Origin of the sequence: Streptomyces sp. NPDC058701, from assembly GCF_042715295.1 — a bacterium.
Taxonomy (GTDB): Bacteria; Actinomycetota; Actinomycetes; order Streptomycetales; family Streptomycetaceae; genus Streptomyces.
Map to the genome: position 1 here is coordinate 57,672 of NZ_JBHXSY010000020.1, position 57,039 is coordinate 114,710.

47 protein-coding genes (2 of these 47 running past the window's edge) are annotated in these 57,039 nt (G+C 73.4%); 18 read left to right on the top strand and 29 right to left on the bottom strand.

All coding sequences use genetic code 11. The annotated features are described in order from the left end of the window. From ACFWW8_RS21920 to nrdR, 5 genes are all read right to left on the bottom strand, one after another. Positions 1-199, bottom strand: the beginning of a protein-coding gene (locus tag ACFWW8_RS21920; protein ID WP_386530620.1) for a histidine phosphatase family protein. Its footprint begins 461 nt before the window's first position; 199 of the gene's 660 nt are visible here — the first part of the coding sequence; the start codon lies at positions 197-199; the stop codon falls past the left edge of the window. Positions 200-271: 72 nt separating this feature from the next. Next, positions 272-877, bottom strand: a complete 606-nt coding sequence (locus tag ACFWW8_RS21925) for a YdbC family protein (protein WP_150517497.1) — start codon at positions 875-877, stop codon at positions 272-274. A gap of 32 nt (positions 878-909) precedes the next feature. Beyond that, the gene (locus ACFWW8_RS21930) at positions 910-1,746 is read right to left on the bottom strand and encodes an arylamine N-acetyltransferase (protein WP_386530621.1); all 837 of its coding nucleotides are present in this window, start codon (positions 1,744-1,746) and stop codon (positions 910-912) included. A gap of 246 nt (positions 1,747-1,992) precedes the next feature. Next, positions 1,993-4,881: a vitamin B12-dependent ribonucleotide reductase gene (locus ACFWW8_RS21935; protein WP_386530622.1), complete on the bottom strand. Its 2,889-nt coding sequence runs from the start codon at positions 4,879-4,881 to the stop codon at positions 1,993-1,995. Between the two features lie 144 nt (positions 4,882-5,025). Next, positions 5,026-5,538: a transcriptional regulator NrdR gene (gene nrdR / locus ACFWW8_RS21940; protein WP_386530623.1), complete on the bottom strand. Its 513-nt coding sequence runs from the start codon at positions 5,536-5,538 to the stop codon at positions 5,026-5,028. 468 nt (positions 5,539-6,006) lie between these two features. Here nrdR and lexA point away from each other — a divergent pair, with 468 nt between their 5' ends. Then, positions 6,007-6,798 carry a transcriptional repressor LexA gene (gene lexA, locus ACFWW8_RS21945; RefSeq protein WP_150517501.1) on the top strand — a complete coding sequence of 264 codons (792 nt, stop codon included), beginning with the start codon at positions 6,007-6,009 and terminating at the stop codon, positions 6,796-6,798. A gap of 81 nt (positions 6,799-6,879) precedes the next feature. Here lexA and ACFWW8_RS21950 read toward each other — a convergent pair whose 3' ends face one another. The 5 genes from ACFWW8_RS21950 to ACFWW8_RS21970 form a co-directional block, all read right to left on the bottom strand. Next, positions 6,880-8,850 carry an ATP-dependent DNA helicase gene (locus tag ACFWW8_RS21950; RefSeq protein ID WP_386530624.1) on the bottom strand — a complete coding sequence of 657 codons (1,971 nt, stop codon included), beginning with the start codon at positions 8,848-8,850 and terminating at the stop codon, positions 6,880-6,882. Positions 8,851-8,902: 52 nt separating this feature from the next. Continuing rightward, the gene (locus tag ACFWW8_RS21955; protein ID WP_386530625.1) at positions 8,903-10,813 is read right to left on the bottom strand and encodes an IucA/IucC family protein; all 1,911 of its coding nucleotides are present in this window, start codon (positions 10,811-10,813) and stop codon (positions 8,903-8,905) included. A 98-nt stretch (positions 10,814-10,911) separates the two neighbouring features. Continuing rightward, complete coding sequence (locus ACFWW8_RS21960) at positions 10,912-11,595, bottom strand: GNAT family N-acetyltransferase (protein WP_386530626.1); 684 nt, start codon at positions 11,593-11,595, stop codon at positions 10,912-10,914. Between the two features lie 32 nt (positions 11,596-11,627). Further along, entirely contained in the window at positions 11,628-13,646 is a 2,019-nt protein-coding gene (locus ACFWW8_RS21965) for an IucA/IucC family protein (RefSeq protein ID WP_386530666.1), read from the bottom strand. 1,259 nt (positions 13,647-14,905) lie between these two features. Beyond that, on the bottom strand, positions 14,906-16,393 hold the full coding sequence (locus ACFWW8_RS21970) for a diaminobutyrate--2-oxoglutarate transaminase family protein (protein WP_386530627.1): 1,488 nt from the start codon (positions 16,391-16,393) through the stop codon (positions 14,906-14,908). A 193-nt stretch (positions 16,394-16,586) separates the two neighbouring features. Here ACFWW8_RS21970 and ACFWW8_RS21975 point away from each other — a divergent pair, with 193 nt between their 5' ends. Beyond that, entirely contained in the window at positions 16,587-17,756 is a 1,170-nt protein-coding gene (locus ACFWW8_RS21975; RefSeq protein WP_386530628.1) for a trypsin-like serine peptidase, read from the top strand. Between the two features lie 196 nt (positions 17,757-17,952). Here ACFWW8_RS21975 and hflX read toward each other — a convergent pair whose 3' ends face one another. The 6 genes from hflX to miaA form a co-directional block, all read right to left on the bottom strand. Next, a complete protein-coding gene (gene hflX, locus ACFWW8_RS21980; protein ID WP_386530629.1) occupies positions 17,953-19,458 on the bottom strand; it encodes a GTPase HflX in 1,506 nt (501 codons plus the stop codon). Between the two features lie 161 nt (positions 19,459-19,619). Continuing rightward, complete coding sequence (locus ACFWW8_RS21985; RefSeq protein WP_386530630.1) at positions 19,620-21,065, bottom strand: M1 family metallopeptidase; 1,446 nt, start codon at positions 21,063-21,065, stop codon at positions 19,620-19,622. Positions 21,066-21,152: 87 nt separating this feature from the next. Then, positions 21,153-23,234: a RelA/SpoT family protein gene (locus ACFWW8_RS21990; RefSeq protein ID WP_386530631.1), complete on the bottom strand. Its 2,082-nt coding sequence runs from the start codon at positions 23,232-23,234 to the stop codon at positions 21,153-21,155. Between the two features lie 140 nt (positions 23,235-23,374). Further along, on the bottom strand, positions 23,375-24,250 hold the full coding sequence (gene dapF, locus ACFWW8_RS21995; RefSeq protein WP_386530632.1) for a diaminopimelate epimerase: 876 nt from the start codon (positions 24,248-24,250) through the stop codon (positions 23,375-23,377). Positions 24,251-24,353: 103 nt separating this feature from the next. Next, positions 24,354-24,866, bottom strand: coding sequence for a hypothetical protein (locus ACFWW8_RS22000; protein ID WP_386530667.1), 513 nt, complete (start codon positions 24,864-24,866; stop codon positions 24,354-24,356). A 132-nt stretch (positions 24,867-24,998) separates the two neighbouring features. Beyond that, entirely contained in the window at positions 24,999-25,937 is a 939-nt protein-coding gene (miaA, locus tag ACFWW8_RS22005) for a tRNA (adenosine(37)-N6)-dimethylallyltransferase MiaA (RefSeq protein WP_386530633.1), read from the bottom strand. Between the two features lie 164 nt (positions 25,938-26,101). Between miaA and ACFWW8_RS22010 the strand changes: the two genes are divergently transcribed. Beyond that, entirely contained in the window at positions 26,102-26,320 is a 219-nt protein-coding gene (locus tag ACFWW8_RS22010; RefSeq protein ID WP_386530634.1) for a gliding motility protein, read from the top strand. Between the two features lie 22 nt (positions 26,321-26,342). Next, on the top strand, positions 26,343-26,588 hold the full coding sequence (locus tag ACFWW8_RS22015; protein WP_267723876.1) for an antitoxin: 246 nt from the start codon (positions 26,343-26,345) through the stop codon (positions 26,586-26,588). Positions 26,589-26,799: 211 nt separating this feature from the next. On the opposite strand, the gene ACFWW8_RS22020 is transcribed toward ACFWW8_RS22015, so the two are convergent. Continuing rightward, entirely contained in the window at positions 26,800-27,507 is a 708-nt protein-coding gene (locus ACFWW8_RS22020; RefSeq protein WP_386530635.1) for a hypothetical protein, read from the bottom strand. 173 nt (positions 27,508-27,680) lie between these two features. Next, positions 27,681-29,204 (bottom strand): tRNA (N6-isopentenyl adenosine(37)-C2)-methylthiotransferase MiaB, encoded by a 1,524-nt coding sequence (gene miaB, locus ACFWW8_RS22025; protein ID WP_386530636.1) that lies wholly within the window; start codon positions 29,202-29,204, stop codon positions 27,681-27,683. Between the two features lie 321 nt (positions 29,205-29,525). On the opposite strand from miaB, the gene ACFWW8_RS22030 reads away from it, so the two are divergent. Next, the gene (locus ACFWW8_RS22030; RefSeq protein WP_386530637.1) at positions 29,526-30,521 is read left to right on the top strand and encodes a TAXI family TRAP transporter solute-binding subunit; all 996 of its coding nucleotides are present in this window, start codon (positions 29,526-29,528) and stop codon (positions 30,519-30,521) included. 36 nt (positions 30,522-30,557) lie between these two features. Here the strand turns inward: ACFWW8_RS22030 and ACFWW8_RS22035 are convergent, their stop codons facing one another. Continuing rightward, entirely contained in the window at positions 30,558-31,481 is a 924-nt protein-coding gene (locus ACFWW8_RS22035) for an ROK family protein (RefSeq protein WP_386530668.1), read from the bottom strand. Between the two features lie 84 nt (positions 31,482-31,565). After that, a complete protein-coding gene (locus ACFWW8_RS22040; RefSeq protein WP_386530638.1) occupies positions 31,566-32,615 on the bottom strand; it encodes a LacI family DNA-binding transcriptional regulator in 1,050 nt (349 codons plus the stop codon). A 371-nt stretch (positions 32,616-32,986) separates the two neighbouring features. Here ACFWW8_RS22040 and ACFWW8_RS22045 point away from each other — a divergent pair, with 371 nt between their 5' ends. Beyond that, positions 32,987-34,255, top strand: coding sequence for a glycosyl hydrolase (locus ACFWW8_RS22045; protein WP_386530639.1), 1,269 nt, complete (start codon positions 32,987-32,989; stop codon positions 34,253-34,255). 240 nt (positions 34,256-34,495) lie between these two features. Next, a complete protein-coding gene (locus tag ACFWW8_RS22050; protein ID WP_386530640.1) occupies positions 34,496-36,697 on the top strand; it encodes an endo-beta-N-acetylglucosaminidase in 2,202 nt (733 codons plus the stop codon). 4 nt (positions 36,698-36,701) lie between these two features. Here ACFWW8_RS22050 and ACFWW8_RS22055 read toward each other — a convergent pair whose 3' ends face one another. Continuing rightward, on the bottom strand, positions 36,702-38,114 hold the full coding sequence (locus tag ACFWW8_RS22055; RefSeq protein WP_386530641.1) for an ATP-binding protein: 1,413 nt from the start codon (positions 38,112-38,114) through the stop codon (positions 36,702-36,704). 12 nt (positions 38,115-38,126) lie between these two features. Beyond that, the gene (locus ACFWW8_RS22060) at positions 38,127-38,831 is read right to left on the bottom strand and encodes a response regulator transcription factor (RefSeq protein WP_386530642.1); all 705 of its coding nucleotides are present in this window, start codon (positions 38,829-38,831) and stop codon (positions 38,127-38,129) included. A gap of 274 nt (positions 38,832-39,105) precedes the next feature. Here ACFWW8_RS22060 and ACFWW8_RS22065 point away from each other — a divergent pair, with 274 nt between their 5' ends. The 8 genes from ACFWW8_RS22065 to ACFWW8_RS22100 all read left to right on the top strand — a co-directional run bounded on the left by ACFWW8_RS22065 (position 39,106) and on the right by ACFWW8_RS22100 (position 45,496). Beyond that, positions 39,106-39,891 carry an amino acid ABC transporter ATP-binding protein gene (locus ACFWW8_RS22065; protein ID WP_267843525.1) on the top strand — a complete coding sequence of 262 codons (786 nt, stop codon included), beginning with the start codon at positions 39,106-39,108 and terminating at the stop codon, positions 39,889-39,891. A gap of 120 nt (positions 39,892-40,011) precedes the next feature. Continuing rightward, entirely contained in the window at positions 40,012-40,866 is an 855-nt protein-coding gene (locus ACFWW8_RS22070) for a glutamate ABC transporter substrate-binding protein (protein ID WP_386530643.1), read from the top strand. 83 nt (positions 40,867-40,949) lie between these two features. Further along, on the top strand, positions 40,950-41,624 hold the full coding sequence (locus ACFWW8_RS22075; protein ID WP_386530644.1) for an amino acid ABC transporter permease: 675 nt from the start codon (positions 40,950-40,952) through the stop codon (positions 41,622-41,624). Beyond that, complete coding sequence (locus ACFWW8_RS22080) at positions 41,621-42,511, top strand: amino acid ABC transporter permease (protein ID WP_386530645.1); 891 nt, start codon at positions 41,621-41,623, stop codon at positions 42,509-42,511. The genes ACFWW8_RS22075 and ACFWW8_RS22080 overlap by 4 nt, the downstream gene beginning before the upstream one ends. Positions 42,512-42,699: 188 nt before the next feature. Then, positions 42,700-44,283: an FAD-dependent oxidoreductase gene (locus ACFWW8_RS22085; protein ID WP_386530646.1), complete on the top strand. Its 1,584-nt coding sequence runs from the start codon at positions 42,700-42,702 to the stop codon at positions 44,281-44,283. A gap of 88 nt (positions 44,284-44,371) precedes the next feature. After that, positions 44,372-44,458 (top strand): putative leader peptide, encoded by an 87-nt coding sequence (locus ACFWW8_RS22090; RefSeq protein ID WP_311318651.1) that lies wholly within the window; start codon positions 44,372-44,374, stop codon positions 44,456-44,458. Between the two features lie 76 nt (positions 44,459-44,534). Next, on the top strand, positions 44,535-45,110 hold the full coding sequence (locus ACFWW8_RS22095; protein WP_386530647.1) for a cysteine dioxygenase: 576 nt from the start codon (positions 44,535-44,537) through the stop codon (positions 45,108-45,110). Next, a complete protein-coding gene (locus ACFWW8_RS22100; protein ID WP_386530648.1) occupies positions 45,107-45,496 on the top strand; it encodes a rhodanese-like domain-containing protein in 390 nt (129 codons plus the stop codon). The genes ACFWW8_RS22095 and ACFWW8_RS22100 overlap by 4 nt, the downstream gene beginning before the upstream one ends. 90 nt (positions 45,497-45,586) lie before the next feature. Here ACFWW8_RS22100 and recX read toward each other — a convergent pair whose 3' ends face one another. Together recX and recA are read right to left on the bottom strand one after the other, a co-directional pair. Next, positions 45,587-46,153, bottom strand: coding sequence for a recombination regulator RecX (recX, locus tag ACFWW8_RS22105; protein ID WP_386530649.1), 567 nt, complete (start codon positions 46,151-46,153; stop codon positions 45,587-45,589). A 3-nt stretch (positions 46,154-46,156) separates the two neighbouring features. After that, the gene (gene recA, locus ACFWW8_RS22110; protein WP_386530650.1) at positions 46,157-47,278 is read right to left on the bottom strand and encodes a recombinase RecA; all 1,122 of its coding nucleotides are present in this window, start codon (positions 47,276-47,278) and stop codon (positions 46,157-46,159) included. A gap of 317 nt (positions 47,279-47,595) precedes the next feature. Here recA and ACFWW8_RS22115 point away from each other — a divergent pair, with 317 nt between their 5' ends. Continuing rightward, positions 47,596-48,357 (top strand): Clp protease N-terminal domain-containing protein, encoded by a 762-nt coding sequence (locus tag ACFWW8_RS22115; RefSeq protein WP_386530651.1) that lies wholly within the window; start codon positions 47,596-47,598, stop codon positions 48,355-48,357. Here the strand turns inward: ACFWW8_RS22115 and ACFWW8_RS22120 are convergent. Then, positions 48,305-49,399, bottom strand: a complete 1,095-nt coding sequence (locus ACFWW8_RS22120; RefSeq protein WP_386530669.1) for an AI-2E family transporter — start codon at positions 49,397-49,399, stop codon at positions 48,305-48,307. The genes ACFWW8_RS22115 and ACFWW8_RS22120 overlap by 53 nt on opposite strands. A gap of 304 nt (positions 49,400-49,703) precedes the next feature. Beyond that, positions 49,704-49,898, bottom strand: coding sequence for a DUF3046 domain-containing protein (locus ACFWW8_RS22125; protein ID WP_267726798.1), 195 nt, complete (start codon positions 49,896-49,898; stop codon positions 49,704-49,706). 79 nt (positions 49,899-49,977) lie between these two features. Here ACFWW8_RS22125 and ACFWW8_RS22130 point away from each other — a divergent pair, with 79 nt between their 5' ends. Continuing rightward, complete coding sequence (locus tag ACFWW8_RS22130) at positions 49,978-50,958, top strand: hypothetical protein (protein WP_386530652.1); 981 nt, start codon at positions 49,978-49,980, stop codon at positions 50,956-50,958. Here ACFWW8_RS22130 and ACFWW8_RS22135 read toward each other — a convergent pair. The 3 genes from ACFWW8_RS22135 to ACFWW8_RS22145 form a co-directional block, all read right to left on the bottom strand. Next, entirely contained in the window at positions 50,927-51,235 is a 309-nt protein-coding gene (locus tag ACFWW8_RS22135) for an AzlD domain-containing protein (protein WP_386530653.1), read from the bottom strand. The genes ACFWW8_RS22130 and ACFWW8_RS22135 overlap by 32 nt on opposite strands. Next, the gene (locus ACFWW8_RS22140) at positions 51,232-51,930 is read right to left on the bottom strand and encodes an AzlC family ABC transporter permease (RefSeq protein WP_386530654.1); all 699 of its coding nucleotides are present in this window, start codon (positions 51,928-51,930) and stop codon (positions 51,232-51,234) included. The genes ACFWW8_RS22135 and ACFWW8_RS22140 overlap by 4 nt, the downstream gene beginning before the upstream one ends. 126 nt (positions 51,931-52,056) lie before the next feature. Next, positions 52,057-52,893, bottom strand: a complete 837-nt coding sequence (locus ACFWW8_RS22145; RefSeq protein WP_386530655.1) for an AraC family transcriptional regulator — start codon at positions 52,891-52,893, stop codon at positions 52,057-52,059. A gap of 80 nt (positions 52,894-52,973) precedes the next feature. On the opposite strand from ACFWW8_RS22145, the gene ACFWW8_RS22150 reads away from it, so the two are divergent. Further along, positions 52,974-57,039 carry the 5' portion of an ATP-dependent helicase gene (locus tag ACFWW8_RS22150; protein WP_386530656.1) on the top strand. 524 nt of this gene lie beyond the right edge of the window, so only the first 4,066 of its 4,590 coding nucleotides appear in the window; the start codon lies at positions 52,974-52,976; its stop codon lies off the right edge, out of view.

A 57,039-nucleotide genomic window follows, 5' to 3' on the forward strand; every position in this document is an offset into this window, starting at 1 on the left:
GGCGGTACGGGGAGACGTACGCACTGATCGTCTCGTCGCCGAAGAGCTCCCGCAGGCGTTCGCCCGCCTCGGCCGCCTGCTCGCGTCCCTTCCGGGTGAGGCGCAGGGAGTGGTCGGGCTCCCTCTCGTAGACCGAATCGTCGGCGTTCCCCTCCGATTCCCCGTGCCGGACAAGGACGATGCGCCGTGGTCTGACCATCCCACGACCCTATTCGGCCACCGGCGGGCCGGTGCGTCGGGCACGCCGGTCAGGGCTCCGGTTGTCCTACGGTCATACCGTCCAGGAGGGTTCGAGGTCGACGACGTCCCCGGTCAGGGCCTCCACGTCGGCCTGGATCTGGGCGCGCAGCGAGAGTCGCTCGACCCGTTCCTGGCGGTACTTGCCGTGCTCGGCGGCCGCGTGCCACATGGACAGCACCAGGAACTCCCGGCCCGGGGCCTCGCCGAACAGCCCCCGGACCATGCCCGGCGAGCCCGCCATGGCCGGATTCCACACCTTCTCCTGCATGAGCGCGAAGTGGTCGACCCGGCCCTCGCGCACCCGGGTGTGGGCGACCCGGACGACGTCGGCGTCGGTGAAGCGCGGCTCGAAGCCGGTCTTCACGTCGAAGCGGTGGTCGAAGAGGGTGGCGCGCAGGTCGGTGTACGTGCCGTTCTGGGCGGCGGCGAGCCGGTCGTGCGCCCGTGCCATGAAGGAGTCGTAGAAGGAGCGGCTCTCCCAGAACGTGAAGACGTGCGCGACCCCCTGCCGGCCCCGGCTCCAGCCGCCGCCCTGGCCCCGGAAACCCGGTTCTCCCGGCAGCCCCGCCCATTTGCGCTGCCCGCGCTCGAACCCGCGTCGGTCCGTCACCGTGCAGCGAATCCACTTGACCAGCACGGCGCCATCGTACGGTCCCGACACGGCCCGGGTCAGTCCTCGGCCTGATGGATCGCGACCAGTTCCGCGGTCTCCCGCTCGGACAGGCGGAGACCGAACTCCCGGTCGAGTACGGCGGCGAGCTCGTCGGCGCCCACCACCTGCTCCTCGGTTCGCCCGTCGGGGTACAGGGAGGTGAGACGGCTCCCGACCAGGGCCCGGCGGACGTGCTGGCCGGGGTACTGGACGACGACCCTCCCCACGAAGGAGGAAGCGGGGTGGGAGGAGCTGTAGTGGTTCAGCACGACGTAGTCGACGGGGTGGTAGGGCTGCGGCGAGAACGCGTACAGGTCGCGCCACCGCCCCGCGCGCAGCGCGCACAGGACGAGGACGCCGCCCGCCTCTCCGCGCACGCGGAAGCTCCACTCCCCCTGGCGCACCACGGTGCCGGGCCGCCGGAGCGGGACGGGCTCCGTGGGACCCGCGTAACCGAACCCCGCGTCGCACAGCCACGGTTTCCCGTCGACGGTGGCCACGAGGACCGCGTGCGTCACCGCGAGCAGGGCGTCACCGCGCGTGCGGTTGCGGGCACCGCGCCCGGAGACCTCGAAGCCGATCCGCTCCAGGGCGGCGGCCAGCAGCGAGTTCTGCTCGTAGCAGTACCCGCCGCGACGGGAGTGCACGATCTTGGCCTCGATCGCCTTGACGTCCAGCCCGACGGGGCGGCCGAGCGCGACGTCCAGGTTCTCGAAGGCGACCGCGGCGGTGTGGGCCCGGTGCACTGCGTACAACGTCGGGAGGTCCGGGCGGAGTTCCCCGCCCGCCGGCCCGCCCTCGTACCCGATCCGCGCCAGGTACGCGTCCAGATCCAGTTCGTCACCGCTCCACATGGCTCCCCCACTCCGACGGGGGCGCGATCTCCACGCGGCCCCCCACCATGATCGGCCACCGGCGGGGGAACTCGATTCGCATGATCGAGTCCCTGAGCGTGCCACCGGTCGCCGGCCGCGGCGAACCCTTTGGCCGTACCGCACGACGAAGGGGACCGGCCCGAGGCCGGTCCCCTTCGTGAGCTGCTGGTCAGCTACCCGTGCGGGCTACGCCGGACGGCGCGTCCGACACGGTGCCGCCCGGTGTCAGCTGCAGCCGCTGGTGGAACCGCAGCCCTCGCAGATGTAGCAGGAGCCGGCGCGCTGCATCTTCGTACCGCAGGAGAAGCAGAGCGGGGCGTCGGCGGAGACGCCGAGCTGCATCTCGACCAGTTCTGCGTTGCTGTGAGCCGTCTTCGGAGCCGGGACCGGGGCGACCGCGACCGGCTTCGGCGTGGAGGGCACCGCGGCCAGCGGAGCGGACTGGGCCAGGGCCTCGGTGTCCATCTGCTCCTCGAGCGCCTCGTACGAGCCGGTCTCCAGGTGGCGCTGACGCTCCTCGGCGGAGTGGATGCCGAGGGCCGAACGGGTCTCGAAGGGCAGGAAGTCGAGCGCCACGCGGCGGAAGATGTAGTCGACGATCGACTGCGCCATCCGCACGTCCGGGTCGTCCGTCATGCCGGCCGGCTCGAAGCGCATGTTCGTGAACTTCGAGACGTACGTCTCCAGCGGGACGCCGTACTGCAGACCGACCGAGACGGCGATCGAGAAGGCGTCCATCATGCCCGCGAGGGTCGAGCCCTGCTTGGACATCTTCAGGAACACCTCGCCGAGACCGTCGTCCGGGTAGGAGTTGGCCGTCATGTAGCCCTCGGCGCCGCCGACGGTGAAGGAGGTGGTGATCCCCGGGCGGCCCTTCGGGAGGCGCTTGCGGACGGGGCGGTACTCGATGACCTTCTCGACCGCGGCGCGGATGGTCTCCTCGGCCTTCTCGGTGACCTCGGTCTTCTCGGCTTCCTTCTTCTTCGCGGAGAGGGGCTGGCCGACCTTGCAGTTGTCGCGGTAGATCGCGAGCGCCTTGACGCCCATCTTCCACGCCTCGAAGTAGATCTCCTCGATCTCCTCGACGGTCGCCGTCTCCGGCATGTTGACCGTCTTCGAGATCGCGCCGGAGATCCAGGGCTGGATCGCGGCCATCATGCGGACGTGGCCCATCGCGGAGATGGAACGCTCGCCCATGGCGCAGTCGAACACCGAGTAGTGCTCGGTCTTCAGGCCCGGGGCGTCGACGACCACGCCGTGCTCGGCGATGTGGGAGACGATCGCCTCGATCTGCTCCTCCTGGTAACCCAGGCGGCGCAGGGCCTGCGGAACGGTGCCGTTGACGATCTGCATCGAGCCGCCGCCGACGAGCTTCTTGAACTTGACCAGGGCCAGGTCCGGCTCGACACCGGTGGTGTCACAGGACATCGCGAGACCGATGGTGCCGGTCGGCGCGAGGACGGAGGCCTGCGCGTTGCGGAAGCCGTTCTTCTCGCCGAGGCGCAGGACGTCCTGCCAGGCCTCGGTGGCCGCGGCCCAGATGGAGTTGTCCAGGTCCTCGGTGCGCGGGGCGACGGCGTTGGCGTCGGCGTGCTGCTTCATGACGCGCTTGTGCGATTCGGCGTTGCGGGCGTAGCCGTCGTACGGGCCGACGATGGCGGCCAGCTCGGCGGAGCGCTTGTACGCGGTGCCGGTCATCAGCGAGGTGATCGAGGCGGCGAGGGTGCGGCCGCCGTTCGAGTCGTACGCGTGGCCGGTGGCCATCAGCAGGGCGCCGAGGTTGGCGTAGCCGATGCCCAGCTGACGGAAGGCGCGGGTGTTCTCGCCGATCTTCTGCGTCGGGAAGTCCGCGAAGCAGATGGAGATGTCCATCGCGGTGATGACGAGCTCGACGACCTTGGCGAAGCGCTCGGCGTCGAAGGACTGGTTGCCCTTGCCGTCGTCGTTGAGGAACTTCATGAGGTTGAGCGAGGCGAGGTTGCAGGACGTGTTGTCCAGGTGCATGTACTCGCTGCACGGGTTCGACGCGGTGATGCGGCCGGACTCGGGGCAGGTGTGCCAGTTGTTGATCACACCGTCGTACTGGATGCCCGGGTCGGCGCAGGCCCACGCGGCCTCGGCGAGCTTGCGGAAGAGCGCCTTGGCGTCGACCTTCTCGATGATCTCGCCGGTCATGCGGGCCCGCAGGCCGAACTCGGTGCCGTTCTCGACGGCCGTCATGAACTCGTCGTTCACGCGGACGGAGTTGTTGGCGTTCTGGTACTGGACGGACGTGATGTCGTCGCCGCCCAGGTCCATGTCGAAGCCCGCGTCGCGCAGGGCGCGGATCTTCTCCTCTTCCTTCACCTTGGTCGCGATGAAGTCCTCGACGTCCGGGTGGTCCACGTCCAGGACGACCATCTTGGCCGCGCGGCGGGTGGCGCCGCCCGACTTGATCGTTCCTGCGGAGGCGTCGGCGCCGCGCATGAAGGAGACCGGGCCGGAGGCGTTGCCGCCGGAGGAGAGGAGCTCCTTGGAGGAGCGGATGCGGGAGAGGTTCAGGCCGGCGCCGGAGCCGCCCTTGAAGATCATGCCCTCTTCCTTGTACCAGTCGAGGATCGACTCCATGGAGTCGTCGACGGCCAGGATGAAGCAGGCGGAGACCTGCTGCGGCTGGGGCGTGCCGACGTTGAACCAGACCGGGGAGTTGAAGCTGAAGATCTGGTGCAGAAGGGCGTAGGTGAGCTCGTGCTCGAAGATCTCCACGTCGGCGGGCGAGGCGAAGTAGTCGAAGTCCTCGCCGGCCTTCGTGTACGTCTTCACGATCCGGTCGATGAGCTGCTTCAGACCGGTCTCGCGCTGCGCGGTGCCGACCGCGCCGCGGAAGTACTTGCTGGTGACGATGTTCACCGCGTTCACCGACCAGAAGTCGGGGAACTCGACGCCGTGCTGCTCGAAGTTGACCGAGCCGTCGCGCCAGTTGGTCATGACGACGTCACGGCGCTCCCAGCTCACCTCGTCGTACGGGTGCACGCCGGGGGTGGTGTGGATGCGCTCGATCCGCAGGCCGCCCTTGGCAGCCTTGGTCCCCTTGGCGCGGGAACCACGTGCCGAGCCGCTCGCCGTCTCTGTCATGCCAGGCCTCCCATATGCGGGCAAAAACGCCCTAATGTGCCAGCGTTATTCCGCGGCACGGTGCTGTGTCTTGTCTCTACGTGTCTTCGCCGGGCCGACCGGCCGCGCCGCGGGGCGAAACGCTCCCCGGGGCAGGCCGTCCGGTCAGTCGGCGGCGGAGGCGGGCACGGGGACCGGAGCGGTCCCACCGGGCTCGCACTCTCGGGGGTGAGGCCGGTGCACGCGGAGTTCCGCGATGGCGGTCTCGAAGTCTTCGAGCGTGTCGAACGCTTTGTAAACGGACGCGAAACGCAGGTACGCGACCAGGTCGAGTTCCTGCAACGGGCCGAGTATGGCCAGACCCACGTCGTGGGTGGTCAGCTCGGCGCTCCCGGTGGCGCGCAACGCCTCTTCGACCCGCTGGCCGAGCTTGGCGAGGGCGTCCTCGGTGACCGGCCGCCCCTGGCACGCCTTGCGCACGCCGGAGATGACCTTGGTACGGCTGAAGGGTTCGGTCACCCCGCTGCGCTTGATCACCATCAGCGAGGCCGTCTCCACCGTCGTGAAACGACGGGAGCAGTCGGGGCACTGACGGCGCCGGCGGATCGACGTGCCGTCGTCCGTGGTGCGACTGTCGACGACGCGGCTGTCGGGGTGCCTGCAGAAGGGGCAGTGCATGGTTCCCTCACCCTCCTTCTCGGCACGGCAGAATCACTTCACGGCGCCCCTCAACGGCGGAGACGGGGCTCTTCCGGGGGCTCGTGAAGCAGCCACCAGCATATGCGATGTCGGGACCCGCGGCGGACCGGGGACCACAACCTCTGGGCGGCCGCGCTCATCCAACCACTAGATCTTGGGTTGTGGGGGATTTTCGCGGCTCCGCGTGTCGCGACGCCCGAAGCACGCGCACGGGGCTTCCCGGTGCCACACTGGGCCCGGCCCGGACGGTGGCGACCCGACCCGGAAGGGTACCGTAAGCACCGGACGCCGAGCCGAACCTTCGTTCGGCAAACCGATCGCCTATACACGTCTCCATATAGCCACGCCGGACGATCTGCGTTTTTTCACTCGAACGTGTGTTTGGCGCAACCTTTCGAAAGCTACTACCGTTGTCCAGCTAGGGAGAACATTTCGAGAGGGGCCGACGTGACCACCACCGCAGACAGTGCCACCATCACTGCCCAGAACCGCTCCCAGAGCCGACTTGAGCCGGTGCATGCCATGAATGACGCAAACCTGAACCCGGAGGCGGAGCCCGTGCGCCCCGCGCGCTCGCTGCCAGGTCGACCTCCAGGCATCCGCGCCGACAGCTCCGGGCTCACGGACCGGCAGCGGAGGGTCATCGAAGTCATCCGCGACTCGGTGCAGCGACGCGGCTACCCGCCGTCGATGCGCGAGATCGGCCAGGCGGTCGGCCTCTCCAGCACCTCGTCGGTCGCCCACCAGCTGATGGCCCTGGAGCGCAAGGGCTTTCTGCGCCGCGACCCGCACCGCCCGCGGGCCTACGAGGTGCGCGGCTCCGACCAGCCGAGCTCGCAGCCCACCGACACCACCGGCAAGCCCGCCGCGTCCTACGTGCCCTTGGTCGGCCGAATCGCCGCCGGCGGTCCGATCCTCGCCGAGGAGTCGGTCGAGGACGTCTTCCCGCTCCCCCGCCAGCTGGTCGGCGACGGTGAACTCTTCGTCCTCAAGGTCGTGGGCGACTCGATGATCGAGGCCGCCATCTGTGACGGCGACTGGGTCACGGTCCGCCGCCAGCCCGTCGCGGAGAACGGCGACATCGTCGCGGCCATGCTCGACGGCGAGGCCACGGTCAAGCGCTTCAAGCGCGAGGACGGCCACGTGTGGCTCCTGCCGCACAACGCCGCGTACCAGCCCATTCCGGGTGACGAAGCGACCATCCTCGGCAAGGTGGTCGCCGTACTGCGTCGGATCTGAATCCGCCGCCTCCATCCAGCCCTGGGACTCACTGCGCCGGTCCCAGGGCTGCTTTGCGTCGTGACCGTCTCCGGGCGGGAGCTACTTCCCGTCCGCCTGGGCGGACGCGTCGATGGCCGCGAGGGAGCGGCGGACCTGGTTGCGGTCCGTGGTGTACCAGAAGTCCGGAAGGGTCGCTCGGAGGAAGCTTCCATACCGGGCGGTGGCCAGCCGGGGGTCCAGCACCGCGACGACGCCCCGGTCGCCCGTGGCCCGTACGAGCCGGCCCGCACCCTGGGCCATCAGCAGGGCCGCGTGCGTGGCGGCCACGGCCATGAAGCCGTTGCCGCCGTGTTCCTCGACCGACTTCTGCCGGGCGCTCATCAGCGGGTCGTCGGGGCGCGGGAACGGGATCCGGTCCATGATCACGAGCTGGCAGCTGGGGCCGGGCACGTCCACCCCCTGCCAGAGGGACAGCGTCCCGAACAGGCAGGTCTTCGGGTCGGCCGCGAACGCCTTGATCAGCTCGCCGAGGGTCTCCTCGCCCTGGAGCAGGATCGGGTTGTCGATCCTCCCCCGCAGTTCCTCGGCCGCCGCCTTGGCTCCGCGCATGGAGGAGAAGAGCCCGAGGGTACGGCCGCCGGCGGCCTCGATCAGTTCCGCCAGCTCGTCGATCATGTCGCCCCGGGTCCCCTCGCGGCCCGGTGTGGCCAGGTGCTTGGCGACGTAGAGGATGCCCTGCTTCGGATAGTCGAAGGGCGAGCCGACGTCCAGGCCCTTCCACTGCGGCACGTCGTCGCCCTCGACCCCCTCCGGGGACAGGCCCATCGAGGCCGCGACCCCGTTGAAGTCGCCGCCGAGCTTGAGGGTCGCCGAGGTCAGGACCACCGAGCGGTCCTCGAACAGCTTCTCGCGCAGCAGGCCGGACACCGAGAGCGGTGCGACACGCAGCGTGGCGCCGAAGCGGTCGTGGCGTTCGTACCAGACGACGTCGTACTCGGAACCGTTGCTGATCCGCTCCGCCACGCTGTGGACGCTCTCCACCGCCGCCAGGGCCTGCTTGCGCACCGCGTCCTCGTCCTGGACCGACTTGTCCCGGGTGGATCCGATCGCGGAGATCACGTTGCGGGCGGCGTCGCGCAGGGCCATCAGCGCGTAGCCGAGGTCCTCGGGGACCTCCTCCAAGCGGCCCGGGAGCGCCAGCTCCATGACCCGCTCGAAGGACTCGGAAGCCGTCTGCAGGGAGTCGGCGGTCTTCTCGTCGACCAGCTTGGCCGCGCGCTTCACGGCCCGGTTGACCTGGCCCGGGGCCAGCTCGCCGGTGGCGACGCCGGTGACCCGGGAGACCAGCTCGTGGGCCTCGTCCACGATCAGCACCTCGTGCTGCGGCAGCACGGGAGCGCCCTCGATGGCGTCGATGGCGAGCAGCGCGTGGTTGGTGACGACCACGTCCGCCAGCTTGGCGCGCTCGCGGGCCGCCTCGGCGAAACACTCCGCGCCGTACGCGCACTTCGTCGCGCCCAGGCACTCGCGGGACGAGACGGAGATCTGCGACCAGGCCTTGTCCGACACGCCCGGTGTCAGGTCGTCGCGGTCGCCGGTCTCCGTCTCGTCCGCCCAGTCGCGCAGCCGCAACAGGTCCTTGCCGAGCTTGCTGGTGGGGGTGGCCGCCTCGAACTGGTCGAAGAGGCCCTCCTCCTCGTCCTGCGGCGCGCCCTCGTGCAGGCGGTGGAGGCACAGGTAGTTGGAGCGGCCCTTGAGCATGGCGAACTGCGGGCGGCGGCGCAGCTGCGGATGCAGCGCCTCCACCGTCCGGGGCAGGTCGCGCTCGACGAGCTGGCGCTGGAGGGCGAGGGTGGCGGTGGCCACGACCACGCGCTCGCCGTGGGCCAGCGCCGGAACCAGGTAGCCGAGGGACTTTCCGGTGCCGGTGCCGGCCTGGATGAGCCGGTGCGAGCTGTCGTCGATCGCCGCGGCGACGGCTTCGGCCATGGCCACCTGGCCGGGACGCTCCGTACCGCCGACGGCGGAGACGGCGGCGTGCAGCAGGTCGGGGAGGGAGGGCTTCGTCATAGCACTCCCAACCCTAAGGGGCGCCACCGACAGCGGCGGCACCGACGAGGATTCACGGGTGGTGGAGGGGATTGGGCACGGTGCCGTGCAGCACGGCGTGCGGACGGTCGGAGCGGTCCCGGTAGCCGTCCTCGTAGAGCCGGTTCCGGTTGAGGCAGAGGCGGCCGATGCGCTCGCCGAGCAGGTCGAAGAGCTCGTAGCGGTCCTTGAGGTCGGGGAACCGGGACTGATAGCGCAGGATCTCCGCCCGTACGAGAGACCAGAACTCGCCCTCCGGGAGGTCGAGCTGGTCATCGCACAGTGCCGCGAGGTAGCGGAAGACGCCGACGAAGAGCCCGGAGTGGATGAACTGGGGCAGGAAGTCGGCGGGCTCGGTGAGCAGGACCGCCCGGACCTCGTCGGGCAGCGGGTCCAGCTCGGGGAGCGGTTCCGCGGTGATGTTGACGTCGTCCACGAAATCCTTGACCGCGAGGCGGACGGGGACGTCGTGCTCGTCGAAGACCACGATGGCGTTCTCGCCGTGCGGGGAGAAGACGGTGCCGTAGCGGTAGAGGAAGTGGAGCAGCGGGGGCAGCAGGGCGTCGAAGAGCCGCTGCAGCCAGACGGCGGGGGGCAGGCCGGACCGGGCGACGAGCTCGGCCGTGAAGGACCGGCCGCGGGGGTCGGTGTGCAGGAGCGAGGCGAGCGTACGGGCGCGCTCGCCCGGCGCGAGGAGGCCGGTCAGGGGCTGGCGCCAGATCGCTCCGAGGAGCTCCTTGTACTGGTACGGAACCTCGGGCAGCTGCTCGTACACGGGGTGGCGGACGGTGACGGTGGCGACCTCGCCGAGCAGGATGACCCGGCACTCGTCACGGAGGAAGGGGTCGGCGTCGCGCACCGAGTGGATCCAGGCGGTGACGGCGGGCGCGGCGAGGGCGAGCTCGGTGGGCAGGCCCCGCCAGACCATGGTGTTGAAGACGGACAGCGGGAGCTTGACGCTGTGGCGGTCGGGGCGGCTGAGGTTGAGGAAGGTGCGGATCGACTGCTGGGGCAGGCGGACGTCGGAGTCGGCGGGGAGCGGGACGAGGGACCCGGACGCGAGGGCGGGGGCGAAAAGGGGGAGGACGACCTCGTCCCACTGCCAGGGGTGGACGGGGAGGTAGAGGTAGCGGACCGGGTCCAGGCCCCGGTCGCGCAGGGTCCGGTCGAAGGCGGCGCGGGTGGCGGGGTCCAGTTCCCCCGCATAGAGGCGTTCGGGGTCCTCGACGCCGGCGGTGCCACGGTAGGCGGCGAGCGAGGTGTGGGCGGCGAGCCAGGGCAGCCGCTGCCGGGTGCGGGCCTCGGGAGCCCATGCGGCGGCATCGGAGGCGGAGAGTCCGATGCGGCCCTTGTTGAGGACGAGCCAGGGGTGCCCGGTCTGGTGGCCTTCGAGGGCGGCGTAGTCGAGGTCGGCGAGGGCGTCCGCGGTGAGCGCGGTGTGGGCGATCCGCGCGTCGGCGGAGAGGGTGGCGCTGAGCTCGCGGACGAGGTGGCCGAGGGTGGGCCCGTCGAGCCGGAGGAGGGCTCGGGCGCGGATGAGGAAGGCGTACGGGTCCCCGAAGGAGGTCGGAGGCTGCTCGGAGGGCGGGGCCGGGGTGAGGGTGATGGAGTCCGGGTCGACCTGCCAGCTGCCGTACGCGCGGCGGCGGGCGCGGAAGGCGAGGGTGCCGCCGTCGTCGAGGGGCAGGGTCCAGGCGTCGCCGGTGGCGGACGGTGTGGCGGCCGGGGCGGGGAGCGGGGAGGCGACCGTGGAGGGTGACGGGGCGGGAGCCGGGACCGGGGTGACGATTTCCTCGTAGGCGAACTCGGCGAGCATCTTGGCGAGCAGCCGTCGGGCGGCGGAGGCCCAGATGACGCGGGTGAGCTCGGGAGGGGTGCGGGGGTCCTGGGGAGACGGCGGCACGGAGGGTTCCGCGGAGTCGGGGGCAACGGGGAGATTCGGCACGGGACTCCTCGAAGATCGGGAACTTTGCTGCGTCGCGCAGAGTTTTCGAAGGGAGAGGGGTGAGCGGGTGAGGGTCACCGGGAGACGCGGGGCGGCATTCAGAGGAGATTGCGCAGCGCCCGCTCCCGGACCATCAGAGCCGCCCGCTTCTCGGGAAGGTCGATTTCCGCGGAGCAGCGGAAGCCGGAGTTCAGGAAGGCTGTGACGGAGGGGGTGTTTCGGATGTCCGGTTCGGCGATGACCCGCGTGCAGCGGGGGCGGTTGTCCAGGACGAGGTCGGCGACGGCGCGCAGCAGGGTGGTGCCGAGACCGCGGCCGCGGTTCGTGCCGTCTCCGATGAGCAGGTGGATACCCGTGTCGTGGGACCGCGCCGGGTAGTGCCGGGCGAGCGGGTCGAGGTCGGCCCGGTAGATCTCCCAGTAGCTCATCGGCGTGCCGTCGAGGAGGCCCAGGCAGGGGATGCTGCTGCTGTCCCCGTCCAGCTGGGGCCGCAGGTGGGCGGCGATGACGGCGGCGGGGCCGGCGAGCTGCCAGTACGCGTTGACCTCGGGGTCGTTCATCCAGCGGGTGAGGAGTTCGAGGTCCCGGGCCGGGCGTACGGGTTCGAGCCGGAAGGCTCCGGCCGGGGTGGTGGTGCTGCCCCAGGCTGCCGGGGAGTCGAGGAGGTCCGCCTCGGCGAGCAGGGGCAGCAGCTGGGCGGTGCGGCGGGGTGCGCCGATGCGGCCGATTCCGTGGGTGGTCGCCGTGTCCGCGGGGTGCGTGGAGGTGTCGGTGGAGGGCATCGGGGGCTCTTCTCCGCGTCGGTGGTGGCGTGTCAGTCGTGAAGGGGGTTGGCGATGGTGACGTAGACGGACTGGGTGTCGACGGGGCCGACGAGTTCGTCGAGGCCGCCCAGGCGGGTCAGCAGGTTCGCCTTGCACCGCAGGGTGGGTGAGTCGAGGAGCCGCGCGGGGAGCGGGCCGAGGCCCGCGGCCTTGCCGAGAAAGCGCCGGAAGGCGGCGAGGAGGACGCGTTCGTCAGCGAGTTGCTGGGATCCGAAGGCGCCGATCAGCCCGAGCACGTTGTTGATGCCGAGGTAGTAGGCGAAGCGTTCGTCGGTGACGGCGTCGGAGACGAAGGTGTCGCTGGCGCCGCCGATGCCGGGGAGCCGGTGCTCCAGTTCCGCGCGGTGGGACTCGCGGAAGTAGTAGCCCTGGTTGTCGCGGTAGCGGCCGCCGACCGGCCAGCCCGCCGGGTCGAGGAGGACCAGGGTGTTCTGCTGGTGCGCTTCGAGGGCGATTCCGGCGAGGGCGTCGAAGGCGAGGACCGGCAGGACCACGTGGTCGAGGTAGCGCAGGAACCACTCGGCGGCGACGGCGGACGTGGTGTGCCCGGTGCTGGCGGCGAGGCCGCGGACGATGTCGGCGAGCCGTGAGCGCATGCCGGTCCGGCCCGGCCACGGGCGGGGGGAGGTCAGCGCGGCGACGCAGACGGCGTCGTCGCCGGAGCGGAAGGGGTTGTGGCGCAGCAGGGCGTCGAGGCCGGGCACGGGCGTGCCGTCGGGTGCGTCGACGGCGACCCAGGCGGGGTCGCGCACGATGTCGAATCCGGGGTGGGCCGCCTGCCACTGCTCGGCGAGGCCGGTGCGGAGCAGCCGGTGCACCTCGACGCCGCGGTGCAGTTCCTTGCGGAGGTTTTCGCGGCGGGAGTTGGTGATGCGCAGGCCCAGGGAGAGCTTGAGCATCGCCGGGGCCCCGGGTCGGTGCACGGTGCGGACGGAGGAGGTGGGGTACCAGGGGGCGCCGTAGGGGCCCAGGTCGTGCAGGAGTCCCGCGTCGTGGAGTGCCGCGACGGCGGGGCGCTGGAGCAGGTCGCGGGCCTGCCAGGGGTGCAGGGGAAGGGGGGCGGCGCCCTCGGGGAGCGGGAGTCCGGGGACGAGCCGGCCCAAGAGGCGGGCGGCCGAGACCGGGCGGCCGCTCTCGGTCCAGGCGGAGTCGGTGACCAGGGCGGACGGGGCGACCGCGAACCAGTGGAGGGGGAAGGAGCCGTGGAGTTCGGGTGAGTAGCGGCGTACCTCGGCCTCGGAGAGTCCTTCGCGGCTCTTCGGGTCCGGCTGGAGGGGGTGGCCGAGGAGGAGGGACTGTTCGGCGGTGAGGAAGCGGTCCTCTCCGACGGGGGCGGGGGCGGCGGGGCGTTCCCTCCGGTCGGCGATGAACTCGGCGGTGTGGCGCACCGAGTCGGCGACCCGGCCGACGAGGTCGGCGCTGACGGTACGCGCGGCGGTGGCTGTGCGAGTCCCGGTTGCGTCGGCGGGCGCGCTGGGGCCGGCGGCGCCCTCGCGGGCGAGGAGTGCGGCGAGGGTGACGGCGTCCACGGCGGGGGCGTCGGTGGGCGCTCCTTCGAGCCGGGCCGCGGCGAAGCGGTGCCAGCCGGACGCCGACCAGTGGCGGACGGTGACGAGCAGAGCCGTGCCGGATGCGGGGAGGGGTACGCGCAGGGGGGCGCCGGCCGTGCCGTCGGGCCGGGCGACTCCCGCTTCGCGGATCCAGCACCGGAGGAGGTTCTCCACGGTTGCCGTATCGGCGACGGCGGCCGGGTCGGCTTGGTCCAACGGGTCTGCCCACATGGTCCGTTCCCCTCCGGCCAGCCCCGTCCACGAGGCCCGCTGTCGGGGCGTGCCGTCGTTCTGGCGCGGCACGGTGGCCTGGCCGGCGGGGGACGGGTCGGCGGGCTCGTGCACCTGCCGGGCACGCGCGGCCCCCGTACCGGCCGCCGGCTCCTCCGCGCCGGAGGGCAGCCCCTGCTGCTCGGGGCGCCGGGGCTCGGCCGTCGCGTCGGCGCGGTCCGGGTCCACGGGGCCGTTCAGCTGCTGCGGGGAGGAGCCGGACGATTCCGCCGCCTGCACCGCGGGGGCGGGCTCGACCTCGGCGTCGTCCGCCACGGGACCGGAGTGCGTGGGGGCGGAGCGCTGCCACGTGGAGAGGGCGGGGGGTTCCTTCGAACCCTCCGAACCGGGCCGGGCGGGAAGGGCCGGAAAGGGCGGGCGCTCGGAGGCGACCCAGGAGAGTCCCGGGCCGGGGGCGGTCGGCGGTAGTTGCGGGGTGTCCACGACCTGGCCGGGCTCACCCGTCTCCGCGGCACGGAGCCTGTCCGGGGAAGGGACGAGCAGGTCGGCCGGCGTCTCTGCCGACACGGGCGGAGCGGGTGGGACCAGATGCCGTACCGGCGCCGCCGGGGTCCACCAGGCCGACTCCGGTCCAGCCGACGCCGCCGCCGAGGGCACCGTGGTGGACGAGGGCTGCTGCCCCGCCGAGACCGCCGACCTGTGCCCGTTCGGCGAAGCCGCCCGGGCAGGAGGCGTCGCCGACACCGGCGCCGGGGGCGCCGTCGCCGCCGGAACAATCGGTTCTGCTGATGCCTTCGAGACAACCGGTACCGCAGGGTTCCCCGGGGTGGCCGGTGCGGGCCATGCCCTCCCGTGTGGTGGAGTCGGCGCGCCGGGTGTCGGCGGGGCGCCCTCGACCGGGCGGGGGCGCTGGGCATTCCCGGCCGCGACCGGGAGCGAAGCCAAGAGCGCGTCCACCGCCGAAGGGAGGGACGCGGACGTGCGGGGTGCCGTGGCCGTGCCGGGCACCGTGGCCGAGGACGAAGACACGGCTGGGGCTGCGGCCGAGGTCGGATCGGCCGGGGCGTGCGAGGCGGACGGCAGCGGCGCCGAGGCCTGCGGTACGCCCGGGAGCGCGGCGCCCTGCGGTGCGTCCGGGGCCGCAGTCGGGGCCTGCGGGACGGTCGAGGTCGGGTCGGCCGGGGCGTGCGGGACGGCCGACGGCGGCGCCGGGGCCTGCCGGACGGCCGACGGGCCCGCCGGGGCCTGCGGTACGCCCGGGAGCACGGCGCCCTGCGGGGCGTCCGGGGACGCAGTCGGGGCCTGCGGGACGGTCGGAAGTTGCGTCGCAGCCGACGGCGCCTCCGGGAAAGCCGTCGGGGGCGCGGCCGCTGCCGGGGGTGGGAGTGGCGTGGGGTACGCGGTGGTGTTCGGGAACGTGGGGCCGGCCGGGAACGCCGGCGGGGGCGGCTGGTGGGGGTCGGGCATCGCGGGTCCTCCGGGTGCGGTCAGCGGGGCCGGCGGGCGGCGGCCGGGATGGCGTCGGCCAGGCGGTCGAGGACCGCCGAGGCCTGCTCGTCGGTCAGGGTCAGCGGCGGCAGCAGCCGGACCACGGCGGAGTGGCGGCCGCCGAGTTCGACGATCAGCCCCCGGTCCAGGCACTCCTGGCGGACGGCCGCGGCCAGCGCGGGCGCGGCGGTCCCCGTGTCGGGGTCGACGAGTTCGACGCCGATCATCAGGCCGCGGCCCCGGACCTCCCCGACGCAGGGGTGGGCCGGAGCCAGCCCGCTCAGGGCCGACGTCATCCGCTCCCCGAGGACCGCCGCGCGCTCGGCCAGGCGGTTCTCGCGTACGTAGGCGAGCGTGGCCGTACCGGCGGCCATGGCCAGCTGGTTGCCGCGGAAGGTTCCGGCGTGGGCGCCGGGCGGCCACACGTCCAGGTCGCCCCGGTAGACCACCACGGCCAGCGGGAGGCTGCCGCCGATGGCCTTGGACAGGACCATGACGTCGGGCACCACTCCGGCGTGGTCGACGCCCCAGAAGGCGCCGGTACGGCCCACCCCGGTCTGCACCTCGTCGGCGATCAGCGGGATCCCCCGGGCGGCGGTGATCTCCCGCATGCGACGCAGCCACGCGTCGGGGGCCGGGAGGACCCCGCCCTCGCCCTGTACGGGTTCCACGATCATCCCGGCGGGGGCGGGCACCCCGCCCTTGGGGTCGTCCAGCAGGTTCTCCGTCCAGCGGGCGCCGAGTTCGGCTCCCTCGGGGCCGCCGACGCCGAACGGGCAGCGGAGGTCCTGCGGGTACGGCAGGCGCGTCACCCGTACGTCCGGTGCGCCGCCCGAGGCGCCCAGGGCCCCGGCGGTCATGCCGTGGTAGGCCCCGGTGAAGGCGAGCAGCCCGTGGCGCCCGGTCGCGACGCGGACCAGCTTGAGGGCGGCCTCGACGGCGTCCGTCCCGGCGGGACCGCAGAACTGGATGCGGGCGTCCGCGGCCAGCGCAGGGGGGAGGTTGGCGAACAGCTCGGTGGTGAAGGCGTCCTTGACCGGGGTCGCGAGGTCGAGCACGTGCAGCGGGGCGCCCGAGTCCAGCACGCCCCGGATGGCTTCGAGCACCACCGGGTGGTTGTGCCCGAGGGCCAGCGTGCCCGCGCCGGAGAGGCAGTCGAGGTAACGCCGCCCGTCGGCGCCCTCGATGGTCAGCCCCCGGGCGCGCACCGGGACGATGGGCAGGGAGCGCGCGTACGTCCGGGCCGCGGACTCCCGCTGCGCCTGCCGCCGCAGGATGCCCTCCCCCGCGACGGTCCCGCCGGGACTCGCCCCGGACCCGCCGCAATCCGCCGGACCGGCATGAGCCCCGGCCGCGGGCGCCCGTACGCCCTGTGCGGGCACCTGCGGGGGAAGTTGTGCCGCGGCCGCAGCCGCCGCAGGCTCGGTCAAAGCCACGAGTGTCGGTCCTCCCGCACGGATTGCCCTTCCGGATCGCGCCTCGAACATGAACGCTGCTCCCCCATCCCCCGTACGTACCAACGACGATGACGGCGGCGGATCACGGGTGGGCCCAAGATCCTTGCCCGGTACGGGCCGAGCGCCGGGAACCGCGGCCCCGGGCTGTGTCGTCATGGGCGGCAGCGGCATAGTGGGGTGCGGTACTCCACACCTCGAAAGAACTTCAGGGGGACGAAAAGACATGCGACCGAACCGACCGGTCACCGCGATCCTGTGCGCGGCCGCGTTCGCGCTGACCGCCTCGGCCTGCGGCCCCGGCGACGCGGAGGCCGGCGGCGACGCCAAGCCGACCGTGGCGGCGACCCTGCCGGGCACGGACGGGATCCAGATCCCGGACCATCTCAGGCAAAAGCTCAAGGAGCACGGCTTCGACCTGGAGAAGTGGAAGGGGGGCGAGTGGAAGAACTGGAAGAGGGAGGACTGGCTCCGCGAGGCGGGCGACTACGTCAACCCGATCATCGAGGGTCTGTGGGACTCCGACCGGATGCGTGACGCCGAGCAGCCGCAGCGCCCGTCCGTCGATCCGGACGCCGGCAAGGACCAGGGCGTCACCGACCCGGCTCCGGCCGCGGTTGCCGCCAAGCCCGCGGTCGCGCCGTACCACAAGAGCGTTCCGGAGGCCGGCAAGGTCTTCTTCGACGGGCCCGAGGGTTCGATGGTCTGCTCCGCGACCGTGGTCAAGGACCCGGCGCGTCCCGGCAAGTCCAACATGGTCTGGACGGCGGGCCACTGCGTGCACGCGGGCAAGGCCGGCGGCTGGTACCGCAACATCGCCTTCGTCCCGTCCTACAACAACGCCGGCAAGCCGGCCGCGCAGCTCAAGGGCGCGCCCCGCGAGCAGGTGGCCCCGTTCGGCGTCTGGTGGAGCGACTGGGCGCAGACCTCCGACCAGTGGATCGCGAACGGCGGCCCGACCGGCGGCGCGGGTGCCCCGTACGACTTCGCGGTGCTCCACGTGACCCCCGAGGCGGGCAGCGGCAAGTCCCTGGAGGAGACCGTCGGTTCGGCGCTCCCGGTGGAGTTCAACGCCCCGGCCGTGCCGAAGGTCGCGGGCATCACCGCCACGGGCTACCCGGCGGCGGCTCCGTTCGACGGCCAGAAGGCCTACCAGTGCGCGGACAAGCCGGGACGGCTGTCCCTGAACGCGGCCGACCCCGTGATGTACCGCATCGGCTGCACCATGACCGGCGGTTCCTCGGGCGGCGGCTGGATCGCGTCCGGCGCGGACGGCAAGCCGGCGCTGGTGTCGAACACCTCGATCGGCCCGGTCAAGGCGGGCTGGCTGGCAGGCCCCCGGCTGGGTCCGGAGGCGAAGGGCATCTTCAACGCCGTGAGCGGCAAGTTCAAGTAGTCGACGACCGACGGCCGACAGCCGATCGCCACGGGCCGCCAGCCGCTAGCCGCCTGCCGCCAGCCGACGAGCGGGTGCACGCGGCCGGCCCGGGCGCCGTGTGCCCGCCGTCGCGGAGAACGGCTGAGGGCCCCCTGCGGTGCAGGGGGCCCTCAGCCGTTCTCGCGTCGCGTGGCCGGTCAGACCCGCCGACGCGTCACTGCTTCGCCAGCGCGTACGGCGCCAGGTCGGAGGCCAGCTCCGGGTGGACCCGTGCCTTCAGCAGGGTGCCCTCCGGGGTGTGCTCCTCGGAGATCACCTCGCCCTCGGCGTGCGCCTTGGCGACCAGCGAGCCGAGGGTGTACGGCACCATGGCCTCCACCTCCACCTCGGGCCGCGGCAGCTCGGAGTCGATGAGCGCGAGGAGCTCCTCGATGCCCATGCCCGTGCGGGCCGACACCGCGATGGAGTGGCGCTCGATCCGCAGCAGCCGCTGCAGGACGAGCGGGTCCGCCGCGTCCGCCTTGTTGATCACGACGATCTCGGGCACGTTCACCGCGCCGACCTCGCGGATCACCTCGCGCACCGCCGCCAGCTGCTCCTCCGGCGCCGGGTGCGAGCCGTCCACGATGTGCAGGATGAGGTCGGCGTCGCCGACCTCCTCCATCGTGGAGCGGAACGCCTCGACGAGGTGGTGGGGCAGATGCCGGACGAAGCCGACCGTGTCGGCCAGGGTGTAGACCCGGCCGCTGGGCGTCTCGGCCCGGCGCACGGTCGGGTCGAGGGTGGCGAACAGCGCGTTCTCCACCAGCACGCCCGCGCCCGTGAGGCGGTTGAGCAGCGAGGACTTTCCGGCGTTGGTGTAGCCGGCGATGGCGACCGAGGGCACCTTGTTGCGGCGCCGTTCCTGCCGCTTGATGTCACGGCCGGTCTTCATCTCCGCGATCTCCCGGCGCATCTTCGCCATCTTCTCGCGGATCCGTCGCCGGTCGGTCTCGATCTTGGTCTCACCGGGGCCGCGGGTGGCCATGCCGCCACCGCCGCCGCCGCCCATCTGCCGGGACAGCGAGGCGCCCCAGCCGCGCAGGCGCGGAAGCATGTACTGCATCTGCGCGAGTGCGACCTGCGCCTTGCCCTCACGGGACTTGGCGTGCTGGGCGAAGATGTCCAGGATGAGGGCGGTCCGGTCGACCACCTTGACCTTGACGACGTCTTCGAGGGCGATGAGCTGGCCGGGGCTGAGCTCGCCGTCGCAGACGACGGTGTCGGCCCCGCTCTCCATCACGATGTCGCGCAGCTCCCGCGCCTTGCCGGAGCCGATGAAGGTGGCCGGGTCGGGCTTGTCGCGACGCTGGATCACACCGTCGAGTACGAGGGCGCCCGCGGTCTCGGCGAGGGCCGCCAGCTCCGCGAGGGAGTTGTCCGCGTCCGTCGCCGTGCCCGAGGTCCAGACACCGACGAGCACGACGCGCTCCAGGCGCAGCTGCCGGTACTCGACCTCGGTGACGTCTTCGAGCTCGGTGGAGAGGCCGGCCACGCGGCGCAGGGCCGCGCGCTCGGAGCGCTCGAACTGCTCGCCGTCCCGGTCTCCGTCGATCTGGTGGCTCCAGGCGACGTCCTCTTCCATCAGGGCGTCGGCCCGAAGGCTTTCGGTGAAGCTCGGCGAGTCCGGCACGTCCTGTGCGTCCCGCGCGTCCTGGGAAGGGGAAGAGGAGGAGGTCATTGGATCCTTACGTCGATTTCGTATGCGTCGGCCGCGGCCCGTGGAACGCGTACCGCGCGTGCCGTCACGTTGTCACGGCACACTGCCACGTTCAACGTGTCACACCGCCGGGGGATTCCCCGAACGGCCCCGTCGATGGTGACATGCCCGCTCCACCCCGGTCACACGCTTTTCGGAGTGCCCCAGTCGGGGTGCCCGGGCATCGCCGGGGTCGTCGTCCCGTACAGCCACGGCTCCAGGAAGGGTCCGAGGTCCCGGCCCGCCTCCCGGGAGGCCAGGCGTACGAAGTCCGCCGTGCCCGCGACCCCGTCCCGGTGCTCCGCCACCCAGCGGCGCTGGATCCGGTCGAAGGCCGCGGTGCCGATCTCCTGGCGCAGCGCGTACAGGATCAGTGCGGCGCCGTCGTAGACCACCGGCCGGAACAGCCCGATCTTCTCTCCGGGGGCGGCGGCCTTCGGGGCGGCCGGGGGGCCGCCCGCGGCCCGCCACTGGTCGGAGCGCTGGTACGCCTCGCGCATGCGCCGTTCCAGGGAGTACTTCCCGAGGCCGTCGGCGTACAGCGCCTCGTACCAGGTGGCGTGGCCCTCGTTGAGCCACAGGTCGGACCAGGTGCGCGGGCTCACGCTGTCGCCGAACCACTGGTGGGCCAGCTCGTGGACCATCACGGACTCGACGTACCAGTCGGGGTAGCCCTCCCCGGAGAACAGGCTGTGCTCGAAGAGGGAGAGGGTCTGGGTCTCCAGCTCGAACCCGGTGGTGGCCCGGGCGATCAGCACGCCGTAGTTCTCGAAGGGGTAGCGCCCGACCCGCTCCTCCATCCACGCGACGTGGCCCGCGGTCTTCTTCAGCCAGGGGGCCAGCCGCTCCCGGTCGGCGGCGGGCACCACGTCGCGCAGCGGCAGCCCGTGCGGTCCGGTGCCGTGGACGACGGCGGAGCGGCCGACCGATACCTGGGCCAGCTCGGTGGCCATCGGGTGCAGGGTCCGGTACGTCCAGGTCGTCGCGGAGCCGGCCCGGCGGGCGGGGAGGGCGCCCGGGATCCCGTTGGCCACGGCCGTGAGCCCGGCCGGGGCGGTGATCCGGAAGGTGAAGAACGCCTTGTCGGCGGGGTGGTCGTTGCAGGGGAAGACGCGGTGGGCGGCGTCGGCCTGGTTGGCCATGGCCAGGCCGTCCTCGGTGGGGACCCAGCCGCCGTCGCCCCGTCCGCGCGGGTCGCTGGTGTGCCGGACGGTGATGTGCAGCGGTCCGCTGCCCGCCACCGGCCGCGCGGGGGTCAGCACGAGGTCCTCCCCCGCGCTTTCGAACCGGGCCGGCTCCCCGTTGACCTCGACGGAGGCCACTTTTCCGTGGGTGAAGTCCAGGTTGATCCGCTCCATCGGCCGCAGGGCCCGTGCGTTGATCACGGTGACGGCGTCGAGCGGGGTGCGGTTGTCCTTGTACGTGAAGGACAGGTCGTACGAGAGCACGTCGTACCCGGGGTTCCCGAGCTCCGGGAACAGCCGGTCGCCGATGCCCAGCGGCGCCGGCGGGGGCAGCACGGCGGCGACGAGGGTCAGGGAGGCCGCGGCGAGCAGGGCGGCGCGCAGGCGCGGGGAGGTGAGCTGCATCCACCACCGCTTACCAGCGCCCGCCGCACGGCCGCGAACGGCGCGCGACGGAGCCACCCGAACGGGTCGGCCCGGTGGGGGCAGCCGCTACGCCCGGCTGACGTCGTAGACCCCCGGCACGTCCCGCATCGCCCGCATCAGCGCGGCCAGGCCCGTCGCGTCGGGCAGCTGCAGGGTGTACGTGTGGCGGACGCGCTGTTCGACCGGGGGTTCGACGGTCGCGGAGACGACCTCGACCCCCTCGCGGGCGATGGCCTCGGTGAGGTCGGCCAGCAGGTGCGGGCGGCCGAACGATTCGGCGAGGAGGGTGACCCGGCAGTCCGCGGTGGCCCGCCAGTGCACGGCGACGGAGGTGCGGCCCACCGCGCGCATCCGGGCCACCGCGGCACACTGCACGCGGTGCACGGTGACGGCGCCGCCCCGGACCACGAACCCGGCGACCGCGTCGGGCGGCACCGGGGTGCAGCAGCCGGCGAGGCGCACGGGGGCGTCGGGCAGGTCGGCGACGGCGTTGCCCCCGCCGCCCCGGGCGCCGACCACGGACAGTGGCGCGCGGGCGGCCGAGGTCGGGGCTGTGGCCGGGTCGGGGTGGGCCTGGAGCCAGCTGCTGATGGCGATCCGGGCGGCCGGGGTCCGCGCGTGGTCGAGCCACTCGGCGGCGGGCCCCGAGGAGGCGTCGTGCGCGAGCAGCAGCTGCACGGTGTCGCCGTCGGAGAGGGGGGAGGAGAGCGAGGTGAGGCGCCCGTTGACCCGGGCGCCGATACAGCCGTGCGCCGCCTCGCCGTGCTGGGCGTAGGCGGCGTCGATACAGCTGGCCCCGGCGGGCAGGCCCAGGGTGCCGCCGTCGGCCCGGAACACGGTGATCTCCCGGTCCTGGGCGAGCTCGGCGCGCAGGACGGTCCAGAAGGTGTCGGGGTCGGGCGCGGACTGCTGCCAGTCGAGGAGGCGCGAGAGCCAGCCGGGACGCGTCGGGTCGACCCGCTCCTCGTCGCAGTCGGTGGCTTCCGGCGGGCTGCCGGTGGTGTACGGATTGCCGAGCGCGACCACGCCGGCCTCCGCGACGCGGTGCATCTGCCGGGTCCGGACGATGACCTCGGCGACGTACCCCTCGTGCGTGGCGACGGCGGTGTGCAGGGACTGGTACAGGTTGAACTTCGGGGCGGCGATGAAGTCCTTGAACTCGGAGACGACCGGTGTGAAGCAGGTGTGCATCTCGCCGAGCACCGCGTAGCAGTCGGCGTTCTCGCCGACGAGGACGAGGATGCGGCCGAAGTCGGAGCCGCGCAGCTCGCCGCGCTTGCGGGCGATGCGGTGCACGGACACGAAGTGCCGGGGGCGGACCTGCACCTCGGCGGCGATGCCGGCGTCGCGCAGTACGGACCGTACGGAGTCGGCGATGGCGGGCAGCGGATCGCGCTCCCCGGCGTGGGCGGCGATGAGGGCGCGGGTGCGCTCGTACTCCTCGGGGTGCAGGATCGAGAAGACGAGGTCTTCCAGCTCGGTCTTCAGGGCCTGGACGCCGAGGCGTTCGGCGAGGGGGATGAGCACGTCGCGGGTGACCTTGGCGATGCGGGCCTGTTTTTCGGGGCGCATCACGCCCAGGGTCCGCATGTTGTGGAGCCGGTCGGCGAGTTTGATGGACATGACGCGGACGTCGTTGCCGGTGGCGACGAGCATCTTGCGGAACGTCTCGGGCTCGGCGGCGGCGCCGTAGTCGATCTTCTCGACCTTGGTGACGCCGTCGACGATGAAGCGGACCTCGTCGCCGAACTCCTCGCCGACCTGATCGAGGGTCACGTCGGTGTCCTCGACGGTGTCGTGGAGCAGCGACGCCGTCAACGTCGTGGTCTCGGCGCCGAGTTCGGCCAGGATCAGGGTGACGGCGAGCGGATGTGTGATGTACGGCTCACCGCTCTTGCGCATTTGACCGCGGTGCGAGGTCTCCGCGAGCAGGTAGGCGCGTCGCAATACGGACAGGTCGGCGTCCGGATGGTGGGCGCGGTGCGCCTCGGCGACGTGCCCGATGGCGTCCGGAAGGCGGTCCCGGGACGTGGGCCCGAGCAGGGCCGCGCGTCCGAGCCGGCGCAGATCGAGCCTGGTCCGGCCGCGTCTGCGGAGCTCAGGGCGCGCTTCGGGGTGTGCTTCGGGGTTCGTGGCCTCTGCACTCATGGGCACCTCCGGCGGCTTCGACCGGCGGTGGCGGGCATGCGGTGAGCCCTCAGGGCCGGTGCCTGATGTTACCGACCCCACCACGTGGCGCAGTCCACCTCTCGCTCAGCGTGAAACGGATCACCCATTGGAGGGAAGCTTCAGCCGAAAGCCGTTTCGGTGAGCCAGGCCGGGTCGAACTCGCCCGCGGCGACGATGACGGCGGGTCCGGTCATGTCGATCTGCCCGTCGGGGTGCTCGGTGATGACCAGCGTGCCGCCGGGGAGGTCGACGGTGTACGTGACCGGCGCGCCGGTGGCGGCCGGGTCCGCGCCGTCGCGGCGGATGGCGGCCACGGCGACGGCGCAGGCGCCGGTGCCGCAGGAGCGGGTTTCGCCGGAGCCGCGCTCGTGGACGCGCATGGCGACGTGCCGGGGGCCGCGGTCGACGACGAATTCGACGTTGACGCCCGTCGGGTAGGCGGACACCGGGGCGAAGGAGGGCGCCGCGAGGAGGGTCCCGGCGTCGTCGAGGCTGTCGACGAAAGCGACGGCGTGCGGGTTGCCCATGTTCACGTTGCGCGCGGGCCAGCTCTTGGCGCCGACGGTGACGGTCACCTCGCCCGCGGGGAGCTCGGCGCGGCCCATGGAGACGGTGACGTCGCCGGTCTTGTCGAGGTGGACGTGCTTGACCCCGCCGCGGGTGGCGATGGCGAGGTCGCCGGGCTCGATGTGTCCGGCGTGCTGGAGGTAGCGGGCGAAGACGCGGACGCCGTTGCCGCACATCTCGGCGACGGAGCCGTCGCTGTTGCGGTAGTCCATGAACCACTCGGCCTCGCCGGCCAGGTGCGCCGCCTCGGGGTGGGCGGCGGACCGTACGACGTGGAGCACGCCGTCGGCGCCGATCCCGGCGCGCCGGTCGCACAGCCTGGCGACCGCGGACGCGGGCAGCTCGACGGCGTTGTCCGGATCCGGGACGATCACGAAGTCGTTCTCGGTGCCGTGGCCCTTGAGGAAGGAGAGGGGGGTGTGCGTCACCAGCCCATGGTACCGAGGGGCCTCGTGGAGGCCGCTGAGGCCCTCCGGGGCGGCACGGGCCGCGTTCCCGGCCGGTTCCCCGGCCCCGGGCCGGGGAGCCGCCCTAGCGGAGCCTGGCCACCCGGTAGACGGCCAGGGCGACGATGCCGAGCGCGATCACGGCGTACAGCGCGGCCATGCGCCAGTCGGGCCGGCGGCCGCTCCCCCGGACGGGGAGACCGGGCCAGGTGTAGCCGACCCGGCGGGCGGCCATCATCCCCCAGCCCCCGGCGCAGCAGCTGATGAGGAAGCCGAGCATCGCGACGACCGCTCCGCCGTCGCCGAACTCGAAGGCCAGCGGGAAGGCGAACATCAGCGAGCCGGCGGCGGCCAGCAGCACGATGGGGGCGATCTGCCACAGGCGCAGGCGGCGCTGCGGACGCAGTTCGACCTCGAACTCGGGGCCCGCGGCCTCGGCGGGGTCCGGGGCGTCCGGCCCGTCCGGGGTCAGGCGGGCGGGATCGGCGGGAAGACCGAGCCCTGCGGGACCGTCAGGTCCGTCCGGCTGGTGCAGGAGCGCCGGGTCCGCTTCCCGCAGGGTGTCGTCCCGCCCGGTGTCACGAGGGCCGGCCTCCATCGCCACGCGCCCTCCCCACTCGGACTCAGTACGCCGCAGTTCAGCACCGGTGACCGCACCGGCACGAGTTTGATGATGGCACGCCCCCGACCCCTCGACGGGCGCCCGGAGCGTCCCGATGCCATCACGTGATCAGGCTGTGACCGCTCGTTCGACCAACGACTGCGCGAGTCCGGGGAGTTCCCCGCGGTCGGCCACGCCCCCGCTGAGCCAGTTGACCCGCGGGTCCCTGCGGAACCAGGAGTCCTGACGGCGCGCGAAGCGCTTGGTGGCCCGGACGGTCTCGTTCCGCGCCTCCTCCTCGGTGCACTCCCCGGCGAGCGCGGCCAGCACCTGCTGGTAGCCGAGCGCCCTGGACGCGGTGATTCCGTCGCGCAGGCCGCGGGCCTCCAGCGCGCGGACCTCGTCGACCAGGCCCTCCTCCCACATGCGGTCGACGCGCAGCGCGATCCGCTCGTCGAGCTCGGGCCGGGCCACGTCGACGCCGATCTGGACGGTGTCGTAGACCGATTCGTGGCCCGGGAGGTTCGCGGTGAAGGGGCGGCCGGTGATCTCTATGACCTCCAGCGCGCGGACGATCCGGCGGGCGTTGCTCGGCAGGATGGCCTGCGCCGCGGCGGGGTCGGCGGCGGCGAGCCGCGCGTGCAGGGCTCCGGGGCCGCGGAGCGCGGCCTCCTCCTCCAGCCGGGCGCGGACCTCGGGATCGGTGCCGGGGAACTCCATGGCGTCGAGGGCGCCGCGGACGTACAGGCCGGAGCCGCCGACCAGGACCGGCGTACGGCCCTCGGCGAGGAGGGCGTCGATCTCGGCGCGGGCCAGGCGCTGGTACTCGGCGACGCTGGCCGTCTCGGTGACGTCCCAGACGTCGAGGAGGCGGTGCGGGACGCCGCCGCGCTCCTCCGGCGTCAGCTTGGCGGTGCCGATGTCCATCCCCCGGTACAGCTGCATGGAGTCCGCGTTGACGACTTCACCGCCGAAATGACGGGCCAGGGATACACCCAGATCGGACTTTCCGGCCGCGGTGGGACCTACGACGGCGATGACCCGCGGGGCGGGGGCTGCTTTCCTCACGGCCCCAGTCTCGCAAACCCGGCGGCGTGTACCCGATCGGGCTACGTGACGGGCCCGGGGCCGAGTCGTTGCCCTGGCGTGGTTCCGGCCCGGCGCGCCCTCGCGGGAGGCCGGTCCGGTCACGGCGGAACTTCACTCACACGAGTAGCGTTATGGGAGTAGACATGGGCATTTTTCGTCGGCTTTTCGGCAGCAAGGACGAGGACGCGACCGACCAGGCCGCGGCCGAGGCCCTGACGCCGGAGTCCGCTTCGGCCGAGGCGGCCGAGGCCGCGCCGGCCGTTGCGGAAGCGGAAGTCCCGGCGGAGGCCGTGGAGATTCCGAAGCAGCAGTCGGCCGAGGTCGCAGCGGACAGCGAGGCCGGCGAGGGCGCCCGTACGTAGCCAAGCCAACGGAAGGTGCCCCATGGGTCTGCTGGACAATCTGAAGGCCAAGCTCGCTCCGGCGAAGGACAAGGTCGGCGCCCTCGCGCAGCAGCACGAGGGCAAGATCGGCGAGGGTCTGGACAAGGTGGCCAAGGCCGTGGACTCCAAGACCAAGGGCAAGTACAGCGGCCAGATCACCAATGGCACGGGCAAGGCGAAGGACGCCCTGGGCAAGGTCGCGCACAAGGACTCTCCCGGCGGGCCGACGCCGCCGGTAACTCCCTGACGCGGTCCCGGTAGGGGCGCGCACCGGCCACGGCCGGTGCGCGCCCCTACCGCATGTCCGGGGCCGGTCCGGTGCCGCGCCGGGGGGTGTCGTCGGAGTCGTTCCGCACGCCCGGAGGGCGGACCGTGCGGCTGTCCGATGCGTGCGCTCGCACGGCGGAGGGCCGTGCGTGCCGGGCACCGCACGGTGGGAGCGCGTGTGACGACACCCGCTAGGACCAGGCTGCGACGAAGTACCCGACCCCGTACGGGGCGTCCTCGTACAGCAGGCGCCCGTCGAGGCCCGCGCCCTCGGCGGCGCCCGCCAGGACCTGCCACGGGGCCCGGCCGGCGGCCTGGAGCTCGGCCGCGAGCCCGGCGTCGAGGGCGGCCAGGGCGGCGGTGTCGGCGGCGCCGAGCGCGCGGGCGGCGGCGGCGTCGAAGGCGGCGGCCCGCTCGTCGAGGTATCCGGGGGCCTTGAGGGTCCGGCACGCGCTGCCGTCGCCCATCACGAGCAGCGCGACGCGGGCGTCCCGGGCGGCGAGTTCCCGGCCGGCCGTCAGGCAGTCGGCGGTGTCCAGCGGCTCCGCTACGCCGAGCCCCTCCACCGGGGCGGCGCCCCAGCGGGCGTGCGCCAGCAGCCAGGCGCCCACGGCGAGGGACGGGGGCAGCAGCCGCGGCCCCTCGTCACCCGCCCCGAGCTGTACGCCGACCTCGACGCCGAAGTCCCGGAACGTACCGCGGGCCCCCTGCGGGTAGGGCCCGCGGTGGTCCCGGTCCGCGGCCCCCACGACGACCAGGAGGTCGGGGCGCGAGGCGGCGAGCACGGCGAGCGCGTCGGAGCAGGCGGTGCGCGCGTCGCCGAGTTCGGCGGCGGCGCCCGCCGCCACCTCGGGCACGAGCAGCGGCGGGGCGGGGCAGACAGCGGCGGCAACAAGCATGATCGGCAGCCTAACGCGCGTCCGCCGGGCGTACCCGGCGGCCGTCCCGCGAGCGGACCCCGCCGACGCGGCCCGGCGGCGGGTTCCCCGACGGTACGTTCCCCGGCGGTTCTGCCGGCGGGACCCGCGGATCGGATCCGGCGGATCGATCCCGCGGATCGGATCCGGCCGCGTCAGCCCTGCGCCACCGCGCAGCCGGACGTCACGGCCGGCAGCGGCGCCGGGACGCCGAGGGTCGGGATGCCGAGCATGACGCCGGCCGGACCGGCCGGGGCGGCGTTGCGCTTCTCCCAGGCGTCTCCGGCGCGGGTGCGGCGCACGGAGTGCGTCGGGCCCTCGGCCAGCAGGTGGTGGGGGGCGGCGTAGGTGATGTCCACGGTGACCACGTCGCCGGGGCGGACCTCGGTCTCCGGCTTCGTGAAGTGCACCAGGCGGTTGTCGGGGGCTCGGCCGGAGAGACGGTGCGTGGCGCCGTCCTTGCGGCCCTCGCCCTCCGCGACCATGACTTCCAGCGTGCGGCCGACCTGCTTCTTGTTCTCCTCCCAGGAGATCTCCTCCTGGAGGGCGACCAGCCGCATGTAGCGCTCCTGGACGACCTCCTTGGGGATCTGCCCGTCCATGTCGGCGGCGGGGGTGCCGGGCCGCTTGGAGTACTGGAAGGTGAACGCGTTCGCGAAGCGGGCCTCGCGCACGGCGTGCATCGTCTGCTGGAAGTCCTCCTCCGTCTCGCCGGGGAAGCCGACGATGATGTCGGTGGAGATCGCGGCGTGCGGGATGGCGGCGCGGACCTTCTCGATGATGCCGAGGAACCGCTCCTGGCGGTACGAGCGGCGCATCGCCTTGAGGATCGGGTCGGAGCCGGACTGCATCGGCATGTGCAGCTGCGGCATGACGTTCGGGGTCTGCGCCATCGCCGCGATCACGTCGTCCGTGAAGTCGCGCGGGTGCGGGGAGGTGAAGCGGACCCGCTCCAGGCCCTCGATCTGTCCGCAGGCGCGCAGCAGCTTGCTGAACGCCTCGCGGTCACCGAGGTCGGAGCCGTACGCGTTCACGTTCTGCCCGAGCAGGGTGATCTCCGAGACGCCCTCGGCGACGAGCGCCTCGACCTCGGCGAGGATGTCGCCGGGGCGCCGGTCCTCCTCCTTGCCGCGCAGCGCGGGGACGATGCAGAAGGTGCAGGTGTTGTTGCAGCCGACGGAGATCGAGACCCAGGCGGCGTACGCGGACTCGCGGCGGGTCGGCAGGGTGGAGGGGAAGGCCTCCAGCGACTCGGCGATCTCGACCTGCGCCTCTTCCTGGATGCGGGCGCGCTCCAGCAGCACGGGGAGCTTGCCGATGTTGTGCGTGCCGAAGACGACGTCGACCCAGGGGGCCCGCTTGACGATGGTGTCGCGGTCCTTCTGGGCGAGGCAGCCGCCGACCGCGATCTGCATGCCGGGGCGCTTGGTCTTCATCGGGGCGAGCCGGCCGAGGTTGCCGTAGAGCTTGTTGTCGGCGTTCTCGCGGACGGCGCAGGTGTTGAACACGACCACGTCGGCGTCGCCGTCGGAGCCCTCGGGGGCGCGCGTGTAGCCCGCGCCCTCCAGCAGACCGGACAGCCGCTCGGAGTCGTGCACGTTCATCTGGCACCCGTAGGTGCGCACCTCGTATGTTCCCTTGACGTCCACTGCCGTGCTCCGGTCGCTGCTGCTGGTCATACGACAAGGGTAGGCGGTACCCGGGAGCCCTCCGGTCGGCCGCCGCCTGCCCCGGGGAAGGCGGCGGCCGAAGGGGACGAGCAGGAGGTCCTGGGCGTCGCCGTACGCGGGGGGCTGGAGCGGGCGTGCGCGGAGGCCGGGTTCGCGCCGCGCGTGGACTTCGAGGCGGCCGAGCGGCCGGGCCGCGCTGGACTGGCGTACGGAGGGGCCGGCCGGGCCCGCGGCACATGAGCTGCTGGGACGGCCGCGGACGGCGGTGCGGGCCGGTCCGCGGGAGACCGCGCCGTGACAGGACGGCGGCCGGGTGGCAGGATCGCGGCCATGCCTCTCGTACCGCCCCGGATCAGCAGGCGCCACGCCCTGCGGGCCCTGGTGGCCGTCCTGGCCGTGCTCGGGGTCCTGGTGTGGTGGCTGAAGCCGTTCGGGGAGCCGGAGCTCAAGGGCGAGCTGGCCTTCAGCACGGGTGTCCGCACCGGGGTCTACCACCGCTACGGGCAGTTGCTGGAGCAGGAGCTGCGGCGGGACATGCCCGAGATGAAGGTGCGGCTGGAGACCAGCGAGGGCTCGCAGCAGAACCTCCAGCGGGTGGCCTCCGGCGGGGCGGACTTCACGGTGGCGACGGCGGACGCGGTCGCCAAGTACCGGCAGGACGGCAAGCCCGGCGCGGCCTGGCTGCGCGGGGTCGCGCGGCTCTACGACGACTACGTGCAGCTGGTGGTCCCGGCGGGGTCCCCGGTGCAGTCGGCCCGGGACCTGCGCGGCAAGCGGGTGGCGGTCGGGCAGGACGGCTCCGGGGTGCGGCTCATCTCGGAGCGGCTGCTGACGGCGGCCAAGCTGGACCCGCGCCGCGACATCACCCCGGTGTCCATAGGGATCGACACCATGCCGTCCGAGCTGGAGGCGGGCCGGATCGACGCCTTCTTCTGGTCCGGCGGCCTTCCGACGAACGCGGTGCGCGAGCTGTCGGAGCGGTTCGACATCCGGCTCGTGCAGCTGGGCGACCTGGTGGAACAGCTCCAGGCGAGCGGCAGTCCGGCCCGGTACTACCGGGCGGCCGTGATGCCGCAGGACGCGTACACGCTCGCCCGCAACACCAGTGCGGTGGCCACGCTGGCCGTGCCGAACCTGCTGGTGACCACGGAGAAGGCGGACCCGGAGCTCACCGAGCAGTTCACCCGGACGGTGATCCTCAGCCGCGACGGGATCGGGCACGAAGTGCACGCGGCGCAGCTCGTGGACCTGCGCACGGCGATCTACACCGATCCGCTGGACCTGCACGAGGGTGCCCGGCGCTACTACCGCTCGGTCAAACCGTAGCCCTCCGCGGCCCTCCCCGGACCCTTCCCCCGAGGCTCAGGCGGGCAGCAGCATCATGGCCGCGGCGGCCGCGCCGATCAGTCCGGCGTCGGTGCCCAGGGCCGCCGGGACCACCCGCAGCTCCTTGACGAAGGAGAGCGCGGCGTAGGCGGCGAGGTGGCGGCGGATCGGGGCGAACAGGGTGTCGCCGGACGCGGCGACCCCGCCCCCGATGACCGCGATGTCCGTCTCGACGAGGGTCGCGGTGGCCGCGATGGCGGCGGCCAGGGCGCGGCCGGCCCGGTCGAAGGCGGCCCGCGCGATCGGGTCGCCCGCCTCGGCGGCCGCGGCCACGCCCGCCGCCGTGGCGTCGCCGCCGGGGGTCCAGCCCTGGGCGAGGGCCCAGCGGGCGATGGCCGTACCGGACGCGATCGACTCGACGCAGCCGTGGCCGCCGCAGGCGCAGCGTTCGCCGTCGAAGGCCACGCTGATGTGGCCGATGTGGCCCGCGTTGCCCGTGGGTCCGGGGTGGAGCTGGTTGTTGAGGATCAGGCCGCCGCCGACCCCGGTGGAGACCACCATGCAGAGCGCGTTCGCATGGCCCCGGGCTGCGCCGAGCCAGTGTTCGGCGGCGGTCATCGCGACGCCGTCACCGGCCAGGACGGTGGGCAGTTCCGTCCCGCGCGCCGCGAGTTCGGCCGCGACGCGGGCCTGGACCGGGAACTGCCGCCACGCCCCGATGTTGACCGGGCTGACCGTGCCCCGGGAGGTGTCCACCGGGCCCGCGCTGCCGATCCCGCAGCGGACCGCCGAGGGCCACAGCGCGGAGCCGGACAGGTCGGCGATCACCTCGGTCACCGCCGCCATGACGGCTTCCGCGTCGGTGCCGCGCGGGGTCGGGCGCCGGGTGGCGGCCGTCATCGTGCCGTCGGGGTGCACGAGCGCCCCGGCGATCTTCGTGCCGCCGATGTCGATCGCCACGGTCGGGCCGGACGCCTGGGCGCCGGCCCGCGGTGCGGGGAAGCTGGCGGTGGGGGTGGTCACGGTGGCGGCTCCAGTGAGGGGTCAGGATTCAGTATGCGCCGAGGGCGGGGCCGTACTCGCGCGGGGCTCCAGCCGCGGCTGCTCGCTCTCGCGGACCCGCGGAGCGCTGCCGCCGAGGACGGCGAGGAGCTCCTCGGCCGCCATCCGCCCGAAGCCCGCGGTGTCGCGCACGAGGGCGGTGAGCCGGGGGTGGGTGACCCGGCAGAGCGCGGAGTCGTCCCAGGCCACGATCGACAGCCGGCCCGGTACGGGGATGCCGAGCTCGGCGGCGACCGCGAGGCCGGCCAGGGCCATCACGTCGTTGTCGTAGACGAGCGCGGTGGGCGGCTTCGGCTCGGCCAGGACCCGGCGGGTGGCCGCGGCTCCCTGGGCGTCGGAGTAGTCGGTGACCACCGAACGCACCTGGCCGGGGCCGAGGCCGCGCGCCGCGGCCTGCGACCGCAGTGATGCGATCCGGCGGGTGGTGTGGGCGAGGTCCGGCGGCCCGGCGACGTGGACGACGCGCCGGTGGCCCAGCGCGTGGAGGTGGTCCAGGACCTGGGCCATGGCACGGGCGTCGTCGGCGCGGACCGAGGACAGCCCGGCGTCCGGCCCGGCCTCGCCGATGGTGACGGCGGGCAGGGCCAGCTGCGTCAGGAGCTCCGGGCGCGGGTCCCGCGTGCGCGGGTCGACGACGAGGACCCCGTCGACGCGGCGCTCGGCCCACCAGCGGCGGTAGAGCGCGCACTCCGCGTCGACGTCCTCGACGACCTGGAACAGCAGGGCGGTCCGGGCGGCGGAGAGGGCCTCCTGGATGCCGGAGACGAGCTGGAGGAAGAAGGACTCGACGCCGAGGGTGTGCGCGGGCCTGGCGAGGACGAGCCCTACGGCACCGGAGCGTTCTCCGGACAGGGCGCGCGCCGCGCTGTTGGCCTGCCAGCCGAGCTCTTCGGCGACCCTGCGGACTCGGGCGCGGGTGTCCGGGGAGACGCCCGGCCGGTCGTTGAGCGCGAAGGACACGGCGCTCTCCGACACCCCGGGCCGGCGGGCGACGTCCTTGATGGTGGGTCTGCGGGCCATGGTCTGCCTCATTCGTCCTTCGGGCGGGCCGCGCTCCGAGCGGGTCGCGTGCGCGCGGCGGAGTGCGGCGTACGGAGTACGGACGCGCACCGCCCGCACGGCCGTTTCCGCGGCCCGGGAACGAGGACGGGAGCGGTCACGGAGGCGACCGGAATGCCACTGCCCCTTTCCACCCGGTGCCGCATTCGAGCCATTGCGCAGGGACGACCAAAGCGCATTATCCACGGCCGGCTCCAGGTGTCGGAACCCTTGTGCCAACCGGACTGAAGCGCATAAGCACGATTCTCGGCAAGACGTCCGGACGCCCTGTTGACTTGTCCCCCCGGGAACGCGGAAAGTGCGTCCTCCGGCGCATTTCCCCGAACTCGGACTCCGGGAACCCCATGCACGGCGAATCCGCCCCCCGCACCCTCCGCTTCGGCGCCAACTACACGCCGACGCGGGGCTGGTTCCACCACTGGCTCGACTTCGACCTCGACGAGGTCCGGGCCGACCTCGACTCGATCGCCGCGCTCGGGCTGGACCACATCCGCGTCTTCCCGCTGTGGCCGGTGTTCCAGCCGAACCGGACGCTGATCCGGCCGCGCGCGGTCGAGCAGCTCGTCGCACTGGCGGACGCGGCCACCGAGCGGGGCCTCGACGTCACCGTGGACGGCCTGCAGGGACACCTGTCGAGCTTCGACTTCCTGCCCTCCTGGACCGGGACCTGGCACCGGCGCAGCATCTTCGGCGATCCGGAGGTGGTGGCCGCGCAGGAGGAGTACCTGCGCACGCTCGCCGGAGCCCTCGCGGACCGGCCGAACTTCCTGGGCATGACGGTGGGCAACGAGGTCAACCAGTTCGCCGACGACCCGCACCCCGATCCCGACCGGATCACCCGCGAGCAGGCCGGTCGCTGGCTGGAGCGGATGCTCGCCGCCTGCGAGGAGGGCGCGCCCGGCCGGTCCCACGTGCACGCCGAGTACGACGCCGCCTGGTACCGGGACGGGCACCCCTTCACCGTGGCCCAGGCGGCGCGGCTGGGCGCCGCCACCGCCGTGCACTCCTGGGTGTTCAACGGCACCGTGCAGCGCCACGGCCCGTCCGGCACGGCGACCGAGCACCACGCCGCGTACCTGATCGAGCTGTCGAAGGCCTGGGCCCTCGACCCGCACCGGCCGGTGTGGCTCCAGGAGGTCGGGGCGCCCGCGCCCCAGATCCGGCCGGGACGGGCGGCGCGCTTCGCCGAGGCCACCGTGGCGAACGCCCTGGACTGCGCGGACGTGTGGGGGGTGACCTGGTGGTGCTCGCACGACGTGTCCCGCGAGCTGGCGGACTTCCCGGAGCTGGAGTACGGCCTCGGGCTGCTCACCAACGACCGGCGGACCAAACCGGCGGGCGCGGCCGTCGCCCGGATCGCCGACACGTGGCGGGGCCGCGAGCACCGGCCGCCGGTACGGACCACCGCGCTGGCCGTGGACGTCGGCGGGGCGGAGGAGGCACCGCGGCGTTCGTTGTGCGCGCCGGGCGGGGCGTTCTTCGAGGCCTGGACGGCACTCACCGCCGACGGGGTCCGCCCGGCGGTGGTGCTGGCCGAGCGGGCCGGTGACCCGGCCCACCTGGCGGCGCGCGGCATCACGGAGGTCCTCCACGTCCCGCCGCCCCCCGCCTGACGACCCGTCGGGGCCGCCCGCGGAGGCCGTCCCCGGCGCCCGCCCGGGCGGGCCGTCTCCACCCGTACGTCGGGCGCGCTCCACCTCCACCTCCGCACCCGTCCCCGGCGCCCGCCCGGGTGGCCGTCTCCACCCGTACGTCGGGCGCGCTCCACCTCCACCTCCACCTCCGCCCCCGAATCCGCCCCGCCCCCGAACCCGGCCCGCGTCACCCCGCCCGCCCCTCCGGAGGAGCCCCGCATGTCCGAGACCGACCACGGCGTCGACCCTCGTACCGCCGCCGCGACCGCCGCCACCGGCCAAACCGCCGTCTCCCGCCGCGTCCCCGTGCGCCCGACGCGGCGCGGGGTGCTCGCCGCGGGCGCCGGGGCCGGGGCCGTCGCCCTGCTCGGCCCGCCCGCCCCCGCCCGGGCGGACCTCGTATCCGCGCCCCGGGGCGCCGGACCGGAGCCGGCCGATGCGGACCCCGCCGGCCTCGCCCCGTACGCCTCGTACTGGTTCCCGGACTCGCTCCCGCCCGGCGCCCCCGGCCCGGGGATCATGTGGCGCTCCCTGAAGCGGTGGACCCCTGAGTCCGATCCCGACCTCGCCCACAACACCGCCACCGTGCCGCTCGCCCCCCGCTTCACCCCGGTCCCGCCCCATCCGGGCGCCCGCTCCGGCCAGGCCAGGATCTCCTCCCTCGTCTCCTTCGGGCCGACCGCGCGGAACCCCTCGCAGGGCTCCCCGACCGCCGACTCCTACGCCCTGACGCACTGGGCGTACCTGGACGAGCTGGTCTTCTGGGGCGGCTCCGCCGGCGAGGGGATCGTGCTGGCCCCCCACGCGCCGGTGGTCGACGCCGCCCACCGCAACGGGGTCCGCGTGCTCGGCAACGTCTTCCTGCCGCCCGTGGCCTACGGCGGCGACCTCCAGTGGACCCGCGACCTCGTCCAGCGGGACTCCCTCGGGCGCTTCCCGATCGCCGAGAAACTGGCCCTGGTCGCGTCGGCGTACGGCTTCGACGGCTGGTTCGTCAACGCCGAGACCGACGGCGGCGACAGCGACCTCGCTTCGCGCATGCGGGAGTTCCTGCGCGCGTTACGGGCGGCCGGCGCTCCGTACGGGCTGCGCACCACCTGGTACGACGCCATGAACAGCACCGGCCGGGTCGGCTGGCAGGGGGCGCTGAACGCGCTCAACCAGGAGTTCTTCGAGGACCGGGCCGGCCCGGTCTGCGACTCCCTGTTCGTCGACTTCCGCTGGACCCCCGAGAAGCTGGCCTCGTCCGGAACGCTCGCGGACCGGCTCGGGCGCAGCCGTCACGAGCTGTGGGCGGGTGTGGACGTGGAGTCCAACGGCTGGAACAGTGAGGCCCGTTGGGACGCGATCGTGCCGCGCGGACGCGACCACGTCGTCAGCTACGGCTTCTACCGGCCGGAGTGGACGCGCAACCACCTCGACGACCGCTCCCCCGGTGCCTTCCACCGCGCCGACGACCGGTTCTGGACGGGCGAGTCCCTCGACCCCACCCGCCCCGCCCCCGGGGGCACGTGGCGGGCTCCCGCCACGGTCGTCGCCGACCGGTCCACGGTCGCCTCGCTGCCGTTCGCCTGCGCGTTCAACACCGGGCACGGGGAGCGATGGTACGAGGCGGGCGAGGTGGTCTCCGACGCCCCCTGGAGCCACCTCGGGCTCCAGGACCGGCTCCCGGGCCGCCGCTGGGCCGTGCAGACCTCCGGGACGCGGCCCGCCGTGACCCTCGACTTCGCGCGGGCCTGGCGCGGGGGCTCCAGCCTGCTGGTGACGGGGGCGCTCACCGCGCCGGCCGCGGTCGGGCTGCACGCCACCCGGCTGCCGCTGACCCGCTCCACCGTGCTGGAGCTGGTGCACTCCACCGGGGCGGGCCCGGTCGGGGTGGAGGTCGGGGTGGCCGTCCGCGAGCCCGCCGCCCCTGGCGCGCCGGTCCCGTACGTCTGGTTCCCGGCGCGGAAACCCGCCTCCGGACCGGGCTGGCGCACCGCGCGGTTCGGGCTCGCCGCCCTCGCGGGCAGGACCGCGTACGGGCTCGCCGTACGGATCACCGCGCGCGGGGGCGGCCCGGTGGAGTGGCGGCTCGGCGCCGTGTCGGTGCGCGACGGCTCCGCCGGAGGCCGGCCGGCCCCGCCCGCCGCCCTGACCGTGGACGCCTCGGCCGTACGGGACGGCACGGCGGCGGTCCGGCTGTCCTGGCGCCCCGCGCCGGGACGCGGTTCGGGACGGGGTCCGGTCCGGCACCACGAGGTCTCCCGCGTCCTGCCCGACGGCACCCGCCGCTTCCTCGGCGGCACCTGCGGGACGGCCCTGTACCTCCCGGCGGTCCCCCGCGCCGGCCGGGAGCGGGCGGCCGCCTTCGAGGTACGGGCCGTGGACGAGCTGTACGCGGTCTCCGCCCCGGCCCGCACCGCGCTCGCCTGGGACTGAGCCCTCAGGCGGCGCCGGGGGCGGTGCGCGGGACGGTCACGGTCACCCGGAGCCCGTGCGGCGGGTTGTTCTCGTACGAGAGGGACCCGCCGCCCGCGGCGAGCAGGGCCCGGGAGATCGACAGGCCCAGGCCGGAGCCCTTGACGTTCTGGTGCCGTCCGCTGCGCCAGAAGCGGTCGCCGACACGGAGCAGCTCCTCCTCGGTGAGGCCGGGGCCGCGGTCGGCGACGACCACCTGGACGGTGCGCGCTGCGGCCGCGACCGACACCTCGACCTCCTCTCCCGAGGGGGTGAACTTGAGGGCGTTGTCGATGACGGCGTCGAGCGCGCTGGACAGCGCGATGGGGTCGGCCCAGCCGGTGACGGCGCTGCGGCCGGTCACGGTGAGCCGTACGCCCCGCTCCTCGGCGTACGGCCGCCAGGACGCCGCCCGCTCGGTGACGAGCGCACCGATGTCGGTGAGGCTGATCTCCGCGGAGGCGTGCTCGGCGAGCGCGAGGTCGAGCAGGTCGTCCAGGACCTGCGTCAGGCGCTTGCCCTCGGTGCGCACGGAGGCGATCTCCGCGTTGCCCTCGGGCAGTTCCAGGGCGAGGAGCTCGATGCGCAGGAGCAGCGCGGCGAGCGGGTTGCGCAGCTGGTGGGAGGCGTCCGCGACGAACGCCCGCTGCTGCTCCAGCACCTCTTCGACGTTGTCGGCCATCTCGTTGAACGAGTGGGCCAGGCGCTGGAGTTCCGGCGGTCCGCCGGCGGCCGCGACCCGCGAGTTCATCCGTCCGGTGGCGATGCCGTGGGCGGCCGCGTCCAGGGTCTGGACGGGCTTGAGGACCCAGCTGGTCAGGCGCAGGGCGGCGCCGAAGGCGACCAGCATGGCGGCGGCCAGTCCGCCCGCGATGATCAGCCAGCCGCGCAGGATCCGGCCGCGCATCTGGTCGGTCGGCGATTCGGTGGCGACGACGGCCACGACGTCCCCGTCGAGGACGACCGGGGAGGCGACGAGCAGCTTCCCGTGCGTCTGCCAGGGCCACACCTGCGGGGGGTCGTGGCTGCGGCGTCCGGCGAGCGCCTCGACGAAGGCCGCCCGGCCCTGGCCCTTCTCCGGGAGCTCCCACCAGCCCGGGGACCGGGCCAGGGCGTTGTCGTCGCGGTAGAAGATGCCGACGCGGATGCCGTACAGCTCCTGATAGCGGGCGAGCTCCAGCTGCAGGGTCGCGCGGCGCTCGTCGGCGCCGGTGGACCCGGAACCCTCGGCGTCGACGACGAACTGGGCCAGGGCGGCGAAGCGGGCGCTGTCGTCGATCCGGTCGACCACCACCCGCTGCTGCTGGCCGGCGGCCAGGCTCACGGCCAGCGGGAACCCGAGGGCGAGCAGCGTGCCCGCCATCAGGACGACGAGCAGCGGGAGCAGCCGGGCACGCACGTCGGGATCCCGCTAGGGGGCGGCCGGGGCGACGAGCCGGTAGCCCACGCCGCGGACGGTCTCGATGAGGGCGGGCATGCGCAGTTTGGAGCGCAGCGAGGCGACGTGCACCTCCAGGGTGCGGCCCGTGCCCTCCCAACTCGTGCGCCAGACCTCGCTGATGATCTGTTCGCGGCGGAAGACGACACCGGGCTGCTGGGCGAGCAGGGCCAGCAGGTCGAACTCCTTGCGGGTGAGCGGCACGTCGGCGCCGTCCACGCTGACGCGGCGGGTGGGCAGCTCGATGCTGACGGTGCCGAGCCGGACGACGGCGGGCGTGCCGGTGCCGGTGGCGGCGGCCTCCTCGGAGGCGCCGGCGCGCCGGGCGACGGCGTGGATGCGGGCGAGGAGCTCGCCGGTGTCGTAGGGCTTGGTGACGTAGTCGTCGGCGCCCATGTTCAGCCCGTGGATGCGGGAGCGGACGTCGGCCCGGGCGGTGACCATGATGACGGGCGTGGCGGTGCGCTTGCGGATCTTGCCGCAGACCTCGTAGCCGTCCTGGTCGGGCAGGCCGAGGTCGAGGAGGACGACGCCGAAGGGCGGGGCTCCGGCGGGCAGCAATGCCTGCAGGGCCTCCTCGCCGCTGCGGGCGTGGGTGACCCGGAAGCCGTGCCGGGCGAGGATCGCGGACAGGGCGGCGGCGACGTGGTCGTCGTCCTCGACGAGCAGCAGTCTCATGCCGTCCCCCTCTCCTCTTCTTGCTCTTCAGCTTCCGTACGCATGGCCACCCTGCATCCACGCCGATGCGGAGTCCCACGTCAAGGGGGTTCCGGTGCGGCGCGCCTTCCGTTATGCACCCGGTACGCGCCCGGAGCGGCCGCGCGTGCGGCGCGCACGGAGCGTATCCGGGCGAGGCCGGATCGTTATCCTCAATTCTCCCTCAGATGTGATGACGTTGTGCGCGCCACGTCACTACTGTCCTCCCAACCGAGGAGGACGGAGCAAGAAGCCGATGAGCGGAGTATCAGTGACCAAGGACGTGCAGGACGCGGCCGGTGCCGCGGACGACCTGGTCGTACTGAGCAACGTCAACAAGCACTTCGGCGCGCTGCACGTGCTTCAGGACATCGATCTGAGCATTGCCCGCGGTGAGGTCGTCGTCGTGATCGGTCCTTCGGGATCGGGCAAGTCCACGCTGTGCCGGACCATCAACCGTCTGGAGACCATCGACTCGGGCACCATCACGCTCGACGGAAGCCCGCTGCCCGCCGAGGGCAAGGCGCTGGCCCGGCTGCGCGCCGACGTCGGCATGGTCTTCCAGTCGTTCAACCTCTTCGCGCACAAGACGGTGCTGGAGAACGTCATGCTGGGCCAGCTCAAGGTCCGCAAGACCGACCAGAAGGCCGCCCGCGAGAAGGCCGTGGCCCTGCTGGACCGGGTGGGCGTCGGCTCGCAGGCCGACAAGTACCCGGCGCAGCTGTCCGGTGGCCAGCAGCAGCGCGTGGCGATCGCCCGCGCGCTGGCGATGGACCCGAAGGTGATGCTGTTCGACGAGCCGACCTCGGCTCTCGACCCGGAGATGATCAACGAGGTGCTGGAGGTCATGCAGCAGCTCGCCCGGGAGGGGATGACGATGGTCGTCGTCACGCACGAGATGGGCTTCGCCCGCTCCGCGGCGAACCGCGTCGTCTTCATGGCCGACGGCAAGATCGTCGAAGAGGCCGCGCCCGAGCAGTTCTTCAGCAACCCGCGCAGTGACCGGGCCAAGGACTTCCTGTCGAAGATCCTGCACCACTGAGGTCCGGGTCTGGTAGTGATCCGGTGACGGGCCGCCGCCCGACCGGCTCCTGCCGCCTGCGCACGTGCCCGTAAAGCGTCGCTCGTCGTTCAACAACGTCTCATCCGAGGGAAGTTCACCATGAAGATCTCCAAGGTCGCCACGACCGCGGCCATCGCCGTCGCTTTCGCCCTGACCGCGACCGCCTGTGGCGGCAGCGCGAAGGACGCCGCGAGTGACGGCGGTGCGTCCGGTGGCACCGCCAAGGACAAGCTCGTCGTCGGCATCAAGTTCGACCAGCCCGGTCTGGGTCTGAAGACCCCGGACGGCAAGTTCACGGGCTTCGACGTCGACGTCGCGACGTACGTGGCCAAGGAGCTCGGCTACCAGCCGGACCAGATCGAGTTCAAGCAGGCCGTCAGCGCCGAGCGCGAGAACCTGATCGGGAACGGCGACGTGAAGTTCATCGTCGCGACCTACTCGATCAACGACAAGCGCAAGGAGAAGGTCGACTTCGCCGGCCCGTACTTCCTCGCGCACCAGGACCTGCTGGTCCGCGCCGACGACACCTCGATCACCAAGGCCGAGGACCTGAACAAGAAGAAGCTCTGCTCGGTCACCGGTTCGACCTCGGCGCAGAACGTCAAGACCAAGCTGGCCCCCGAGGCCGACCTGCTGGAGCAGGGTGGCTACTCCGAGTGCCTCACCGGCCTGGAGAACAAGGCCGTCGACGCGCTGACCACGGACAACTCGATCCTGGCCGGCTACGCGGCGCAGGAGAAGAACAAGGGCAAGTTCAAGCTGGCCGGGCTGAGCCTGAGCAACGAGAACTACGGCATCGGTCTGAAGAAGGGCGACAAGGAGCTCCAGACCAAGATCAACGCCGCGCTCAAGAAGATGGTCGAGGACGGCAGCTGGCAGAAGGCCGTGGACACCAACCTCGGTCCGGCCAACTTCAAGAGCGAGCCTGCCCCGCAGATCACCGAAGGCAGCTGATTCATCGGTGAGGAGCGTCGCCGCCCGCCCGTCGCGGGCGGCGGCGCGCCTCACCGGCCATCCTGGGGAGAGCGCAGGGCATCGTGTTCGATTTTCTTGATTCCGGGCAGTACGACGTGCTCGGAGCCTTCTGGGTGACGGTTCAGCTCACCCTCTACTCGGCGGCCGGATCCCTGGTCTGGGGCACCGCCCTGGCCGGGATGCGGGTCAGCCCGGTCCCGCTGCTACGCGGCTTCGGCACCGCTTACGTCAACCTGGTGCGCAACACCCCGTTGACCTTGCTGATCATCGGCTGCTCGCTGGGACTCAACCAGACCCTCGGCATCGCTCTGGGCGGCGACACGTTCAAGGAGACCGGCTTCCGGCTCGCGGTCCTCGGACTGATCGCCTACACCGGCACCTTCGTCTGCGAGGCCGTGCGCTCCGGCATCAACACCGTCCCCGTCGGCCAGGCCGAGGCGGCTCGCGCGCTGGGGCTGAGCTTCTTCCAGGTGCTCACCCTGATCGTGCTCCCCCAGTCCTTCCGGGCGGTCATCGCACCGCTCGCGAACGTACTGATCGCGCTCACCAAGAACACCACGGTGGCCGCGACCATCGGCGTGGCCGAGGCGGCCCTGCTGATGAAGGAAATGCTCGAGAACGAGGCGCAGGCGACCTTCGCGGTCTTCGCGGTCTTCGCCCTCGGTTTCGTCCTGCTGACCCTGCCCACCGGTCTTCTGCTGGGCTGGGTCGCCAAGCGAGTGGCGGTGAAGCGATGAGTTCGGTGCTGTACGACACTCCGGGCCCCAAGGCCAAGGCGCGCAACTGGATCTACAGCGGGATCTTCGTCGTGCTGTTCGGGCTCGTCCTGTGGTGGGCACTGTCCCTCATGGGCGAGAAGGGCCAGCTCGAAGCCGACAAGTGGTCCCCCTTCGTCACCGACAGCCGGGTCTGGACCACGTACCTGCTCCCCGGCCTGCTGGAGACCCTCAAGGCCGGCGCGCTCGCCATGGTGATCGCCCTCCCGCTGGGCGCGCTGCTGGGCATCGGCCGGCTGTCGGACCACGCGTGGGTGCGGGGACCGGTCGGCGCGTGGGTGGAGTTCTTCCGCGCCATCCCGGTGCTGATGCTGATGCTGTTCGGCTTCGCACTGATGGCCCCGCGGTTCATCGACGTTCCCTCCGACACCCGGCCCTTCTGGGCCGTGGTCACGGGCCTGGTCCTCTACAACTCGGCCGTCATCGGCGAGATCGTCCGGGCGGGCGTGCTCTCGCTGCCCAGCGGCCAGACCGACGCCGCCAAGGCGATCGGCATGCGCAAGGGCCAGACGATGGTCTACGTGCTGATCCCGCAGGCCGTGACGGCGATGCTGCCGGCCCTGGTCAGCCAGCTCGTGGTGATCCTCAAGGACACCGCGCTCGGCGGCGCGCTGCTGGGCTTCGCGGAACTGCTCTCCACGAACCGGCAGATCTCGGCCAACTACAGCAACACCATCGCGACGCTCGTCGTGATCGCCCTGATCTACATCGTGGTGAACTTCGGCCTCACCAGCTTCGCCTCCTGGCTGGAGGGCCGACTGCGGAAGTCCAAGAAGGGCACCGGCGCCGTGGTCGGTGCGGCCGATGTGAACGACATGGCCACCGGCGGCGGGGGCGGCGGAGCCTGACCGCCGACCCGCTTCGGACCCCTCGGCGGGTCTGACGTACGGTCAGTCACAGTGCGTGGCCCGCGTGGTGCGGCGGAACTCTTCCGCCGCACCACGCGGCGTTGACGCGACCGGCGTCACTTGACGCAGGCACCTCCAGTGGGTTGCATACGTTCTGTGATCACATACCGGACATCGGGAGCCGCGCCATGGACCCGGTGATCGTCGTCGGCGCGGGACCCGTCGGACTGTCCCTGTCCCTCGCCCTGGCCGGCCAGGGCGTACCCACCGTCGTGCTCGACGAAGGGCCCGGCAAGGAGGAGCCCCGACCTGCCCGTACGGTCGTCCTGCACTCCGACACCGCGGCCATGGCCAACCGGCTGGGCTGCACGACCCTGCGCGACGAGGGAGCGTACTTCGCCGCCTGGCGCACCGTGCGGCGCCGCCAGTCCGCCCGGCGCAGCACCTTCGACGACGGCCCGGCCCCCCTGCACCTGCCGCAGCACGCCCTCACCCGCGGGCTGCGCGACGCCGCCTCCGCGCACCCGCTCGTCCAGCTGGTCACCGACAGCCGCCTCGACTCCGTGGAGCAGGACGGCCGCGGGGTCACCGCCCACACCCGGGGCTCCGATACCACGTGGTGGCGGGGGAGCTTCCTGATCGGCTGCGACGGCGCCCGCTCGACCGTGCGCAAGCTGCTCGGCATCCGCTTCCCGGGCCGGACCGCCGTGGAGCGGTACGCGGTGGCCGCCCTGCGCACCGAACTCCCCTGGCCGGGCGAGGCGTTGCTGCACCGCAATCCGCCGTCCGGGCCCGACGAGGTCACCGCCCGGCCGCTGCCCGACGGGGTGTGGCGGCTGGACTGGCTGCTGCCGCCGCGCGGCGACCTGGTGACCCCCGACGCGCTGGTCCACCTGGTGCGCGACACCCTGGCGGTGTGGTGCGGGGGCACGACTCCCCCGTACGACCTGATCGACACCGGGGTCCACACCCTGCACCACCGGCTGGCCCGGCGCTGGCGCGAGGGCCGCGCCTTCCTCGCGGGGGACGCGGCGCACCTGCTGGGCGCCCTCGGTACCCAGGGCGTCGAGGAGGGGCTCCGGGACGCCGAGAACCTGGCGTGGAAGCTGTCCCTGGCCTGGCACCAGGGGGCCTCCGAGGCCCTGCTCGACTCGTACGAGGCCGAGCGGCGCACCGCCGTCGCCTCCCGGCTGCGCGCCGCGGACCAGGCGATGCCGGTACTGCGGTCCGGTGGCGGCCTGCGCACGTACCTGCCCGGAGCGACCCGTTCCGCCGAGTCCCTGCTCACCGACGGCCACCTCGGGCGCGGCCCGCTGGGCGCGGAGCCCGCCTACGCCCCGCCCGTGGCCGTACGCGAGGTGCCGACGGCCACGGAACCGGGCGGACCGGTGGCGAACGTGGCGGTGACCGCGACCGACGGCTCGACCGTGCCGCTGCGGGACCTGCTGGGCGGCCGGCTGCTGGTGATCCTGATCGCCCCGGGCACGGGGGTCTGGGACCGCCGGCACTGGCTCGGCGCCGGGCTCATGCCGCGGCTCGCGGCCGCGGTGAGCGCCCTGCCCGTCCGGACCGACCTGCTCGTCGCCGACAGCTACCCGGGGGCCCCGGCGCACACCGTCCTTCTCGTACGGCCCGACGGACACCTCGCGGCGACCTTCGCGGGGGTCCGCCCGGCGGAGCTGTACGAGGCGGCGGACACCGTCCGGGCCGGAGCCCCGGGCCCGGCTGCGCTGACGGCCCCCTCCGCGACGCCCACGGTGGTGGTCGACTGACGTCCGTGGCTGGTCGGGAACGGTGCACGACCGGGATTCGAGCCGTGATCGATTGACCCTCCCGCGGACTCGTGGTTCACTCGCGAACATGACCGGCAACGACGTACGCCTGTGGCGGAGGGTCCACATGGACCTGCTCCGCTACGCGGGCTGCGTGTGTCGCCCTTCCTGCTGATTCGCCTTTCCTCCGCGCGCCCCGTGCCGTCACCGGACCGCGCGCACCTCCGCGAACCCCAGGAACGGTCCCCTTCATGTCTGCACCCACGTACGCCCCCGCTCCGGCGTCCGCCGCCGTCCCCGCACCAGGCCTCGCGCCGTCACCGGCCGCGCCGTCCGGCCCGACGGCGCGCGAGCTGCTCGACTTCGCCCTGAACACCGCGGCCGACCCCGACGTCGTCGCGTCGCTGCCGCTGGACCCGCGGGGACGCACCTGGATCCGGCTGGACGGGCCCGCCGGCAGCGAGGCGTGGCTGATCGGCTGGCCGCCGGGCACCGGCACCGGCTGGCACGACCACGCGGAGTCGCGGGGCGCGTTCGCCACCGCCCGGGGCCGGCTCACCGAGAACTCGCTGGCCGTGCGCCTGCCCTCCGAGGGCTGGAAGTCCCTGGAGCTCGCCCCCGACGTGGACCGCCTGCGCCACCTGGGCGCGGGATCCGGGCGGGCCTTCGTCGAGCACCACGTCCACGAGGTGCTGAACGAGTCCCTGGACGAGCATGCGATCTCGGTCCACGCGTACTACCCGCCGCTGCCGCTGATCCGGCGCTACAGCCGCAACGGGCCGGTCCTCAGCCTGGAGCACGTCGAGCGTCCGGCGGACTGGCAGTGAGCGCCCCGGTCGGCATCGACGAGCTGCTGGAGCGGGTCCGCGCGGGCTACACCCGGGTCGGCCCGGAGGAGGCTGCCGCCGCCTCCCGCTCCGGGGCCGTGCTGGTGGACATCCGCTACCAGGCCCTGCGCGAGCGGGACGGCCTGATCCCGGGCGCGCTGGTGATCGAACGCAACGAACTGGAATGGCGGCTGGACCCGCGGGGCAGCCACCGCGTCCCCGAGGCCACCGGCCACGACCTCCGGGTGGTGGTGATCTGCAACGAGGGCTACGCCTCCAGTCTGGCGGCGGCGTCCCTCCACGCCCTGGGCCTGCACCGGGCCACGGACCTGACCGGCGGCTTCCAGGCATGGAAGTCGGCGGGCCTGCCGGTCGTCCCCGCCTGACGCGCCCGGAGAGCGTCCCGGGGAGCGTCCCGCCGTGCGCCCCGCCGCGGTCCGGCGGGGGCCCGGTCGCCGCTCCGGCCGCTCCCCTGGTCACTCTCCCGGGTAGCCCAGCCCGTCGGCGTCCTCGCCCTCCGCCTCCAGCGCGCGGCGCACCACCCGCAGGGCCATGCCCTCCGGGTACCCCTTGCGGGCGAGCATGCCGGCGAGGCGCCGGATGCGCTTGTCCCGCTCCAGGCCCCGGGTGGCGCGGAGTTTGCGCTCCACGAGCTCCCGGGCGGTCTGTTCCTCCTGGTCGGAGTCCAGCTGTTCCAGCGCCTCCTGTACGAGGGTGGTGTGCACCCCCTTGGTACGGAGCTCCTGCGCCAGCGCGCGGCGGGCGAGGCCCCGGCCGCGGTGCCGGGACTCGACCCACGCTCCGGCGAAGGCGGCGTCGTCGATGAGGCCCACCTCCTCGTACCGGGAGAGGACCTGCTCCGACACCTCCTCGGGGATGCCCCGCTTGGCCAGGGCGTCAGCGAGTTGCCGCCGGGTGCGCGGCATCCCGGTGAGCAGGCGCAGACAGATCGCCCGCGCCTGCTCCTCGGGGCTCTGGGGCGGCAGTTCCGGGCGGTCTTCACGGCCGCGCCGGCCCTCGCCGCCCCTTTCCTGCTCCCGCACGGGTCAGCTCTTGGCCACGGCGGCCTTGGCCGTCGTCTTGGCCTTCGATGCGGGGGCGGGTACGGCGGCAGCCGCGGCGTCGGCCGTGTCCGCACCGGCGGCGGCCTCGGGAGCGGCGGCGGCGTCCTTGCGGATGCCCACGCCCAGCTTCTCCTTGATCTTCCGCTCGATCTCGTCGGACAGGGCGGGGTTGTCGCAGAGGAACTTCCGCGCGTTCTCCTTGCCCTGGCCGAGCTGGTCGCCCTCGTACGTGTACCAGGCGCCGGCCTTGCGCACGAAGCCGTGCTCCACGCCCATGTCGATCAGGCCGCCCTCGCGGCTGATGCCGTGGCCGTAGAGGATGTCGAACTCGGCCTGCTTGAACGGCGGCGCGACCTTGTTCTTGACGACCTTGACGCGGGTGCGGTTGCCGACCGCGTCCGTGCCGTCCTTCAGGGTCTCGATGCGGCGGATGTCGAGGCGCACCGAGGCGTAGAACTTCAGCGCGCGGCCACCGGTGGTGGTCTCGGGCGAGCCGAACATCACACCGATCTTCTCGCGGAGCTGGTTGATGAAGATCGCGGTGGTCTTGGACTGGCTGAGCGCACCGGTGATCTTACGGAGCGCCTGGCTCATCAGGCGGGCCTGCAGACCCACGTGGGAGTCGCCCATCTCGCCCTCGATCTCCGCGCGCGGCACGAGGGCCGCCACGGAGTCGATGACGATCAGGTCGAGGGCACCGGAGCGGACCAGCATGTCCACGATCTCCAGCGCCTGCTCGCCGGTGTCCGGCTGCGACAGGATGAGGTTGTCGGTGTCCACGCCGAGGGCCTTGGCGTACTCGGGGTCGAGCGCGTGCTCGGCGTCCACGAAGGCGACGGTGCCGCCGGCCTTCTGCGCGTTGGCCACGGCGTGCAGGGTCAGGGTCGTCTTACCGGAGGACTCCGGTCCGTAGACCTCGATCACACGGCCGCGGGGCAGCCCGCCGACGCCGAGCGCGATGTCCAGCGCGGTCGACCCGGTGGGGATGACCTCGATGGGGTCGTTCGGCTTGTCGCCGAGGCGCATGACCGCACCCTTGCCGAATTGCCGTTCAATCTGTGCGAGCGCGGCGTCGAGAGCCTTCTCGCGGTCGGTGCCTGCCATGGGTTCCACCCGATTTGCTTGAGTCGATCGCTTCACGCCTTTGACGCTAATGCCTGCCACTGACAATGCGCCTCCACCACCGTTCCGGCTGTGGACAACCAATCAGAATGGATGTTCGATTTCACTGTCAAGCGCGCCACGCCCGCTCGCCGCGAGCTGGGGACGACGGGACTTCGAGGGGGCGGCGACAGCGAGCCGAAGACGGCCATTCCGACCGAGCCGCCGATCGCGCCCAGAGGATGCCGCCGCGACCCCACCCGCCACGAGTGACAACCCAAGGTTGACAGTCCGGTGACTGTCAACCTACGGTTGCCCCTATGACGAACCCTCCCGTGGAACCCGTTCGCATGGCCAACCCGGTGCGCCTCGACGACCTGATCGAGGCCATCAAGAAGGTCCACACCGACACCCTGGAGCAGCTCAGCGGCGCCGTCGTCGCCGCCGAGGCGCTCGGAGACGTGGCGGACCACCTCATCGGCCACTTCGTCGACCAGGCCCGCCGCTCCGGCGCCTCGTGGACCGACATCGGCCGCAGCATGGGCGTCACACGCCAGGCCGCCCAGAAGCGCTTCGTCCCCAAGGCCGACAAGGAGGGCGAGGCGGCGATCGACCCCGGCCAGGGCTTCGGCCGCTTCACGCCCCGCGCCCGCAACGTCGTCGTGACCGCGCAGAACGAGGCGCGCGCCGCCGGCAACACCGAGATCCGTACCGAGCACCTCGTCCTCGGTCTGCTGGCGGAGCCCGAAGGCCTCGCCGCGCACGCGCTCCGCGCCCAGCGGGTGGCGGCGGACGACCTGCGCGCCGCCGCGGTCGCCGCCCTGCCCGCGGCCGAGGCCGAGGTCCCCGACCTGGTCCCCTTCGACGCCTCCGCCAAGAAGGCCCTGGAGCTCACCTTCCGCGAGGCCCTGCGGCTGGGGCACCCCTACATCGGCACCGAGCACGTCCTCCTGGCCCTCCTGGAGCTGGAGAACGGCTCGGGCCTGCTCAGCGGACTCGGCGCGGACAAGGCCGGCGTCGAGGCGTGGGTCAGCGACGCCCTGGCATCCGCACTCGGTTCCACGGACGGGACGCCGCAGTAGAGGCGTGCGCGTCCTCCGTCAGCGCGTACCGCTTCACGTACGCGCCGAGGAACGCCTGCAGCGTGGCGATGGCCGGGATCGCGATCAGCGCCCCGACCGCGCCCAGCAGGGCGGTGCCCGCGATGACCGAGCCGAAGGCCACCGCCGGGTGGATGTCCACGGTCCTCGAGGTCAGCTTCGGCTGGAGGACGTAGTTCTCGAACTGCTGGTAGACCACCACGAACCCGAGGACGTACAGCGCGTACCAGGGGTTGACCGTGAAGGCGATCAGCATCGGCAGGGCGCCCGCGAGGTAGGTGCCGATCGTGGGGATGAACTGGGAGACCAGCCCCACCCACACCGCGAGGGCGGGCGCGTACGGCACGCCGAGGACCGCCAGCAGGACGTAGTGCGCCACGCCCGAGATCAGCGCCATCAGCCCGCGCGAGTAGAGGTAGCCGCCCGTCTTGGCCACGGCGATCTCCCAGGCGCGCAGCACCTCGGCCTGCTTCGCGGGCGGCAGTACGGAGCACAGCGCGCGCCGCAGGCGCGGCCCGTCGGCGGCGAAGTAGAAGGAGAACAGCCCGATCGTCAGCAGCTTGAACAGCCCGCCGAGCACGGTGGCGGACACGTCGAGCACGCCGCTGGCACTGTTCTGCACGTATTTCTGGAGCCAGTCCGAGTGCAGCATGCTGTCCTGGATGTCCAGGCGGGACAGATCGGTGTGGAAGGTCGCGTTGATCGAGTCGATGACCGAGTCGAGGTAGTTCGGGAAGCCCTCGACCATCGCGACGATCTGCCCGGCGAGCATCGAGCCGAGCAGGGCGAGGAAGCCCACGGCGAAGCCGAACACCGCGAGGAACACCAGGAAGGTGGCGAACCCCCTGCGCATGCCCCGGGCCGCCATCCTGGCCACCGCGGGCTCGATCGCGAGCGCGAGGAAGAACGCGATCAGGATGTTGACCAGCAGGCCGATCAGCTGGTGGAAGGCCCAGCTGCCGAGCTGGAAGCAGGCGACGAGGGCCAGGACGAGGACCACCGCGCGCGGCAGCCAGCGCGGCATCCGCTCGCCCGCGCCCGCCGGCGGGCCGCCCCGGGGCGGTCCCCCGGGCCGGACCGGGTCGGCCGCCCGGGGCGGCTGCCCGGGTGCCTCGGGCGCCCCGGCGGCCCCGGGAGCCGCCGTCTCGGGCGCCCCCGACGGACCGGACGCAGCGGACGGCCGAGCCTCCTCGGCCGTCACGGGCACCCCGGCAGCGGAATCCGGGGCGTCTGCGGGCGGGTCGGTCGTCTCATCGATGGCTGCCACGCGGCCAAGTCTGGCCCACCGGCCGCCCATCCGGCGAAGCCGCCTCCCGCCCGCCCGGGGGTCAGCGCATCGAGGCGGGCACGTCCATCGCGGAACACACCGCGCGCCACACGTCCTTGGCCTCCCAGCCCGCGTCCAGCGCCTGGTGGACGGTGCGTCCGCCCAGCTCCGTCATGACGTGGTCCCGTGCGAAGGAGTCCGCGTAGCCCGCACCGAAGTGCTCCGCCATCCGCTCCCAGAAAATCGTCAACCGCATGCCTCCAGTATCCCGCCCGGAGAGTGCACCCGTCCCGTTCGTCCCCCTCCGGCGCATCGCCGCCCCCTACGTTTCTCGCATGTCTGGAGACGAAGCTCCCCCGCCGGCCCCGGCCGTTTCGCCGCAGGACCGGCTGGCCCGCGCCGAGCAGTTCATCTGGCTCACCGCCCGGGTGCTGGAGCAGCGCCGGTTCGCGTACCACTTCCTCGGCGGGGACGCCGACCCGGTGGACACCGCCCTCGGCGCCTACCTGGGCGGGGACGGCGGCTACGGGCACGCGCTCGATCCGGACCTGCGCGGCCCGCTCAGCCAGCCCCTGCACACCGCGCACGCGCTGCGGATCCTGGACGGCCTGGGCCGCTGCTCCGGGCAGCGCATCGAGCGGCTCTGCGGTCACCTGACCCGGGTCTCCACCCCGGACGGCGCCCTTCCGGCAGCCGTCCCGGCCGCCCGCGGCCACCTGGCGGCCCCGTACCATCCGGCGTACGACGACCCTCCGGGCGAACTGCTGGCCACGGGCCCGGTCGTCGGCCTGCTGCACCGCAACCGGATCTGGCACGCCTGGCTCTTCCGAGCCACGGACTTCTGCTGGGAGCGCGTCGAGAGCCTGCGCCACTCGCATCCGTACGAGGTCCAGAGCGCGGTGGCCTTCCTCGACGGCGTCCCCGACCGGGCGCGCGCCGCCGCGGCCGCGGACCGGCTGGGGCGCTTCGCGCGCGAGCGGCGGCTGGTGGTGCTCGACCCCGCGCGGCGCGGCGAGTACCCGCCCGCCCCGGGCTACGCGCCGGACGAGCAGCTGTTCCCGCACGACTTCGCGCGGGCTCCCGCGTCGCTGGCCCGCGGCTGGTTCACCGACGCGGAGGTGCGCCGCTCGCTCGACTTCCTGGCCGGGCAGCAGCAGCCGGACGGCGGCTGGCCGGTGCACCGCCGGGAGTGGGCGCCCGGCAGCGCGCTGGAGCGGCGTCCCATCGCCACCCTGGAGGCGCTGCTCACCCTGCGGGCGTACGGGCGCCTGCCGGACGGGGCCGCTACCAGCCCAGCGCCCGGACCCCCGCGGTGACCAGCACGGCCACGGCGACGACCACGAGGAACGGCGCCCGCAGCACCAGCGCCAGCCCGGCGGCGGCGAGCCCGGCCGCGCGGGCGTCCAGGACGAGCTCGTGGCCGGTGCTGAAGGTCTGCTGGGCGGTGAGCGCGGCCAGCAGCGCGACCGGCAGGAGCGCGGACATGCGGCTCACCAGCGGCCGCTGCAGCGCCGCGGCGGGGACGAGCAGCCCGGCGAGCTTGACGGCGTAGCAGCCGACGACGGTGAGCCCGATGGCGATCCAGACGTTCACGAACGGCGTCCCTTCATCCACAGCACCGCGGGAGCGGCGAGCGCCGCGATCAGCACGGGGACCCCTGCGGGCAGCACGGGCAGGAAGGCCAGCCCGAGGACGAGCGCGAGGGCGGCGACGGCCCGCTCGGTGGACGTCTTCAGCATCGGCGCGAGCAGGGCCAGGAACACGGCGGGACCGGCGGCGTCCAGCCCCCACGCCCTGGTGTCCCCGATGGCCTCGGCGCCCAGGGCGCCCAGCAGCGTGGTGAGGTTCCACAGCGCGTAGAGGGTGAGTCCGGTGACGGTGAAGCCGAGCCGGGCCGACTTCCGGTCGGGCTGGGCCAGCGCCACGGCGGTGGTCTCGTCGATGACCCAGTGCGCGGCCAGCGGACGTACGGGCCCCGGGAACGCCAGCAGCTGGGACAGCCGCAGGCCGTAGAAGGCGTTGCGGGTGCCGAGGAAGAACGCGCCCGCGGCCGCGGTGAACGGATTGCCGCCCGCGGCCAGCGCCCCGACCAGGGCGAACTGCGAGGCCCCGGTGAAGACGAGCAGGCTGAGCACGCAGGCCTGGAGCGTGCTGACCCCCGCCCCGGCCGCGGTCACCCCGAAGGCGAACCCGGACAGCCCGACGGCCACCCCGACCCCGAGCGCGTCCCGGACGACCGCGCCCCGCGGCTTGTCGGCGACCCCGCCGGGGGCCTCTCGTATCACCATCTGATGTTCTCCCACGCCCCGAAGGTACGCAGGGCTCGGTCGCCCGGTCTTGTACGTTCTTGCGCGCCCGCGCGGCCTGGTCCACCGCCGGCGGACCCGGCCGGCGGAACCGGGGACCGGGGACGCCTAACCGGCGGCCCGGCCCCTGCGGTACGCGCCGGGCGGCACCCCCACGATCCGGGTGAAGTGGCGGTTCAGGTGCGGCTGGTCGGTGAAGCCGACGGCGACCGCCGCCTCCGCCGGCGGGGTCCCCGCGTCCAGCAGTCCGCGCGCCCGCCGGACCCTGGCGTCGGTCAGCCAGGTGTGCGGCGGCATGCCGTACCGGTCCCGGAAGGCCCGCAGCAGGGCGAACGGGCTCGTCCCCAGCCCGGCGGCCAGCTGCTCCAGCGACGGCGGGTCCGCCATCCGCTCCTCCAGCACGGCCCGCGCGGCCGCCGCGTCGGCGGCGCCCGCGCCGCGCACCGGGCGTGGCGGGAGGGGGCCCGCGTGCCGGCCGAGCATTCGCGCCACCACACCCCGCAGCAGGGTGTCGGCGGCCAGCGCGTTCCCCGCCTCGGCGGCCCGGTGGACGTCGGCGATCGCCCGTGACGCGTCCGGGTCGGTGACCATGTCGGCGGTGAAGCCGGGGGTTCCGCGCAGCGTCCCGATCTCGGCCGCGACCTCGCCGATCAGCGCGCGGGAAGGGTAGAGCGTCGCGTACGCCCATCCCTCGGGCACCCCGGCCCGCGCGGCGTGCGCGACCTCGGGGTTGATCAGGACCACGCTCCCCGGCCCGGCCCGCAACGTGCCGCCCGGCAGCCCGATCTCCTCGACGCCGCCGGTGACCGCCGCGATGACGTACCCCTCGTGGGTGTGGCGCGGGAAGGTGTGGCGGACGTAGCGGGCACGCAGCAGGTCCAGCCCGGGCAGCTCCGGGTACTGCCAGTGCCGGGCCCACTCCCGGTGGTCCCCGTCCGTCCCCATCCCCCCATTCTGCGCCTCGCCGCGGACCCGCGTTTCCCCAGGTCCGGACCGTTGTCGGTGCCGGGGTGCAGGATGGGGGGATGGTCGGCTCCGCGCTCGCATCGTTCTCCCCCGCGACCCGCTCCTGGTTCACGGGGGCCTTCGCCCTGCCCACCTCGGCCCAGGAGGGCGCGTGGCGGGCGATCGGCGAGGGCTCGGACGTGCTCGTCGTGGCGCCCACCGGCTCGGGCAAGACGCTGGCCGCCTTCCTCGCCGCCCTCGACCAGCTCGCCTCGACGCCGCCGCCGGCCGAGCCGAAGAAGCGCTGCCGGGTGCTGTACGTGTCGCCGCTGAAGGCGCTGGCCGTGGACGTCGAGCGCAACCTGCGCAGCCCGCTGACCGGCATCCGCCAGGAATCGGTGCGGCTCGGGCTGCCCGAGCCGGAGATCCGCGTCGGGATCCGTTCGGGGGACACCCCGCCCGCCGAGCGGCGCTCCCTGGCCACCCGCCCGCCGGACATCCTCATCACCACGCCCGAGTCGCTGTTCCTGATGCTGACCTCGGCCGCCCGGGACGCCCTGGCCGGGATCGAGACGGTGATCCTGGACGAGGTGCACGCCGTCGCCGGCACCAAGCGCGGCGCGCACCTCGCCCTGTCCCTGGAACGGCTGGACGAGCTGCTGCCGCGCCCCGCGCGCCGCATCGGGCTCTCCGCGACGGTCCGCCCGGTGGACGAGGTCGCCCGGTACCTGGCGCCGCGGGGCAAGGTGGAGATCGTCCAGCCGCCGTCCACGAAGGAGTTCGACCTGTCGGTGGTCGTACCGGTGCAGGACATGGGCGAGCTGGGCGGCTCCCCGGCCACCGAGGGGCGCGAGGGCGGCGACAAGCCGTCCATCTGGCCGCACGTGGAGGAGCGGATCGCCGACCTCGTCCAGGCGCACCGCTCGACGATCGTGTTCGCCAACTCCCGCCGGCTCGCCGAGCGGCTCTGCAACCGGCTCAACGAGATCGCGTACGAGCGCGCCATGGGCGAGAAGCTCCCCGAGGGCTCGCCGCCGGCCGAGATCATGGCCCAGTCGGGCGCCTCCCAGGGCGTCCCGCCGCTGCTGGCCCGCGCGCACCACGGATCGGTGTCCAAGGAGCAGCGGGCCCTCGTGGAGGAGGACCTGAAGGCGGGCCGGCTGCCCGCCGTCGTCGCCACCTCCAGCCTGGAGCTCGGCATCGACATGGGCGCCGTGGACCTGGTGGTGCAGGTGGAGTCGCCGCCCTCGGTGGCCTCGGGGCTGCAGCGCGTGGGCCGCGCCGGCCACCAGGTGGGCGCGGTGTCCACCGGGGTCGTCTTCCCCAAGTACCGGGGCGACCTCGTGCAGGCCGCCGTGGTCACCGAGCGGATGCGCACCGGTTCGATCGAGTCCCTGCGCATCCCCTCCAACCCGCTCGACGTCCTCGCGCAGCAGCTGGTCGCGATGACCTCGATGGACACCTGGCAGGTGGACGAGCTCATCGCGCTGGTGCGGCGGGCGGCGCCCTTCGCCGCGCTGCCCGAGTCGGCGTTCACCGCGGTACTGGACATGCTGGCGGGCCGCTACCCGTCGGACGCGTTCGCCGAGCTGCGGCCGCGCGTGGTGTGGGACCGGGTGGCCGGGACGGTCACCGGCCGGCCCGGGGCCCAGCGCCTCGCGGTCACCTCGGGCGGCACCATCCCGGACCGCGGCCTCTTCGGCGTCTTCCTCGCCGGGTCCGACCCGAAGAAGGGCGGCGGGCGGGTCGGCGAGCTGGACGAGGAGATGGTGTACGAGTCCCGCGTCGGGGACGTGTTCACCCTGGGCACCACGTCCTGGCGGATCGAGGACATCACCCGCGACCGGGTCCTCGTCACCCCGGCCCCCGGGGTGCCGGGCCGGCTGCCGTTCTGGAAGGGCGACCAGCTGGGCCGCCCGCTGGAGCTGGGGCGCGCGGTCGGCGCGTTCCTGCGCGAACTGGGCGCCCTCTCCGCCGAGGACGCCCGGCTGCGGCTGCTGGCGGCCGGCCTCGACGGCTGGGCCGCGGAGAACCTCCAGGCGTACCTCGCCGAGCAGCGCGAGGCCTGCGGCCACGTACCGGACGACCGGACCATCCTCGTGGAGCGCTTCCGCGACGAGCTGGGCGACTGGCGGGTCGTCGTCCACTCCCCCTTCGGCGCGCAGGTGCACGCCCCGTGGGCGCTGGCGCTCAGCGCCCGCCTCGCCGAGAAGTACGGCATGGACGCCCAGGTCATGCACGCCGACGACGGCATCGTGCTGCGCCTGCCGGACGCCGACCTGCTGTCCATGGACCTCCTGGACCACGACCCGGCGGGCGCGCCGGCCTTCGAGTTCGGCGACGAGCAGGCCCCGCTCGGCGCGGCCGACGTCGTCTTCGACCGGGGCGACGTCAACCAGATCGTCACCGACCAGGTCGGTGGCTCGGCCCTGTTCGCCTCCCGCTTCCGCGAGTGCGCGGCCCGCGCCCTGCTGCTGCCGCGGCGCAGTCCCGGCAAGCGCACCCCCTTGTGGCAGCAGCGCCAGCGCGCGTCCCAGCTGCTCCAGGTCGCTTCCGAGTTCGGCTCCTTCCCGATCGTGCTGGAAGCCGTACGGGAATGTCTCCAGGACGTCTTCGACGTGCCCGGCCTGACCGAGCTGATGGGCGACATCGAGGCCCGTCGCGTCCGCCTCGTCGAGGTCACCACCCCGGAGCCCTCGCCGTTCGCCCGCTCGCTCCTCTTCGGCTACGTCGCGCAGTTCCTGTACGAGGGCGACTCGCCCCTCGCCGAACGCCGGGCGGCCGCGCTGTCGCTCGACTCGCGCCTGCTGGCCGAGCTGCTGGGCCAGGCCGAGCTGCGCGAGCTGCTCGACGCCCAGGTGCTGGAGGAACTGGAGCGGGAGCTCCAGTGGCTCACCGAGGACCGCCGGGCGAAGGACGCCGAGTCGGTGGCCGACCTGCTGCGCCTGCTGGGCCCGCTCACCGCCGCCGAGCTGGCCGAGCGCGGCGCGGATCCGGCCTGGGCCGCCGACCTGTCCGCGGCCCGGCGCGCGATCTCCGTCCGGATCGGCGGGCAGGACCACTGGGCGGCGGTCGAGGACGCGGGCCGGCTGCGGGACGCGCTGGGCACGGCGCTCCCGGTCGGTGTCCCGGAGGCGTTCACGGAGCCGGTCAAGGACCCCCTCGGGGACCTCCTCGCCCGGTACGCCCGCACCCACGGGCCGTTCACGACGGCCGCGGCGGCGGCCCGCTTCGGGCTGGGCGCGGCGGTCACCGAGGGGGCGCTGCACCGGCTCGCGGCGGCGGGCCGGGTGGTCCAGGGCGAGTTCCACCCGGCGGGCATCGGCCAGGAGTGGTGCGACGCGACGGTGCTGCGCCGGCTCCGCCGCCGGTCGCTGGCCGCGCTCCGCCAGGAGCTCGAACCGGTCCCGCCGACCTCGCTGGCCACCTTCCTCCCGCAGTGGCAGCACGTGGGCGGCGCCCTGCGCGGCATCGACGGCCTGGCCCGGGCGGTGGAACAGCTCCAGGGCGCCCCGGTGCCGGCGTCCGCGCTGGAGCGCCTGATCCTGCCCTCCCGGGTCGCGGGCTACTCCCCCGCCCTGCTGGACGACCTGACCACCGCGGGCGAGGTCGTCTGGGCGGGCGCCGGGGCGCTCCCGGGCAAGGACGGCTGGGTCTCGCTGTACCTGGCGGACGCGGCCCCGCTGCTCCTGCCCCCGCCGCACCCCCTGGAGACCGGCCCGCTCCACCAGGCGGTCCTGGACTCCCTGGCCGGGGGGTACGGGCTGTTCTTCCGCCAGATCACCGACTCCGTGCGGGCGGGCCACCCCGAGGCGTCGGATCTCGCGCTGTCCCAGGCGCTGTGGGACCTGGCCTGGTCGGGCCGGCTCACGAACGACACCCTGGCTCCGCTGCGCTCCCTGCTGGGCTCGGGCCGCACGGCGGGCGCGACGGCCCACCGGGCCCGCCGGACGGTCCCCCGCGGCCGCTACGGCACCCTCAGCGCCACCGTGTCCCGCACCGGCCCGCCGACCGTGTCGGGCCGCTGGTCCCTCCTGCCCGTCCCGGCTCCGGACCCCACCCACCGCGCCCACGCCCTGGCCCGTACGCTCCTGGACCGCCACGGCGTGGTCACCCGCGGAGCGGTGGCGGCGGAGGGCGTGGAGG

What these genes read in the sequence shown, in the direction of transcription:
- ACFWW8_RS21930 (WP_386530621.1), bottom strand. Translation starts at nt 1,746, where the DNA reads ATGTGGAGCGGTGACGAACTGGATCTGGACGCGTACCTGGCGCGGATC.
- ACFWW8_RS21935 (WP_386530622.1), bottom strand. Translation starts at nt 4,881, where the DNA reads ATGACAGAGACGGCGAGCGGCTCGGCACGTGGTTCCCGCGCCAAGGGG.
- nrdR (WP_386530623.1), bottom strand. Translation starts at nt 5,538, where the DNA reads ATGCACTGCCCCTTCTGCAGGCACCCCGACAGCCGCGTCGTCGACAGT.
- ACFWW8_RS21950 (WP_386530624.1), bottom strand. Translation starts at nt 8,850, where the DNA reads ATGACGAAGCCCTCCCTCCCCGACCTGCTGCACGCCGCCGTCTCCGCC.
- ACFWW8_RS21960 (WP_386530626.1), bottom strand. Translation starts at nt 11,595, where the DNA reads ATGCCCTCCACCGACACCTCCACGCACCCCGCGGACACGGCGACCACC.
- ACFWW8_RS21970 (WP_386530627.1), bottom strand. Translation starts at nt 16,393, where the DNA reads ATGTTCGAGGCGCGATCCGGAAGGGCAATCCGTGCGGGAGGACCGACA.
- ACFWW8_RS21975 (WP_386530628.1), top strand. Translation starts at nt 16,587, where the DNA reads ATGCGACCGAACCGACCGGTCACCGCGATCCTGTGCGCGGCCGCGTTC.
- hflX (WP_386530629.1), bottom strand. Translation starts at nt 19,458, where the DNA reads ATGACCTCCTCCTCTTCCCCTTCCCAGGACGCGCGGGACGCACAGGAC.
- ACFWW8_RS21985 (WP_386530630.1), bottom strand. Translation starts at nt 21,065, where the DNA reads ATGCAGCTCACCTCCCCGCGCCTGCGCGCCGCCCTGCTCGCCGCGGCC.
- ACFWW8_RS21990 (WP_386530631.1), bottom strand. Translation starts at nt 23,234, where the DNA reads ATGAGTGCAGAGGCCACGAACCCCGAAGCACACCCCGAAGCGCGCCCT.
- ACFWW8_RS22000 (WP_386530667.1), bottom strand. Translation starts at nt 24,866, where the DNA reads ATGGAGGCCGGCCCTCGTGACACCGGGCGGGACGACACCCTGCGGGAA.
- ACFWW8_RS22010 (WP_386530634.1), top strand. Translation starts at nt 26,102, where the DNA reads ATGGGCATTTTTCGTCGGCTTTTCGGCAGCAAGGACGAGGACGCGACC.
- ACFWW8_RS22015 (WP_267723876.1), top strand. Translation starts at nt 26,343, where the DNA reads ATGGGTCTGCTGGACAATCTGAAGGCCAAGCTCGCTCCGGCGAAGGAC.
- ACFWW8_RS22020 (WP_386530635.1), bottom strand. Translation starts at nt 27,507, where the DNA reads ATGCTTGTTGCCGCCGCTGTCTGCCCCGCCCCGCCGCTGCTCGTGCCC.
- miaB (WP_386530636.1), bottom strand. Translation starts at nt 29,204, where the DNA reads ATGACCAGCAGCAGCGACCGGAGCACGGCAGTGGACGTCAAGGGAACA.
- ACFWW8_RS22030 (WP_386530637.1), top strand. Translation starts at nt 29,526, where the DNA reads ATGCCTCTCGTACCGCCCCGGATCAGCAGGCGCCACGCCCTGCGGGCC.
- ACFWW8_RS22040 (WP_386530638.1), bottom strand. Translation starts at nt 32,615, where the DNA reads ATGAGGCAGACCATGGCCCGCAGACCCACCATCAAGGACGTCGCCCGC.
- ACFWW8_RS22045 (WP_386530639.1), top strand. Translation starts at nt 32,987, where the DNA reads ATGCACGGCGAATCCGCCCCCCGCACCCTCCGCTTCGGCGCCAACTAC.
- ACFWW8_RS22050 (WP_386530640.1), top strand. Translation starts at nt 34,496, where the DNA reads ATGTCCGAGACCGACCACGGCGTCGACCCTCGTACCGCCGCCGCGACC.
- ACFWW8_RS22060 (WP_386530642.1), bottom strand. Translation starts at nt 38,831, where the DNA reads ATGAGACTGCTGCTCGTCGAGGACGACGACCACGTCGCCGCCGCCCTG.
- ACFWW8_RS22065 (WP_267843525.1), top strand. Translation starts at nt 39,106, where the DNA reads ATGAGCGGAGTATCAGTGACCAAGGACGTGCAGGACGCGGCCGGTGCC.
- ACFWW8_RS22070 (WP_386530643.1), top strand. Translation starts at nt 40,012, where the DNA reads ATGAAGATCTCCAAGGTCGCCACGACCGCGGCCATCGCCGTCGCTTTC.
- ACFWW8_RS22080 (WP_386530645.1), top strand. Translation starts at nt 41,621, where the DNA reads ATGAGTTCGGTGCTGTACGACACTCCGGGCCCCAAGGCCAAGGCGCGC.
- ACFWW8_RS22085 (WP_386530646.1), top strand. Translation starts at nt 42,700, where the DNA reads ATGGACCCGGTGATCGTCGTCGGCGCGGGACCCGTCGGACTGTCCCTG.
- ACFWW8_RS22090 (WP_311318651.1), top strand. Translation starts at nt 44,372, where the DNA reads ATGACCGGCAACGACGTACGCCTGTGGCGGAGGGTCCACATGGACCTG.
- ACFWW8_RS22095 (WP_386530647.1), top strand. Translation starts at nt 44,535, where the DNA reads ATGTCTGCACCCACGTACGCCCCCGCTCCGGCGTCCGCCGCCGTCCCC.
- recA (WP_386530650.1), bottom strand. Translation starts at nt 47,278, where the DNA reads ATGGCAGGCACCGACCGCGAGAAGGCTCTCGACGCCGCGCTCGCACAG.
- ACFWW8_RS22115 (WP_386530651.1), top strand. Translation starts at nt 47,596, where the DNA reads ATGACGAACCCTCCCGTGGAACCCGTTCGCATGGCCAACCCGGTGCGC.
- ACFWW8_RS22120 (WP_386530669.1), bottom strand. Translation starts at nt 49,399, where the DNA reads ATGCCGCGCTGGCTGCCGCGCGCGGTGGTCCTCGTCCTGGCCCTCGTC.
- ACFWW8_RS22125 (WP_267726798.1), bottom strand. Translation starts at nt 49,898, where the DNA reads ATGCGGTTGACGATTTTCTGGGAGCGGATGGCGGAGCACTTCGGTGCG.
- ACFWW8_RS22130 (WP_386530652.1), top strand. Translation starts at nt 49,978, where the DNA reads ATGTCTGGAGACGAAGCTCCCCCGCCGGCCCCGGCCGTTTCGCCGCAG.
- ACFWW8_RS22140 (WP_386530654.1), bottom strand. Translation starts at nt 51,930, where the DNA reads ATGGTGATACGAGAGGCCCCCGGCGGGGTCGCCGACAAGCCGCGGGGC.
- ACFWW8_RS22145 (WP_386530655.1), bottom strand. Translation starts at nt 52,893, where the DNA reads ATGGGGACGGACGGGGACCACCGGGAGTGGGCCCGGCACTGGCAGTAC.